Origin of the sequence: Helicobacter magdeburgensis, from assembly GCF_000765825.2 — a bacterium.
GTDB lineage: Bacteria > Campylobacterota > Campylobacteria > Campylobacterales > Helicobacteraceae > Helicobacter_C > Helicobacter_C magdeburgensis.
The window spans coordinates 56,246-113,916 of sequence record NZ_JRPE02000008.1 but is presented as its reverse complement, the minus strand read 5'-3'; the positions used below and the strand labels follow the sequence as shown (position 1 = coordinate 113,916).

Genomic DNA, 57,671 nt, shown 5'->3' with positions numbered 1-57,671 from the left:
ACGCGTATGTCAATCTTGCTAAAGTCTTTAATATCAATAAGGTTTGCGACACCCGCAGATTCTAGTTTAGAATCTGCGGACTTAGAATCTTTGAGCGTTTTAGATTCTTTAGATTCTGCTTCGCCTTGTGTAGATTCAGACATAAGGGGGGATTCTATGCGGGGAAAGAGCGGCGGGATTTTGGTAAGGGTGAGATTATCAAGCAGGGCGTGTTGCTTGATAAACCTATCAAAAGAATCTGGATTAATGCTAAAAGATAGGGCTTTAGCGATTTTATCCGTAGATTCAGGCATTATGGGATACAGCAGCAATGCGGCTTTTGCTAAAATGTTGGCAATAAGCCCTAGCAGTGCCATTGCCTTATCTTGCTCCCCATTTTTCATAAGATTCCAAGGCTCGTATTTTGTAATCACACCATTACCTAGGCTAAAGGCAGCCCATAGCTCTTCAATGTAGCGTTGAGGCTGCATAGTCTGCATTTTCTCTTGTGTGCGATTGATGATATGTTCTAGCTCGTTTAGCTCCGTGGCAAAAAACTTTTTGACATCTTTAGAATCTACTTGCAGCGAAAAGTATTTCTCACTCATACCCAAAAGGCGATTAAGCAGATTGCCTACATCATTGCCTAGCTCACTATTAATCCGCTCAATCAAAGCCTTTTGGCTAAAGTCTCCATCTTGTCCAAAGGGCATTTCACGCATTAAAAAATACCGCAAAGATTCTATGCCATAGGCTTGTGCGACTTCTTTTGGGTTTATAACATTACCGATACTTTTACTCATCTTTGCCCCATCTTTAGTCCACCAGCCGTGTGCGTAAATATGCTTTGGCAGGGGTAAATCAAGGCTCATCAAAAAGGCTATCCAATACACAGCGTGGAATCGCAAAATATCCTTGCCTACAAAGTGCAGGGCATTCTCCCAATAGTCCATTTTGTTAGAATCTGCTTTATTAGAATCTTGCATATAGCCAAGCGGACTAATGTAGCTAAGCAAGGCATCAAGCCATACATACATAATGTGCTTCTTACTATCATTGCGTTTGGGGTTTTCTGGCAGTGGGATTCCCCACTCAAAGCTTGTGCGTGTGATAGATAAATCATTTAAGCCTTCACTGATAAATTTTACCACTTCACTTTGGCGAAAGGCTGGGGCTATCATATTTGGGTTTTGTTTATAAAACTCTAGGAGTTTATCTTGGTAATTGCTTAAAGCAAAAAAGTAGCTTTCTTCTTGCACGATTTGTGTTTGCTTCCCGCAATCTGGACAGCTTAGATTTTCCCCTAACTGACTTTGGGTAAAAAAGCTTTCACACGAAATGCAGTAGTTCCCCTCATAGCTTCCCTTATAAATGTCGCCTTTTTCAAACATTGTCTCAAAGGCTTTTTGCACACTTTGGCAGTGTTTAGAATCTGTGGTGCGAACAAAAATATCATAATCTAGTCCAAACTCATTCCATAGCTCTTTAAATTTTATACTCACGCTATCGGCGTAAGCTTGTGGAGTTTGATTATGCTTTTGTGCGGATTGCTCTATTTTTTGCCCGTGCTCATCTGTGCCGGTTAAGAATAGCACATCTTCACCTTGCAAGATTCTAAATTTTTTTAGCATATCGCATAAAATAGTTGTATAAGCGTGTCCTATATGGGGAATGTCATTGACATAATAAATAGGTGAGGTGATGAAAGTTTTTTGCTGCATTGTTATCCTTTTGTTGTGTGTTAAATCAAAGTTGTTAGTTAAAGTCAAAGCCGCCTTGCTGTCCTTTTGACATACTCTCATATACGGCTTTGACATATTCCTGTCGCGTCTCACAAGCAAGAAAGCTCTCACATTTAGAGCAAGATGAAAAAGATTTGCTTTGTTGGCATTGCTGTAAAATGCGACTTTTTTCTTCAAGCCTTTGCGTGAAAATATCCGTATTTAAAGTATCCGTGCTTAATGTCTCATTCATAGACTTCCTTTACAAGATTCATCTCATAAGTGCTGCCAAAAAAGCAAGGTGTGGTGTCGTGCAGGTTTTCAGTGCCAAGCTCTAAAAGCCTTTTTTTACCATTTGTGGCTACTCCACCGGCTTTTTCATAGATAAAAGCAAAGGGGAATACTTCAAAGAGTTTGCGTAATTTACCTTGTGGAGCGTCGCTTGTGGCGGGATAGCTAAATAGCCCTCCACCTTTTATGAGAATCTGATGTAAATCCGGCACCATTCCACCAGAATATCGCAAACGATAGCCTTGTGCAAAAAGGGATTCTACCATTGCCTTATGTTTGCTCTCCCAATTTTTTTGTGTGCCACCGGGTGCGTTGAGTTTGCCTTTTGATTGCAGTTGCAATGCACCTAGATTTTTCCAAACCTTGCCATTGTAGCGAGAATGCAGGACTTGCTCTTGGGCTATAACCATTTCAAGTCTCACGCCATAGATGATGTATCCACTTGCGATAAGTGAATCTGCTTTAAGCTCTTCATTGTAGATTCCAAAGATTGTGCCAATGCTAAGGTTGCTATCAAACAACGATGAGCCATCAAGGGGATCATAGGCGATGAGATAGGGGGCTTGTGTATTTTTAGAATACACGATGCTTTCTTGCTCCTCACTGCAAATGCCCTTCACACAAGGCAATTCTAAAAGCATTTCTTGCAAAAGCTTATCGGCTTCCACATCTACTTCAAGCTGTGAATCTCCACTAGCATTTGTGCTTTGTAGGTAGCTTGTGGAAGTGTCTTTTAAAAGCGTATCAATACGCAGAGCGGCTTCCCTTAAGGTTTCAATAATCACGCTTATCATTCAAATCCTTTTGTTTAAAATCGTGGGATTATAACATTTTAGCTTTAAGCTTTGATGATATTGTGGAGTTCTTTCATAAAATGCGAGGCTTGTATCATTTGGTGAATACTTGCGTGATGACAAGCAAAATCTAACGAAGTAGAATCTAAAGAGGCAGAATCTAAAGAGGCGTTGTAATCACTGATTGCAACTTCATTCCAAGGGCGTCCTATAAGAGCTATGATATTTGGTCTGCGGGGATTTTTAGACTTGTTTTTGATATAGATATTTTCCCATAGCCTTATGCCATTAGGGCGGTGCGTATGTGGGGTAAATCCCACAGGATCAAGGGTTAAAAGATAATGCAGGGCGATAGGGCAAGAGTTTTGTATATCGCATAAGGCTTTATAAAAATTACTCGCTCCCCACGAATGCGTGATGACAAAAAGGGGCAGATTCTGCTCCATAAGTGTTGGTAGCCACGAAGCAAAAAGGGTGCGGGATTTAAAACTTGCATAGATTTTTAGGCAAGATTTTGCTTTGAATCCTGCAAACTCCCTAAATACCGCACGCATAATCGTATCACAGAACCCACCGATAAAAATCACAATGGCTTTGGGGTTGGCGATGTGCTGTAAGGCATTAGAACCCATAGAGTGGGGAATCTTTAGCCCACAAGGATTGTAGGGAATTGTCGGAGCAGGGAGAGAATGAGCGGGATAAAAAAGTGTAGGGGACAAAGGGTGCAAATACGCATAAAGGCGTGAAGTGGGCTTATTTTGAATCTGCGAATAAGGGGGCATTCTATATCCTTAAAGTGTAAGCGAGTTTGAATGTGTTACAATAGCACAAAGATTTTAATATTTAAGTTATAAGGATAGAGATGCAAACAAAGGGAAGTAAAGAGCAACATAAAAAGATTCTGGTCGCCCCAAGTGTGCTGTCAGCAGATTTTTCAAGGCTTGGTGAAGAGGTTAGGGCAATATGTGATGCGGAGTGTGATTATGTGCATATTGATGTGATGGATGGGCATTTTGTGCCAAATCTCACTATGGGACCTATGATTGTTAAAAGCATTGCAGAGACTTCAAGTAAGCCACTAGATATTCATCTTATGGTAAAAAATGTGCCATTTTTTGTGGAGCTATTTGCTCCGTTGAAACCAGCTTTTATGAGTGTGCATATTGAAGAAGTGCAGCATTTGCATCGCACTATTTGGCAGATTAAGGATTTAGGCATTAAAGCTGGTGTGGTGCTAAACCCCCATACAAACGAGCAGGATTTAGAATATATTTTGCCTGATATTGATTTGGTGCTGCTTATGAGTGTGAATCCGGGTTTTGGCGGACAGAGCTTTATCCCTAGCTCTCTTAAAAAATTAAAAAATCTTAAACAACTCCGCGATAGGCTCAATCCTAACTGCCTTTTAGAGATTGATGGGGGGGTAAGTGATAAAAATATTATGGATTTAAAAAATGCGGGGATTGATATGGTGGTGGCTGGGAGCTATATCTTTGGCTCAAATGATTATAGACAAGCCATATTATCTTTGCGATAAATCTGCTCTGCGTTAATTGTGCTTCAATGACTTACACGCAACTTTTTGAAAAACTGCGACAAGCCCCGATGAGTGAGAAGCAGTTTTATATGTATGTAAAAAATATAGGTGGATTATATGCCGATGTGGATTCTGAAATAGAGCTACTCAAAGGTGCTGGTGGGGCATTGCACATAGAAAAGCAAAATGGGGAATTGTGCTTTGCTTTAGCGACATTTTTTCAAGCGTGGCAGGAGGGGGAATTTGTCTTTGTGGATATTGAAACAAATGGTGCAAAGCCCCAAAGCAGTGAGATTATAGAGATTGGTGCATTGAGAGTGAAAAATTCGCAGATTCTAGAAAGCTTTGAAAGCTATGTGTATGCCCCCTTTGTGCCTGAAAATATCACAGAGCTAACAGGCATACGGCAAGAAGATATACAAAATGCCCCACAAAGTAAAGAAGTGCTAAGGGCTTTTAGGGAGTTTTTGGGTAGTGGTGTGTTTGTAGCCCATAATGTGAATTTTGATTTTAGCTTTTTAGATTATCATTTGCGACAAAATGGGCTTTTTGGATTGCTTAATCCTAAGCTTTGCACGATTGATTTAGCTAAAAAAACCATTCTTTCAAAGCGTTATGCCCTGTCGTATTTGAATGAATTTTTGGGTATCAATACCGCTATGAGCCATCGTGCCTATGCTGATGCACTCACAAGTTTTAGAATCTTTGAAATCGCCCTAAGTATGCTGCCTTTAAATGTCAAAAGCGTGCAGGACTTAATTGACTTTAGTAAGGGGAGATTGAAGTGTTAGGCAAGGTGCAGTATATTTATCTAGATTGTATAGAGCATACAAACAAGCAATACCAAGCAAAGTGAAGTATCCATCATAGAATCTAAAGCAATATTATGATTTTGTGCGAGTAAAATATTCTCGCATTTGTAGATATGCAAAGCTTAGAATACCTTTTACTCTTGTATGGTTTGGGGATAAAATTATCTTGGGAAGACTTCAAGGATTTTTGCTTTAATGCAGTTCTTATAATAATCACGCATAAGCTCAATGTGTATATCCACACACTGTCCCACTTCCCGCCTAGTTGGTGCTAAAAACTCTAACCCCACCAAACACACTCCATTAGAATCTGCCAAAGTATATTCAAAATGTTTATTTTCCCTGCCTAGTGGCTTTATCTCCTGTATGGTAAGATTTTCCAGCAAAAATGTAGGCTTAGGATTCCCCTCCCCAAAAGGCTCAAAAGATTCTAAAATCTCAAAAAGCTCCATATCAACGCTTTCCACCCCAAGTGTGAAAAATGTCTCATTTTCATCGCATTCTCCATACACCATAGTTTCCTGCAATTTTTCTATCAATGTCCCAAGCTGACAAGATTCTAAACTTAGCCCCACTGCCCCACTATGTCCGCCAAGAGAAAGGCAATATTTTTGCAATGGCGTGATACTTGCAATCAAATTTGCCACGCCGTAAGAGCGTCCGCTCCCCTTTAGCACATCAGCATTTTGGCTCAACACAAAAGCACTTTTTTTGTAGATTCTAGCAAGATGAGCCGCCACAATGCCAAGCACCCCCTCGTGCCAAGATTCCCCATAGCTTAGGACAAAATCATCTGTTTGGATAATATTTTCCTGTGCCTTTTGGAGAATGTCTTGCTGAATCTCTTTGCGTTTATTATTGAGACTTTGTAGCTCTGTGTAAATGCGTGTAGCCTGAGCCAGATTAGGACTAAGCAAAAGCTCTAACGCCTTATTTGCACTCTCCATACGCCCAGCACAATTCAGCAATGGAATAAAATCAAAGGCAAGATTCTCTGCGGTTATGGGCTTTTTGAATCTAGCAAAACTCTCACGCAAAAGTGTGGCAAGCACACTAGAAGAGTGATTAAGCGATTCTAAGCCCTTTTTCACAAGAATGCGATTTATCCCTGTAAGGGGCATAACATCGGCAATTGTGGCAATGGCAAGATATTCTAAAAACATTCCCATATCAATATTTGCTTTGAGATTTTGCTTTATCGCCGCACAAAAATACCACGCCACCACTGCTCCACAAATGCTTTTTTGGATAAAAGTAGAATCTTGCAGCATTGGATTAATGATGACATCTGCCTGTGGAAGCGTATCTGTGGGTGTGTGATGATCTGTGATGATAAAAGGAATGCCCTTTGCCTTGCACCACTGCCCTGCACAAAATGCGGTAATGCCATTATCTACACTCACAACCACAACGGCATTTTTAGCGTTCTTTTCTAAAAGAGCGGCACTCACGCCATAGCCATCTTCAAAGCGATGTGGAATAATAAGTCTAAAATGCTGATACCCTAACGCCTTAAAAAAAGCACTCATAATCGCACTTGCACACACACCATCTGCGTCATAATCCCCAACGACAAGAATCTCCTTATTTCTTTCCATAGCTTGAGTGATGATTTTTGCTCCAGATTCAATATGGTTTAGACTTTGTGGCATAGGTAAATCTTGTAAAGTGTGGATACCACACTCAAGATCACGAGATTGTAGAAAATGAAGAATATCTTGTTTTGTGTGGCTTTTACATTCATCTTTTCTCATAGCAAACTAAAGCCCAACACTACTGCTTTTTATGAGCTAATGTCTGCTTAACAAATGCTAAAATAATCGGGTTTGGATTCTGTAGCCTTGAAGTAAATTCCGGGTGGAACTGCACGGCTACAAACCACGGATGATTTTCTAGCTCAATAGATTCTATAAGTCCATTGCACTCTCCGCTAATTATCATACCATTATTAGCAAAAAGCTCTCTATACTTTGGATTTGCCTCATATCTATGGCGATGACGCTCTTTAATAAGACTTTTTTGCCCATAAGCTTCATAGAGCTTTGTGCCTTTTTTGATATGGCATTCATACTCGCCTAGTCGCATAGTCCCCCCCATTGGCGAAGTATGCGTCCTTAATTGCTTCTTGCCCTGTGTGTCAATAAAATCCTCTATCAAATATATAATAGGCTCTTTGCTCTGCGGATTAAACTCCACTGAATCTGCCTCCTTAATCCCAAGCACATTTCTCGCAAACTCAATGAGTGAAAGCTGCATTCCAAGGCAGATTCCAAGAAATGGAATCTTTTTTTCCCTTGCATAGCGTATTGCCTCTAGCTTACCTTGAATCCCCCTTTCCCCAAAGCCACCGGGCACTAAAATAGAATCTACATCATAAAGCAAGGCAGGGTTTTCCTCCACAGATTCACTATCTATCCACTTGATATTAACCTTTGTGTCCGTATTTGCTCCGGCGTGGATAAGCGATTCAATCAAAGATTTATACGATTCTTTTAGGCTTAAATATTTACCCACAAAGCCAATGGTTACGCTTGATTTGGGTGCGATGATTTTTTTAACGAGCATATCCCAATTATCCATTTTTGGCTTTAATTCTTTTAACTCCAAATGCCTTGCGATAGGTGTAAGAATCCCTTCATCTAAAAAATTTAAAGGACATTTATAAATGCTCTCCGTATCTTCAGCCACAATCACGCTATCATCATCTACATCACAGCTCATTGCAAGCTTTCTTTTTAGCTCTTTATCAAGGCTTCTTTCACATCGTGCTACGAGAATCTGTGGTGAAATGCCTATGCGTCTTAGCTCTTGGACGGAATGTTGCGTGGGCTTTGTCTTTAGCTCCCCAGCCGCACGCACAAGGGGAATAAGTGTTACGTGTATGGAAATAACTTGCTTGCTGCCTAGCTCGTGCTTCATCTGCCGCATCGCCTCAAGATAAGGCATTCCCTCAATATCGCCAACTGTCCCGCCAAGCTCCACAATGAGAAACTCACTCCCTTCTCCAGCGAGTTTAATGCGAGATTTTATCTCATCAACGATATGTGGCACGATTTGAATAGTCTTGCCTAGATACTTGCCTTTGCGTTCATTTTCAATTACAGACATATAGACTTGCCCGGTTGTAAAGTTATTTGTCTTATGAAAATCTTTATTCAAAAATCGCTCATAATGCCCAATGTCTAAGTCCGTCTCCGCACCATCGCAGGTTACAAACACTTCGCCGTGTTCTAGCGGACTCATCGTGCCCGGATCCACATTGATATAGGGGTCAATCTTTAGAATTGACACATCAAATCCGCTATGTTGAAGTAATGTCGCTATTGATGAAGAGGTAATGCCCTTGCCAAGAGAGCTTAACACACCGCCTGTTACAAAAATATATTTCACAGCCATAATATAACCGCCTTAGTTTTAAAATTTTGGTGCAATCATAATAAATCAGTGGTTAAAAGCTTGTTAATTTACCTTTTTTTGTATTTTCTCACTTATGATTGTGCGTGTTTATTTCACAAAGGAGATTTTATGCTTACTGCTTTTATTTGTTTATTTATCTGTCTTTATGCTCTGCCAAGCATTATTCTAGCATTTTTACAAATTAAACATATTAAGCTAGAGTTACAAAAACCAGCTATTTTACTTGAATCCGAAGACTATAAGCAAGCCGGGGATTATGCTATCGCCTCATTGCGATTAGATATTTTGACACATCTTTTTGAGATTCTAACCTTTAGCCTGTGGGTTATTTTTGGGCTACATTTTTTATCACTATGGCTTGAGGGCACACTTGGGGCTTTTTCGCCCTTGTGGCGTGAGATTGCCCTTGTGTTGGGCTTTGTGATTATTGGCAGTATTATTGAAATGCCTTTTTCAATCTATAAGACTTTTTTCCTTGATAAGAAGTTTGGATTTTCTAAGCAAACACCTAGCCTATTTATCATTGACACACTTAAAAGCCTAGCTTTAAGTATAGTCATTGGCGGGATTATTGTGTGTTTGCTTGTGTTTATTATTGAAAATGTCGCATTATGGTGGTTTGTAGGCTTTTTAGCTTTACTTGGTGTTGTGATTTTAGCAAATCTCATTTATCCCACACTCATCGCACCTTTATTTAATAAATTTACCCCGCTTAATGATGAAAATCTCAAATCCCGTATAGAATCTTTAATGAATACCATCGGCTTTAAGAGCAATGGAATCTTTGTCATTGACGCTTCAAGGCGAGATGGACGATTGAATGCATATTTTGGGGGGCTTGGCAAAAGCAAACGCGTGGTGCTTTTTGACACACTGCTTGATAAAATCAGTGCCGATGGGCTTATAGCCATACTTGGACACGAGCTAGGGCATTTTAAGCACAAAGATATTCTTAAAAACATTATTCTTATGTCCTGTATGCTTTTTGTGCTATTTTTCATCGTGGGGCATTTGCCAGAAAGTCTGTTTAACACCTTAGGTTTAGCTCAAAATGGAGCAGGAGTGCTACTGATTATGCTGCTTATCTCGCCGATGATTGCCTTTTTCTTTTTGCCCATTATGGGATATTTTAGTCGCAAAGCGGAGTATAAGGCTGATGAGTTTGGTGCTAGTCTCTCAAGCAAAAACTGCCTTGCTAACGCCCTTGTGCGATTAGTGAATGAAAATAAAAGCTTCCCTAGCTCCCACCCAGCCTATATTTTCTTTTATTACACGCACCCGCCACTTTTACAAAGGCTAAAAGCCCTTGATTATGACTTACAACATTAAAGCCCTTTTAGATTCTGCTACTTCCACACTCTCACAAGTAGCGCAATCTTTACATCTTAAGCCACGATTTGAAAGTGAGCTTTTGCTTAGCTTTGTGCTTAAAGTGGAGCGTGTCTATCTCCATACACATAGCACCCAAAGTGTGAATCCTACTCAAGCTAAGCATTTTCTATCCCTTGTTGAAAAACGAACCAAAGGCAAACCTATTGAATACCTTACCCAAAGTGCGAGTTTTTATGAGCATACTTTTTATGTCAATGAATCCGTGCTGATTCCACGACCAGAGAGTGAGATTCTTATCCAAAAAGGCAGTAAGCTTATAATAGAGCAAAAGATAGAATCCATTGCCGAAGTCGGCATAGGCTCGGGTATTCTAAGCATTACACTTTCACTTTTACACCCGCAATGTCGCTTTTTTGCCACAGATATTAGCCAAAAAGCCCTAGAAGTTACGCAAAAAAATATTCACTCCCTTGCCCCAGATTCTAACATCACACTTCAACACTGCTCCTTACTCCCAAGCTCGTGGCAAGATATTGAACTCATCATCAGCAATCCACCTTATATTTGCGATGATTATCCTATCAGTCTGCCTTTGACTTATGAGCCTAGCATTGCCCTTTTTGGCGGAAAAGATGGGCTAGATATACTCAAAGCCTTGATTGTAGAGGCTAAAAATCGCAAAGCTTTTTTGTTGTGTGAAATAGGCTATGACCAAAAAAACGCCCTAGAGCAGATTCTAGCCCAGCATAACGCCAAAGACATTGAGTTTTACAAAGATTTAAGCGGACTAGACAGAGGCTTTTGGTGCAGATTTTAAAATCGCCATAGTCTTAGTGTGTTGTTTGTTTGAGGGAGGGTAGGAATGTTGCCAGGCCTGTTGCTTAGGCTATGGGTAAAGTCCATAGCCTAAGAGATTAGTTAGAAAAAAATCACAGAATCTGCTTTTTCTTCTCCAAAAATAGGGGCAAGTGTCTTATCATAAGCTTCTTTAATAAAGCCTTCACTTGTGAGTTTTGTGATTTCCTCATCAAGCCAAGTTTTAAGCTCAACATTATCCTTTTTCACAGCAGGGGCAATGACATCTTCTTCGCCAAGTGTTGGGATTCCAACGCCAAAGCCCGGATTTTCCATAGCCCACGCAAGGACAAGTGTGTTATCGTGTGCTAACGCATCGCCCCTTTTATCCTTTAATGCAAGGAAAGCTTGAGTGTTTTGTTCGTATTTTAATAACTCAATATCCGGGTGATTTTTACTAAAATACACATCTGCAGTCGTGCCTTTATTGACAATAAGTTTTTTTCCCTTTAGATCTTCAACGCTTTGAATCTCGCCATTTGGGGACACAACACCAAGAGAGACTTTCATATAGGGCTTAGCAAAATCAACCGCCTCTTCACGCTCTTTAGTTTGAGTGAAGTTTGCCATAATGATATCTACTTTGTTTGAGCGTAAAAACTCAACGCGTGAAGCCGCTTCAGTTAGGATAAACTCAATTTTACTCTCATCGCCAAGCAAGTCTTTAGCAAGTCTTTTTGCGATATAAATGTCAAATCCTGCATTTTTGCCATTTTCATCAATAAAGCCAAAAGGTGGCTTATCACCAAATACGCCCACACGTAACACGCCATTTTGTTTGATTTGCTCTACACCGCTTGAAGTTTGGGCTTGAGCTTTGTCATCACCACACGCACTTAGCCAAATCACGCACATAGTAGCAAGGAATGCCACAATCCATTTTTTCATTTTTTGCTCCTTTAAAGTAATGTAGGGAAGTGGCGATTGTGCCACAAAAAATATAATGGAAGTAAATGTGTGGGGCAAAATGCCTAGTGTGGAGCTAAGCAAAAGACAAAGAAGCTTTTGATACCCCACCCACAAGCTTAGAATCTATGCAGGGCTAGATAAGCACAAAGCTAAAGGGTAGTGGTTTCTTGCGTGAAAGCTCCATAGCTCATTAGCTTATTGTAACGCTTAGAGAGATATTTATCATCTTGTGAGAGTTCTTCAAGCGATTTGAGAAAATAAGATTCAATAGCCTTAGCTGCATTTTCTTTATCTCTATGTGCGCCGATAAGTGGCTCATCTATCACATCATCAATAAGCCCACATTTTTTAAGCTCAATAGGTGTGATTTTAAGTGCCTTTGTAGCAGATTCTATTTTTGAAGGATCATTCCACAAAATTGCCGCACAGCCCTCTGGAGATATAACGCTAAAGACAGAATATTGCATCATCGCAAGTTTATCAGCCACAGCAATGGCTAATGCCCCACCGCTTCCGCCCTCGCCAATCACAACAGCAATAGTCGGGGTTTTAAGCTTGGCAAATTCTTGTAGATTCTTAGCTATGGCTTCACTTTGCCCACGCTCTTCAGCACCAAGCCCGGGATATGCACCTTGTGTATCTACAAGCATTAAAATGGGGATATTAAACTTTTCAGCAAGTTTTGCGGCACGCAAGGCTTTGCGGTAGCCTTCAGGACTTGGCATACCAAAATTCCTTGCGAGTTTATTTTTTGTGCCTCTTCCTTTTTCTTCACCGATAATCATTGCGGTTTGCTCACCAATTTTACCAATAAAACACACAATCGCCTTATCATCTTTAAAATGCCTATCCCCGTTAATTTCATACGCGTCTTTGCAAATCAGCTCAATATAGTCCATAGCATAAGGGCGATCTGGGTGGCGAGCAAGCTGGAGCTTTTGATAATCGCTTATATTTGAATACACACTGCATACTTCTTTTTCAAGCTCTTTTTCAAGGATAAGTCTTGCGTCATTATCACCATGAACAACAGCAGACTCTATATCATCTTGGAGATTCTTAATCTTTTGCTCAAAATCAAGATAGATTGCCATTTTTTACCCTAGATTCTGCCAAATATGACAACACCATTTGTGCCGCCAAAGCCAAATGAGTTACTCATTACTGCATTGACTTTTGCTTGTCGTGCAGTGTTTGGGATATAATCAAGGTCGCACTCGGGATCTTTAGTTTCTTGATTGATTGTTGGAGGCAAGATTCCTTCCTGCATAGCCATAATGGAAATAACTGCTTCAATCGCACCTGCTGCACCTAGACAATGTCCAATCTGCCCCTTTGTAGAGCTTACCGGTGGGACAGAATCTTTGCCACCAAACGCAACTTTGAGTGCCATAGTTTCATACAAGTCATTGTAGGCTGTGCTTGTGCCGTGTGCGTTGATATAATCCACTGAAGTATTTGCCATTTTAAGAGCGGCTTTCATCGCACGCAAAGCCCCCTCGCCTTGGGGAGCTGGGGTAGTAATGTGGTTTGCATCGCCACTTTCGCCAAAGCCGATAAGCTCGGCATAAATCTTAGCTCCACGCTTTTTTGCACTCTCATACTCTTCTAGCACCAATGCCCCAGCACCTTCCCCCATAACAAAGCCATTGCGTTCTTTATCAAATGGGCGTGAGGCTTTAAGTGGTTCATCATTCCTATCACTCAAGGCTTTCATCGCAGCAAATCCGCCGATACCCACGGGGCAGATTGAAGATTCAGAGCCGATGACAAGCATCGCATCAGCACCATTTAACATAATGGTTTTTGCCGCTTCAATAATGGCGTGTGTCCCTGCCGCACAGGCTGTAACACTTGCAAGGTTTGGTCCTTTAAGTGCATATTCAATAGAGATAAATCCGCCAAGCATATTCACAAGGGCTGAAGGGATAAAGAATGGATTAATGCGTCTTGGTCCCTTTTGCTCACAAGCTATGGAGTTTTTCTCAATATTCCCTAGTCCGCCGATACCAGCAGCCGAACTCACACCAAATCGCTCTCCAAGAGCAGGGCTAATAACGCCATTTTCAAGCAATCCACTTTCATTCATTGCCTCTTTTGCTGCCTTTAAGCCAAGCTGGATAAAGCGGTCTGCCTTTTTAACTTCGCGAGGATCAAGGACTTCTTCAGGGTCGAAATCCACAATTTCACCAGCAATTTTTACAGGAAAATTTTCTACATCAAAGCAAGAAATTCTTTTAATTCCACATTTTCCTTCTACAATAGCCTTAAAAGAGTCGCTTTTGTTTAAGCCTAATGAGTTAATCATTCCCAAACCGGTTACTACTACGCGTCGCATACCATTCCTTTATAACTAAAATTTTAACTAAAATTAGAATCCGCCTATGCATTAGAATGCGGTGCCTGTAAGATTCTAAGCACTTTTTATAACATTATAAGCATAGGTTTAGGTGAAGTGATGTTATTTGTTTGCGTCAATATAAGCTACAACATCATTTACGGTTTTGATTTTTTCTGCATCTTCATCAGGGATTTCAATAGAAAACTTTTCTTCCAAAGCCATAACAAGCTCTACAACATCAAGAGAATCCGCATTCAAATCCTCAATAAAGCGAGATTCTGGCTTTACCTCATCAGCATTAACGCTAAGTTGCTCTACTACGACTGCCTTTACATCTTCAAATGTGCTCATTTTTTCTCCTTAGTTTTAAACTTAAACTCCGCATTATAGCAAAGATTTGTTAAATGGCAAGTGCCTTTACATATAAAGCCCACCATTGACTTTTAGCACTTCTCCTGTGATATATGATGAAGCATTTGAAAGCAAAAATGCCACCGCTTCAGCCACATCATTTGCTTCCCCAAAACGCGCCAAAGGAATATTTTTGAGATAAGATTCTACGGCTTCAGGCTTTAGCTCATCTGTCATATCGCTTTTAATGAATCCGGGTGTAACGCAGTTAAAGCGGATATTGCGAGGCGCACCCTCATAGGCAAAAGATTTACTCATAGCAATCATACCGCCCTTGCTTGCTGCATAGTTTGTTTGCCCCATATTGCCACGCTCACCGATAATAGAGGCGATATTTACCACACTTCCAAATCGTTGTTTGCCCATAATTTTTAACGCTTCCCTACAACCGATAAAGCAGGATTTGAGATTAGCTTCAATCACACTATCAAAATCGCTCACACTCATACGCAAGGCAAGTTTATCATTTGTAATCCCTGCATTATTGACTAGATAGCTTAAAGCCCCATCGCTTTCAGTAATTGCCTTTAGTCCAGCGACAAACTCCTCTTCAACACTCGCATCAAACTTAATCACCGCCACCTTGCCGCCGCTAGATTCTATTTCATTTTTAAGATTATCGGCAAGTTCAGGCTTTGAGCGGTAGTTTATCCATACTTTTAGCCCATATCCTGCTAAAGTTTTGGCAATCTGTGCGCCAATGCCTTTGCTTGCTCCTGTAATCAGCACATTACTTCCACTAAATGTCATTTTTTCTCCTTATGTTTTTTTTGATAAGGCAAAATCTTAGCCTATTTTTGCTAATGCCTTAGTTTTCTATACTGAATCTCACGCTGTCAATACCCCCATCTTCGCCTACAATGCTTAAATAATGAGTGCCTTTAGGAAGAAAAATTTTGAGTGTGGCAGAGTTTGAGCTATGGATTAGATTTTTATCCAAATACCACGAGACATTTTGATTTTTAAGATTGGCAATGCGGATAATCAGCTCCTGCTGTCCGCTAAAATCTTTAGGTTGGATAATCTTAAGATTCTGCGTGGGATAGATGATTTTAAGCGTTTTTTCCTGCTTGGTAAGGTGCTTTTCAACATTGACATTTTGAAGTTTATAATAAGTTAGCACATTGAGCGGGAGATTGAGTGTGAGCTGTGGCGTGGCGTAAATAAAGTTCTCATCTTGTGAATCTAGCTCTTTGCCATCATACATAAAGGCTTTTTTATAAAAAGGCGAGGTGCGTAAGATTCTAGAATCTAGCGGAAAGAGAATGCTTTGCGTAGCGTCTTTTGTGGCATTATCGGGTAAAAGTGCTTTCATATCTTCAGTTAGCCTATATCCGCTGAATTTATCTGCTTCAATATAAGTGAGCTTGGAAGTTGGCAGAGTGAAATTGACATTATTATGTGGAAGTTCTTCTAAAAGCTCAAAAAGCAGTGTCCCTGCGGTTTTGACGCCAAAAATATTAGGATTTGGTTTGCCTGTAAAGTTCCCCGCCCAAACAACAATGGTATATTGTGGGCTACACCCTGCTGCCCACGCGTCTTTTCTCCCATAGCTTGTGCCACTTTTCCACGAAAAAGCCATTTTTTCTTTGTGATAGTCTAGCTCCCCCTCGCGTTTTAGCTCTTTGAGCGAATGCAATGTGAGATAGGCACTGCCTTGCGTAATATAGGACTTTTCTTGCTTTTTCTCATAGGGTAATGTCGTGTATAAATCGCCAAAAGAGCCATAATTCCCTAGCCCTCTATACAATCTTGCGATTTGAAGCATACTCATCTCCTTTGAGCCAAGTATGAGAGAAAGCCCATATCGCGAAGCATTGCTAGGCTTAAGCCCCGCCATATCTTGCAAGGCATAGAAAAATTTTTCATACCCATAAGTTTGCAATAGCCTAACAAAAGGGACATTGAGCGATTTTTGCAGGGCAGATTCAGCGGTGATTAACCCTTGAAAAGTTTTATTAGCATTTTGGGGCTTGAAGTTAGAAAAAAACATCGGCACATCAACAAGCAGACTTTGTGGAGCAATAAGCCCAGAATCAATGCTAAGTGCGTATAAAAATGGCTTGAGTAAGGAGCCGGGCGAACGGAGGGCAACCACACCATCAATCTGCCCAAAATTCTCTATGTCCAAAAAATCCTGCGAACCGATATAGCTTAGAATCTCACCACTTTTGGTATCCACAACAAGGGCGGAGAGATTTAAAATCCCAAGTGAAAGAAGCTTTTTGTGATAGGCTTTGATTTTAGATTCTAATTTTGCTTGAATCTGTTTATCAATCGTGCTTGTGATATTGCTTTTTGTGCTTTGTTGGATAAGTTTTAGGCTTAGGTGTGGGGCTAGATTTTGAATAGGCTTTTTGCCTTGCGGTATTGGCTCTTTCAGGGAAAGCTCAAGGATTGTCTCATCAAAATAGCCAAGCGTATGGAGCTTACGCAAAAGTAAATCGCGTTTATTTTTTAGAATCTGCGGATTTTTGTTAAGATTTAATAATCCGGGTGCATTTGGCAAAATAGCAAGGAGGGCAGATTCAGCCCAAGTGAGCTGTGTGGAATCTTTACCAAAATATAAGAGTGAAGCGGAGTGATAGCCGATGATATTGCCACCATAAGGGGCGTTATTAAGATACATTGCTAGAATCTCATCTTTATTATAGGCGGTTTCAAGGGCTAGGGCTTGAAATATTTCATTAATCTTATTGCTATATGTCCGCTTGGGCTTGAGATAGAGCTTGACTACCTGCATACTTATGGTGCTACCGCCAGTGCGTTTTGTTTGGGTAAAGTTATTTCTCACACTTCTTAAAAGGGCTAAAATATCAACGCCAAAATGTTTAGAAAATCGCTTATCCTCATAAGTAAGAGCGGCAATTTTTAGTTTATTTGGAATGGGTGTTGGGGATTTGAGATGCCACTGCTCTGCTTGATTTAAAAAAACGCTTAAGATTCTGCCCTGCCTATCAAGCACACTTTTGCTATATACAGATTCAAAAAGATCAGTCTTTGGCAAGGTGTGTAAAAACTGCACATACACACCTAGCCCATACAGACAAAAAAGCACAAGGCAAAGCAAACAAAGCACCAGCCCTTGCTTAAAAGTAGCCCCTATTTTTTTCACGGATTACAAGCTACTTTGCCACATTACTTCACTATAACAGGCATAGCAGTCGTATTTGCCCTAAAGCTATTATCATACATTGCTTCCGCAGTAGCAGGGGGCAAAATGTAGCTTCCGGGGGTGATAGTATTAATCTTTACAAACATCTTGCGAGATTGGCTATTAAAATCTAAAAACCACATTATCTTATCATCGCGAATGTCCGTGTAAGTGATACTATCATTGCGGACAAAATCAGGCAGATTATCATCATTTAGCCTTGTGTTTTCAATCTCCCAGCCGCTTGGCAGATTCTGTGTAATAGCTACATTTCTCACACTCACAGGTGTGTTCTCATCGGCATTCTTAAGCCTTAGCACGAGATAAAAGCTTTTTGCTGAATCTAGAGTGCTGACATCAAGAGCCTTGCCATTTTCATCTAAAAATTCCCTTTCAAGGGCGATTTTTTCCGCCCTTGCGGCAATGTCCTTTTCAAGCAAGATTCCATCCCATATATGATTAATATAAAGTGGAAAATCACTTGTAGAGCTAAACTTCGCTTTTTGGCTATCAAAAGGCAGTTTTATAGAATCCGCACTCTCATAGCTCTTACCATCAAATTTAAAGCTAAAGCTTTTTGTCTCTGTTTGCTCTTGTGGAATGGTATTAGCAATGGCAAGGAGTGAGTAGCCAAGCGTTTGAGTGCTATACCATTTATCACTTTCAAGCTGCCCTAAGATATGGGATAAAAGCTCTTTGTGCGGAGTTTTGTAAATCTCACTGAACGCATTTAAAATCATCGCATCATCACGCAAGGTTGAACCATAGCTAAAATCATAATATGAGTCATTGCGTTTTGTTGCCTTTGTGGGTAAATCTTTTGTAATTTTTTTGGCAACTTCGTCCATTCCTGCAAGGCTATAAGCCGCAGCAAGCAGCCATTTATCACTTACTTCAAGCTTTGAAAGATGATGCTCATAGATATTATTTAATAGCCCAATTTGTGGCTCACCAGCAAGGGAGAGCAAATAGAGTAAATACACATTGCCACCGCTTTGAGTATTGCCTTGAGCGTTATAAGTGGCGTAACTTATCCATTTTTTTAGCACACTTTCAGGCACATAATAGCCCTGCTTCTTAGCCAAAAGTAAGAAATGTCCCGCATACGCACTGCCCCAAAAATTTGATTGAGATTCACCCTGCCAATACGCAAAGCCCCCATCGCTTGTTTGGAATGTGCTAATGCGTGCGATTCCAGCATTGATATTTTTGACAATGCTTGGCTTATCTATAAAGTCTGCGTTGCTTAATGTGCTTAAAAAGAGTTGGGGCATAACGCTTGAAGTAGTTTGCTCAATACAGCCATAAGGGTAGCGGATAAGCCATTTTAAGCGATGATCTATACTCATAATGGGCTTTTGGCTTACCACAATATAGCTAGATTCTGAATCTTTGACATAATTTTTGGGATTTTCTAGGCTTAGTGTTTGCTTAGATTCAAGCGTGTGTTTTTGACTGATAGTCGTGTAGGGATTATTTGGCAACACATCAATATGTGTTACATCACTCATTGTAAAATCCCCATTTGCTAGGCTAATTTCTATAAAATCCTGCCCTATGCTCTCTTCACTCACTTTTGCATTGATTTTTACGATTTGGGACTTTTTATCTTTCAAATCTAAAGTAAGGCTAGTTTTTTCAAGCTTGATTTTTTCCCCACTCTTAAGCTTTAGCGTTGTCTTGCCGACATTTTCTTGTGTGGGTAAAACTTCAATAGCAAGCTCAAAACTATCGCCAATTTTTAAAGAACGCGGCAGGGTTGGGAGCATTACCACAGGAGCGGTTATTTTCATATTTTGGGATTTAGAGCCATAGGCTTTTTCATTCACACCCACTGCCATAATACGCACACTTCCCATATATGCGGGCATTGTGTAGCTAAACTCCGCATTGCCAGATTCATCACTCATCACAGGCTTAGAGTAAAGCACCACAGGCTTAAATCTCTCTGCTTGATTTAAATCCTTGCGATTTGATGAGGTGGCTAACTCATCGCCGCCAACTTTTAGAATCTGGTGCATTTTGCCAATATCTCTGCCGATGATAAGATCATAATTATCAAAGACTGAAAGCATAAACGCCATTTTTTGATAGAAATACGCCCACGGATTTGGCGAGATAAAATCCGTGAGATTAAGCAATCCCTCATCAACAATAGCAAGTGTGTAGGCACTCTTTTGCTTTTGTGTGTTTGAAAGCTTGACTTTAAAATCTGTATTTGGGCGGATAGAATCAGGGGCTTGTATCTCTAAGTTAAGCTTAGATTCTGGATTTTCCACCATAATGGGTAAAACGCCATAAAGTCGCTGTGAGCGGTCATTATCAAGTGTTGTGTAATTTTGTAATAGTGCAATGGCGACATACACATTTGGAGCAAAGCTCTCTTTGAGTGCTAGCTCAAAGCTTGTCTGCCCCTCTTGTGTGTCAAGCCAAAATCTTTGTAAAATCTTATTGCCCCCCACAACACTTACAAGGGCTTTAGAATCTTTAGGGCTTTCAAAGCTGATTTTTGCCTTTTCATTAGCAGAGTAGCTTTGTTTATCGCTTTTAACTTGAAGTTGAGTGAGCTTTGGTGCGTCTGTTGGCTCTCCACTTTCACTCGCATACATAAACACCGCACTTTTTTGATGATTGCTCTCATCTTCTACTTCTATGAAAAGCTCTCCATTTTGATGTGGGCTAAAACGCAGTAAAGTAGGCTTGTCGCCCGAAGTGAGTGAGCCTTGTTTAATAAGCTTAGTGTTTCTATCTTTTTTAAAAGAGCGTGAAAATTCATCATAACTATCATAATCCCACCACCACGAGTAGCTATTGTGATAGATTCTATAAGTGAGTTTGCGATTTGGCAGGGGCTTTTGCGTATCATTTGATAGAACAATAACAGGCAGGGCAATTTCATCTCCAGCACTCACATATCGTGTAGGCGTTTTTATCCCTACAAAGCTATCATACAAGGCAATGTTAATGGGTTTTCTTGCATTGACATAACGACCACCATTTTCAAAGACTTTTGTGTGGATAAGGACGCGGAGATTCTTATTTATATCTTCTAGGTTATCTAGGCTAAAGGCATTAGATGAATTGCCCTTTTCATCTAATGTGCCTGTCTGCTTGTCATTAAAGCTATACTGCAAAGATGAAGGGTGGCTAAAAGTGTAGTTTGGATACGCCTTAGCGTAAAAATTCACTCCTTGCACATAGAGATTGCTTTCAAACTTTAAATCCGCCGCAGGGGCGCCAAAAAGATAATGTGCGTTGATGTCATAAGGAAGTGTTTTGTTGTTTTTTTCTAAGCTTTGAAGTGAAAGTGTATCAGGGCTTAGAATCTCTGCTTTTATGCGATCTGGCACGACACTTTCTATTGAGAGATTGTGCCAAAACTCCGCATCGCCAACTTTGACTTTCACTCGCCAGATTCCTGTCTGTGCGGATTTTTGCGTTTGAAAATCATAATGATACAACCCAAAAAGCTGCTCTTTTAGCATAAAGTCTTCAAGCACAATCTTGCCTTGCGGAGAAGTGATAGATATGCTGATGGGGTGGGTTATGCTTTTATTGTTAGCACGAGCGATAATATTAATATGAGCGGTATCGCCGGGACGATATACGCCTCTATCGGTATAAATATACGCATTGACATTGCTTGTAGATTCTAATCCTTGCGTGTCAAAGCCCTCCAAGCTTAAAGGTGAGTTAAGTCGCAAAATAGTTGTGTCTTTGCCATTTGTTGCGTTAAGATACATAATCTTATTAGCATTTTCAAATGTGCTTAAGCCTTGAGCGTTGCTTGTGGATTTAGCAATGACTTGATTTTTTGGATTAATCGCATTGATTTGCACTTGTGGCAGGGGCTTATTGCTCGCAATATCAAGGGCTAGGACTTCAAGTTTGTTATCAATCTGCTGTGCTAACAAAGCAATATTTGAAAAAATGAGATGCTTTTGAATCTTGCCAAATTTATTAAAAAACTGCTCCTTTCTCCAATCGGCAGTATCTTGTGGGAAGTCATAATCCACCCCATCTTTATCAAAACTTAACTCAAGGATAAAAATGCCTTCACTTGCCTTAAGGGCAGAAAAATCAAGCTGTGTTTGAATCCACTGATTTTTCTGCATATCTAGTGTGAAGTCTTTTTCAAGCACCACATCGCCTAGCCTTTCAAAATCCGCATAGATTCCAGAATCTTCATAGTCATCATAGTAGTCATAATCTGTGTTGTCCGCATATTTTGTGCTGCCGATGAGATTTTGTTTGTGGAGATAGGCTGTGATGTTATTTGGATAAATTTTGCTTATTTTGAGTTTGACTTTTTTGACATTCATACTTTTAAAGGCGATTTTTTTCTCTGCTTGACTTGGGAGGAAGACACCTTGCTGTGAAAATACAATAGAAGGGGCGATTTGATTAAAAACAATCTGCTCTTCTTTAGAATCTTTTAGACGCGATTTATCCACCGCAGCAATGCCCTCTTTTATCTTCAAAGTGTAGCTTTGTGTGATATTAAATGGGGCATAGATTTGCAGGATATTGCCCTGCAAAATGGTGGTTGTTTTGAGATTTGGGCTTATAGAGATAAAATCTTGTATGTCTTTATTATCCGCTAAGGGCTGTGAAAAATGCACCCGAATATGGGGCTTTTCACTTGAAATAGCCTGTATATCTACAATCTCTAAGCCTTCACTCACGCGTTCATATCGCAAAATCTCATCTTTTTGCAATCCAAAATAATCCGCCTTTAATGTCAGTATGTAGCGTGTGGGCTTATCTGTAAGGGTAAGATTTTGAGATTGGATAAGCAAAGTGCTATCATAAATATTAAAGCCTACGCTAAATTCTAGCTCCTTGCCACTCTCATCTTTTAGTGATATGGCTTTGCGTAATGTATCAAAATCTTTTGCTTCACTTGCTGTGGCAAGGGGTGTAATGACAATGGGCTGGGAAAAGCTCACATTGACATTAAAGTTAAAGCTTGTATCGTTTATGAAGCTTGGGGTAAATTGTGAAGTGTGAATCTGTGTGGGCAATGTGTGAAACTCAAGGTTTAGCGTGTCTTTAAGGCGGGAGCTTTCAAGCTTATCAAGTTTAAGTTCAAGTTTATATTTAGCATTTGGCTTTAAAGCCCCTTGTGGAAAAACTATTGTCAGCTCATAGGGGGAAAGATAGCCGTATTCTGCAAAAATGCTTTCTCCATTAAGAAAAATCTTTTTATCTGCTTCAGTGCTTTGTAGCACTGCCTTCAAGGCTTGTGTGCCATTTTCAAGTGTGGCATTTTCTTCTATAATAGGCTCATTAAAAGTGATTGTAAAAGAATCATCTGTGCTTAACTCTTGGGGATAAGAACTCACTGACTTATTATCCGAACACGCTAGGATAAAAAGAGCAAAAAAACTGATAGCAAAAACAAGCACAATGTGGGAGATTCTATCTAACATACAAAGCTCCTAAATGTTGGGGTTATTTTAAGAATAGAGCTTGTATTATACAACAAAAAAAAAAAAAAACAGAGGCAAGGTTTGAATGAAAAAAGCAAGGCTACAAGAAAGTATGACTTTGGAAAAAGCCCTGAAAATGTGGCATAAAGTCAAATGGAGCATTGCTCTTAAAATGATAATCACTCCCTTGAAAGCTAAAATGCAGAGCATAGGCATTAAGACATAAAAAAGGAGCGTCAAAAAGGGCTTTATGCTCTTTTGGGCTAAGATTTGGTGCTTCAAGGTAGAATCTGCTTTTATCCTCACTCACGCCATAGAGTGGGTCGCCTAAGATTCTATGTCCTATGTAGGAGCAATGCAGACGGATTTGATGTGTCCTGCCTGTAAGGGCTAGGGCGTGGATAAGTGTAGAATCTTTATGGTAAGCTAGCGGGCGGATAAGCGTGCGACTTTCTTTGCCTTTTTCACTCACAATACTTTTAATAGCTAAATCCCCCTTATGCTTTTGTGTCATTATCGGCTCATTGATAAGAATCTCCCCCTTTACTCTGCCCTTAACAATCGCACAATAGCTTTTAGCAATGCTACGACTTTGCATAAGCGATTCTAGGGCTTTCTTGCTTTTTGGGTTAATGGAGCATAGCACAAGCCCACTTGTTTGTTTATCAAGGCGGTGCAGAGCATTTGCCTGTATGCCAAAGCGGGATTTAAGAATGTCGTTCAGTGAATAGTGAAAAAAGCGTCCTTTGGGGTGGGTTAGGAGATTATGCGGTTTGTCATAGATGGCAAAATCATCATTATAAAAAAGTGGCTCAATATTTGGCAGGTGCGGAATGGAGCTTGGCACAAACTCACTTAGCATAACATTCCCACAAATCTTTTCCGCTTTGCTTATGGGGCGATTATCTTGTGTTAAGCGGTGTTTATCTAGGATTTTTTGGGCGTTGGCTTGGGTGTATCCACGCTCACGCATAAGCCACAAAAACGCTAAAATAGGCTCTTTAATATGATAGGGCGTATTGACAAAGGGCATTAGGCTAACATCTCTAAAAGTTTTGTTTTAAACTGCTTAAACATTGTGAATTTGTTGCGATGAAACATAGCATTATAAAGAGCAATGCTGTGCTTTTTAAACGCCCCATAGAGTTTAAGCCCCCATATCCCAAAAGAGCAGGCTATAAGACTAAGCAAGATTCCAAGCCCACAGCCTAATACTGAATCTAAAAAAGCAGAATCTAGCCCTGCAAAAAATCCTATATGTAAGGTGGCAAGGAGATTATCATACACGCCAAAAGCCCCGCAGATTCCACTTGTGATACATATACCGCCCCACCACACAAAGCCCACGCCATAGCCTACTATGGCTTTCCATAAGCTTATGGTGTGTTGCTCTTTTGCAAAAAGTTTTGCGGACAACTTCCCACAAAGCAGGGGCGGGAGATTCAGTAAAAAGCTAAAGGCTACAATAGGCAGACAAATGCTAAAAGTCCATAGGCTAAGCAAAAAGTTTTGTGGATAGATGGGAGCGTTTTTATAAAGTGTAGGCAGGGGCATTTTGCGGTAAGTTTGAGTAAGATTTACAATTTTTGAAAGCTGTGAATCTTGGGCTTGTTGTAGGGAATGAAACCAAATGAGATTGCCATAATAGTCCGTAAAGGGCGTATTTGAGCTTAGGAAACTTGCTAGAAAATGTGCTATTTCTTGCAATTCTTGGCTGTCATATTCAAGTAAAATTTGCTCTAACTTTTGGCTAAAAAGTGCGTGGAGATGTTCTGTATCCATATCCTGCGGACAGATAAAAGGCTCATTATATACCACAAACGCCCTGCCACCAAGCAAAGTGGGATCATCATAAAAAACACTCATAGGCAGAATATAAAGGGGAGAGTGGAGCGATGCAACTTCTAAATGGGCTTTTTGGGAAGCTTTTTGGCTCATCATCGCTAGTCTTGCAGCCCCTTGCTCAAAGGGCAGATGCTTATGTCCTAGTGAGCTTGTGCCTTCGGGGAAAATACAGAGAATCTGCCTATCTTGCAGGGCTTTAACGCAGGTTTTTAACGCATTGAGATTGGCTTTTTTGTAATGAAGTGGGTCATCTTTTTGCCGTGTTATAGCAATGCCCGGGAAAATCACTCTAAGCCACCAAATTTTATGCAACTGCTTTGCCATCATAAAAACAAATCGCGGGATAAATCGCCCATACACCCACCCATCAAGCGCACCATTGCGATGAGAAAGCAAGGTAAGATAACGATGTGTAGAATCTAGCCTTATAGCTTTTGTATAGGGCAAGATTTTTGGGGCTTTTAGAATCTGCGAAGTTTGTAGGCTTTGTGGATTTTGTGTAGTTTGGCAATGTGTGGGATTAGAATCTTTTAGTCTAGAATCTTGTGGTATAGAGTTAGAATCTTGCGGGAAAATATCACGCCACGCAATAAGCCTTGTCTCACGCAAATAAGTGAGATGAAAAAGCCAAATAAAAACCTTAGCAAATCTCTGTTGTTTCACCGCGTTTTGCCCCTTTGAGATAAAGCTTTAGAAGAATCTTAAAAGCTGATAATTTTATAGAATCTTATCAAGTAAAAGCACAAAAACCACACACAATTTAAGATTCTATAACCCTAAGATACTCTAGCTTAATGCAGCTATTTTCTTCATAGGCGATGTGGTGCTCTTTGGCAAGGTTAGCAGATTCTGTGTTGTGAAGCCCTAGCTGCACCCACACGCAAAGATGATTTAAATCAAATGAGCTAAGATTTTGCAGGGTTAAGATTTCACGCATTACTTCGCCTAGAGCTTCGCTTTTTCTAAACACATTAATAATATCGCATTTCACGCCCTTTTGAGCTAGGGCTTCAAAAGCCTTTTGTAATGTGGGATAAGCCTTTCTGCCTAGAATTTCTCCGCCTTTTGGGTAGATCGGCACAATATCATAACCTTTTTGAAGCAAAAACTCGCCCACTTGGTAGCTAGGCTTACTTGAATCTGGGCTTAGCCCGACAATAACAATCACCTTTGCTTTTTGTAAAATCTCTTTTTTCTGCGTGTCGCTTAGTTGCACTACTCTCTCCTTGTATAGATTCTATTGTAAATTCTTATGCAATGTAGCATAGAATCTATAAAAACTTTCATAAAAACATATAAAAAGGCTTATTTGGGGTGTTTGCGTTTCTTTACATTTTTTTTACTTTGTAAAATGCTATTTTTTACATAGATTTTTTACACTGCCAGTGTCAAAACCTTTGACAGAAATCATTCCATAAAGGAAAACTATGAAAACTACATTGACAAGTAAATTTTTGGCTTTGGGCTTTGTTGCTTTAGCTGGTCTTGGTATGGGCGTTAGCTCTGTAAGTGCTGATGATAATATTCATCCTATTTCACGCGAAGATGGCTCTGGCACAAGGGGTGCTTTTGTTGAGCTTTTTGAAGTATTCAATAAGGTGAAAGATAAAAAAGTAGATGCGATCTCTAAAAAAGCAGAGATTACAAACTCAACAGCCGTTATGCTAACAACGGTTTCAAAAGATGAAAATGCCATTGGATATGTTTCACTTGGCTCACTTAACAAATCTGTGAAAGCAGTTCAAATTAATGGTGTTGAAGCAAATGCAGCAAATGTAAAGAGTAAGAAATACCCTGTTTCTCGCCCTTTCAATGTTGTTACGCTTAAAGATAATGCGTTGGCTGATGATTTTTTAGGCTTTGCGACTTCTAAAGAGGCACAAGATATCGTTACAAAAGCAGGATATATTCCAACTGATGCAAAAAGCTTTAAGCCTAAGAATCCTGAAGGCAAGCTTGTTATTGCTGGATCAAGCTCTGTAACACCACTTATGGAGAAACTCAAAGAAGCCTATTTAAAACAAAACAAAAAAGCTAAAATTGAGATTCAACAATCAGATTCAACAACAGGTGTGAATGCTACGGTTCAAGGTATTGCAGATATTGGTATGGTAAGCCGAGAGCTTAAAGAGAGTGAGCTAAGCAAAGGCTTAAAAGCTAAAGTTCTTGCTATTGACGGACTTGCGGTGATTGTCAATCCAAAAAATGCTCTTAGTTCTCTTAAACCAGAGCAAGTAAAAGCCATTTTTGAAGGCAAAACAACAAAATGGAGCGAAGTAAAATAACTCTCTCACTTCTTACAATCTCACTTGATTGAAAGTGAGACTTACACTTTTTTCTCCCAACCCTTTAGGGACTTTACAAAACTCTAAAGGGTTAAACTCACATATTTTAGGCTATTTTCAAACTTTTCATTTTTAAGTGATTTTTTGATTTTACATTTTCTTTACATTTGAATTTGCGTGATTTTACAAAATATTTTTATGATACCAACACTAAAAGAAGGTATTTTAGAATCTTTATCTACATAGAATCTAAAATGAGTCTAAAATGCGATAAGGAACAAAATGGAAAAGATTCAAGCAGCAAGTTTTAAGTCTGTGTTTATGGAGAGATCAATGCAAGGGCTTTTTGCTCTTTGTGCGTTTGGCTGTGTGTTGGCTGTTGGTATGATATGTATCTTTTTGTTTGCTAATGCCATTCCTACAATCGCCGAGATTGGTTTTGTGGATTTTATCTTTGGGGATTTGTGGGAGCCAAATGCGGAGATTTTTGGTCTTGCTCCTATGATTATAGGTAGCCTTTATATAACCGCACTTGCCATTGCCTTTGGTGTGCCTTGTGGGGTGCTATCAGCCATTTATCTTGCCTTTTTTGCAAGTAAGAAAGTTAAAATTGCTATCACTCCTGCGGTGGAGCTTCTAGCTGGGATTCCAAGTATTGTGTATGGATTTTTTGGACTTATCGTGATTGTGCCTTTTTTAGCACCTATTCTTGGCACAAGCGGCAAAGGGCTGCTTGCCGCTTCGCTTTTGCTAGGCATTATGATTTTGCCAACAATTGTGCTTGTGTCAAAAACAAGTCTTGAGGCTGTAAGTGAGACTTATTTAGAAGGGGGCTTAGCCCTTGGAGCGAGTAAGGAAAGGGTCGTGTTTTTTGTTATGCTAAAGGCGGCTCAAAGTGGGGTGCTTGCAAGTATTATTTTAGGTGTGGGAAGAGCTATTGGTGAGGCAATGGCGGTTATTGTCATTGCTGGGAATCAGCCCATATTCCCTGAATCTATAAGCGATGGCGTGAGAACGCTCACGACAAATATTGTGCTTGAGCTTGGGTATTCTGCGGATTTACATAGAGAGGTATTAATCGCTTCAAGCGTGGTGCTGTTTGTATTTATCCTGCTCATCAATCTGTGTTTTAGCGTATTAAAAAGGGAGAAACACTAATGAGTGAAATAACACTAAATCAAACACGGCAAAGCAGTTTGACACAATCAAAAAATATTTCTTCACCTTTTAGCAGAATACGGCAGGAGCTAAGACAAAAAGATGGACTTTCACTCTTTTTTTACATTATCGTGCGTTTAGCGATATTTACGAGTGTGGCGACATTTGCATTTATCATCGGCTACATTTTATATAATGGTGTGGGTTACCTTAGTCCAAAATTATTTGAGCTTACCTACACAAGTGAAAATGTCTCAATGATGCCAGCAATTATCAATACAATCACTATGGTTTTGCTTTCTCTTTTGATTGCTACACCCGTAGCGATTTTTGGAGCGATTTTCTTAGAAGAGTATGCAAACTCTCAATCTCGTGCTGTAAGACTTATCGTTGTAGCAGCTGAAACACTCACTGGGATTCCAAGCATTGTGTATGGGCTATTTGGGTATTTGGCGTTTGTGATTTATTTTGGTTTTGGCTTTAGCTTTTTGGCTGGGGCTTTGACACTTGCTATTATGGTGTTACCACTTATTTTGCGAAATACACAAGAGGCGATAAAAGCAGTGCCGATTTTGTATAAGGAAGCATCTTTTGGGCTTGGGGCTGGGAGGCTTAGGACAATCTTTGTGATTATCCTGCCTTGTGCGATAAGCGGGATTCTAGCTGGAGTGATTTTGAGCGTTGGGCGTATTGTAGGGGAGAGTGCGGCTTTGCTTTACACAGCGGGGACGGTGGCACAGGTAGCAGATATTGGAGATTCTGGGCGGACGCTAAGCGTGCATATGTATGCGCTTTTAAGTGAAGGGCAGTATATGGAGCAAGCCTACGCCACAGCTGTTATTTTGCTTATCATTGTCATAGGGATAAATTTTGTCTCTAATATGTTGGCACGATATCTTGATCCTAATAAACTCAAATAAGGAATACAAATGAATAATGTAACTTTTGATATTAGCAATATGAATCTGCATTATGGGGATTTTCACGCGTTGAAAAATATCAATCTCACTTTGTTGCGTAATGAAGTGAGTGCGTTTATAGGACCTAGCGGTTGTGGTAAATCTACACTCCTAAAAAGCCTTAATCGTATGAATGACCTTGTGTCAAGCTGTAAGATTACAGGTAAGATTCTGCTTGATGGGCAGGATATTTATCAAAACTGCGATGTAAATGCGTTAAGAAAACGCGTGGGTATGGTGTTTCAAAAGCCAAATCCATTTCCTATGAGTATTTATGATAATATCGCCTTTGGACCACGCACACACGGCATTAAGAAAAAGGCTGAACTTGATGAGATTATAGAATCTTGCTTAAGGGGGGCAAATATTTGGGAAGAACTCAAAGATAGACTTCATAAATCAGCCCTTGGGTTAAGCGGCGGACAACAGCAAAGACTATGTATTGCTAGGGCATTAGCCGTCCAACCTGAAGTGATTTTGATGGACGAGCCAACTTCAGCATTAGACCCTATCTCTACGCTTAAGATTGAAGATCTCATCAATGAGTTAAAAACAAAATACACCATTATTATCGTTACGCACAATATGCAACAAGCCACGCGTATATCTGATAAGACGGCGTTTTTCCTTATGGGCGAGATTGTTGAGTTTGACACCACGGATAAGATTTTTAGCTCACCAAAAGAGCAGAAAACTCAAGATTATATTACAGGGAGGTTTGGATAATGCGAGATATTTACCTAGCACAGCTGAATGACTTAGAGGCACAATTTAATACAATGCTTACTCTCTCCTGCGATGCACTGCATTATGGAGCGGATTTTCAAAGCACAAAAAGTTTAGAAGAAATGGAGCTTATTGTGGAGCGGCTAAACACGCTGGAGAAGGATATTTTTCACTCGTGTGAAATGCTGATTTTAAAGCAACAGCCCGTAGCTCAGGATTTGGAGTTTATCACACGGACTATTAAGCAGATTCACGATTTGCGGCGTATGGGTGAGATTTCACTCAATAGTGCTAAGATTATCGCTCAAATGCCAAAGGAATGTATGCTTGACTTGCTAGAAAAAATGGCAAATTTACTTTTTGAAATGTTTGATGCGTTTAAAGATTCTAATCTACAACGCGTAGAAGAGATTGAAAATCTTATGGATTCTTGCTTTGGACAGATGAAAGAGCAAATCGCCCAAAAGCTACAAGATTCATATCTTAACGCACATTGGTGGCTTGAAATACTTATGCTGTCAAAATATTTTGAAAAAATTGCTGACCACATCAGTGCGATGGCGTATGCGTAAGCTATAATTATGCTTTACACACTTTACACAAAGGATATGAAGTGATTTTTATACTTGAAGATGATGAGGGGATTTTGAGCCTTGTGTTGTATGCGTTAAACTCCGCAAATTTAAAGGCAAAGGGCTTTAGTCTGCCGAGTGATTTTTGGGAAGCTATGGCAAAAGAATCGCCCTCTTGCGCGGTGCTTGATGTGATGCTGCCTCAAGAAGATGGGCTAAGTGTTTTACACAAAATGCGTCAAAATCATAAGAGCAAAAATATCCCTGTAATTATGCTAACCGCGCTTGGAAGTGAGTTTGATAAGATTAAGGGGCTAGATAGCGGGGCTGATGACTATCTTACCAAGCCTTTTAGTGCTTTGGAGCTTATTGCTAGAATTAAAGCGTTGTTGCGTAGAAGCCATACGCAGAGTGATTGTGAGATGAGTTATGGCGATTTAAAATACTCTAAAACAAGCCATAGCGTGAGTATAGGCGGAGAATCTTTACATCTCACATTAAAAGAGTTTGAGCTTTTGGGATTACTTATGAGTTCTACTAATCGTGTTTTTAGCAGAGAAGAGTTGCTTGAAATTATTTGGGGGTATAATATCTCTGGGACACGCACGATTGATATTCACATTAACACCTTGCGTTCAAAGCTTGGCAAGTATGGCAAACATATCAAAACAATACGCGGTGTGGGGTATCAGTTTAACACAAACGCATAACATAAGCTCTATTCGCACAAAGGGGGAAAATGAAAAAAAAGATTTTTTATGCGATTTTTTTGGGTATCTTAAGTGTGCAGATTCTAAGTGTGCTGAGTGTAGCCCTTATCCTTGATAATCTTATTAAATCACAAAGCTTTGAGAGATTACACTATACGCTTAGACACTTAAACACGAAGGACATACAAGAGATTTTATCCCAAAGGGAAAATATTCTGTCCGCCCCCTATCGCATTACGCTTATTTCAACGTAAGGTAAAGTGCTTTATGACAGCAAGGCACAAGTAGAATCTATGGATAATCATCTTTGGCGACAAGAAGTCCAAGATGTTTTAACACAATTTGAAAATAAAGCAAATAAGCCCATTTTCACCCAAAGAGAATCTGCCACACTCAATGAACAAACACTCTATGTCGCCACAATGATGAGTGTGGATTCACAAAACATCATCGTGCGTTTGAGTGAGCAGAAAAAGGCTTTAAGCCTTGTGCTGTTTGACTTTTTGCCTTATTTGTGTGTATTACTTCTTTTTGGCTTGGCACTAAGCGGGATTTTAGCTTCCATTTTGAGTAAGAAAATCATTAAGCCTATTGAAAATATCAATCTTTCTTCACCTATGCAGACAAATCCCTACCCAGAACTTCAAATCTTTATGCAACGCATCGCTAAGCAAAAGAAAAAAATCAAAAAGCAACTCCACATCATAAACGCACGACAGCACGAGATTGAGACGATTATCCAAAATATGAATGAGGGCTTTTTGCTCCTTGATAGTGAGCTTCATATCAAGTCCTGCAACCCCATAGCCCTTGAGTATTTGCAGATAGATTCCAGCGATAGCTTGTTTGAATCTCCACATTTAACCGCATTGCAAACTGAATTGCAAAATATTATGCAAGAGCCACAGGCTAGTGATTGTAGCTTTGAGTGCGAGATAAAGGGACGCACTTTATATATCATCGCCTTGCCTGTATGGGTGAAAACCCAGCTCCAAGCTATCGCAATGGTGCTGATTGATAAAAGCTCACAAAAACAAGCCCAAGATTTTAGAAAAGAGTTTAGTGCAAATGTTACCCACGAGCTAAAAACGCCCCTAGCCATTATCCTAGCAAGTAGCGAAATGCTAAAAAGTGGGCTTGTGAAGAAAGAAGATGAGGCGGAGTTTCTTACAAAAATATATACAGAATCTAAGCGATTGCTAACCTTGATTGATAAGATTCTGCGTTTGTCATTTTTTGATGAAAATACCATTGAGCTAGAAAAAAGTCCGCTTGATTTGGGCGAGATTCTAAAGCGGGTGAGCAAGAATCTTAAATCTTTAGCTGATGAAAAGGGCATTGAGATTGTTATTAATGCTAATGGGCGTGAAAGTAAGATTTGGGGGATTAGCTCTTTAATTGAAGATATGATTTATAACCTTGTGGAAAATGCCATTAAATACAGCAATGAGAAAAGTCAAATCACGCTGACTTTAAGCCAAAACTCCCAAGGTGCGAGTGTGTGCGTGAAAGATTCAGGTATAGGGATACCGCTAGAAGAGCAAGAAAGGGTATTTGAGCGGTTTTATTGCGTGGATAAGAGCCGCAGTAAAAAGCTTGGTGGCAGTGGGCTAGGGCTATCAATTGTAAAGCATATTGCTAAGATTCATAACGCAAAAATAGAGCTAAAAAGTCAGCTAGGCAGTGGCACGAGCATTCGCGTGGAGTTTCCATTGACACGCTAATGCCACGCTGATGTAATGATGTGGGTGTGAGTTATACTAAAAAGCCTAAAAAATAGAATGCTTTTTTGAATCTCGTTGGAGCTAGATTCTTAAAAGCTCTTAGAGCTTATGTAATGTAGCTAAGTTAGGTTTTGCTTTTTATGGTTTGATTTTATCCATATACTCCTGTGTGCCAAAATACACAATCCTAGCCCCTTCAAAAAGCACTATATCATCGCTAGGGCTTAGATTCCACTCGCTATCGGCATTTTCTTTAATAGCTATAACCTTAATCTCGCACTCTTTCTTACCAACAAGTGAGCGTAAAATCTCCACCGCACTTTTACCCACATAGTCTTTTGTAACGCTAAATTTACAGACTTTGAGACTGCTAGAAATGTCTATATTTTCAAATTCTGGGTGTGTGATGAAGCTCCGCAATAAATGTTGGGCGGCTTCTTTTTCTGGGTAGATGACTTTGCTTGCCCCAAGCTTTGATAGAATCTTCCCGTGTATGTTTGTAATCGCCTTTGTAATGATGTTTTTAACGCCTAGCTCCTTTAGTGCCATAAGCGTAAGAATACTAGATTCTATATTTTCCCCAATGCTTACAATCACAAAATCTAAATTTGAAAATCCCGCTTCTTTCAGCGCGTTTGTATCAGTAGAATCTAAAATATACGCTAGCTCCGTTTGCTGCGAGATAGCATAAATCGCCTGTTCGCTCACATCAGCGACAACGACTTTTTGCCCTTGCTCTATAAGTGCGTTTGCTACATAGAATCCAAACTTCCCAAGCCCTATCACGCCATAAGTTTTAGCCATTTTGTCTCCTTAGATTAAGATTTTTGCTTCTGGGTAGGTTACGCCGGTTGGCTTTTTCTTCACAAACACAGCAAAGGCAAAGGCTAGAATCCCAATTTTGCCAGAGAGCATTAAGATAATGATGATAAGCTTGCCCATCGCATCAAAATTCGCCGATAAGCTCAAAATCCCGCCATCGCCCATCGATAGCCCAACCGTGCCAAATGCCGAGCATACTTCAAAAAGCAAGGCAAGAAAGCCCCTAGCCCCTCCATCTTCAAAGAGTGAAAGAATCATCACACAAAAGCTAATATACAAAAACGCCACAACCACTACGACAAAGGATTTGCTAATGGCATCTTGCGTGATTCTGCGGTGAAAGACACTCACAGCATTGCTGTTTCTTAGCGTGTGATACGCATAGAGCAGTAAAATCACAAACACACTGACTTTAATCCCCCCAGCAGTCCCGCCCGGCGCACCGCCAATCACCATAAAAATAGAGCCAAAAAACAAACTCGCATCTTTAAAAAGGCTTAAATCCAGCGTGTTAAACCCAGAAGTGCGGTAATTAACTGAAGCAAAATACGAGCTTAGAATCTTATCCCACAAGGAAAATTCACCAATGCTTTTTGGATTATTATATTCCAGTAAAAACACCGATAAAAACGCCACGATTAAAAGCATAGCAGTCCCCACAAGCGTAACCTTTGTGTGCGTGGAGAGCTTTTTACTCCTCTTATTTGCCCAGTAATACACCTCAAGTAGCACAAAATACCCAAGCCCACCTATGATAATCAAAGTTGTGATGACAATATTGATAGTTATATCCGCCCTATATCCCATAAGTCCTGTCTCAAACACAGAAAACCCAGCATTATTAAACGCAGAAATACTATGAAATACCCCCAGCCAAAGTGCTTCTAAAAGCGGATAATCAAGCATAAATCGCATACTAAGCAGCACCGCCCCAGCACTTTCAATACAAAACACAAGCAAAAAGAGTTTTTTTAGGAAATTTAACGCCCCAGAAGTCGTAGGTAGCGTGAGATTATCGCGGAGTAGTATGCGATTAGAGTGATCAATCTTTACACGCAAGATAAGATAAATAAAGCTTGTGATACTCATATACCCAAAGCCACCGATTTGGATAATCACAAGTAGCACAAGCTGCCCCCAGAATGTGAAATCCGCCCCTGTATTTTGCACGATAAGCCCTGTAACGCTTACCGCAGAGCTTGTCATAAAAAACGCATCGATAAAAGCAAAATCATCAATTTTGTGCATAGCAGGGAGCATTAAAAGCAAAGCTCCAACAATAGCAATAAGCGTATAGCCAAGCAGTAAAATCCTAGCACTTTTGCGATGCATTTATCTCTCTTTAGAGTGGTGTGAATTAGAGTTAAGATTCTAGTATTTTTAGTCTGTTTTTCAAAGGTTTTCACAGATTTGCAGAGGTGTATATGTGATTTATACGCAATTTTCATTATCTCTAAATCTTTTTTGTTTTGAAGTTTATTTATTACTAGAATATTTTCTTATTTATAAAAACTCCCAAGCAGATGATATTCTCCAAGTAGCAATGCCATAGCATAAAAGGCAATATACACACAAAGTGTGATGCTTAAGCGATAGTATTTCTTAAAAATAAGAACGGCAAGTATAAGGCTATACGATAGCATTTGCACAGAAAAACAAGCCATAAAATTATAGTTTCCCACAATACAAAGGGTGAATAATAGCACGATATACACAAAAGCAAAAATAAGGGAAAGCTTTTGTATTGTGCTTGCAAAATCCATTGCTGATAAAAAAGAGGCAAAAAATACCATAAGAGATTAAAAGACTAGCTTCTCCACAGAGATTAAAAGCCAAAATCCCACCCCAAAAGAGCGTAGTATAAAAAAGCCACTTAAGCTGAAAAATAGTGATAGAATCTAGCCTTTTTCTTTGCCCTTCCTGTGTGTTTGATGACATAAGAATCCTTTTGTGTGTTAAGTTATTATGGTTGGCAGTGGCTTTGTAGGGGCTAGATAGCCCCGCTTAGATTCTAGCCTATCATATCGGCAATACTCTAATTTTAGAATCTAGCTGCTCTTGCAACACAGATTCTATGGCATAGAGTGTGCCTGTCGCACCACTTGCACAACCACTACATGCTCCAAGATAACGAATATATACATCGATAAAGCCATCACTTGTATCTTTAATATCTAAAATCTCCATATCGCCCCCATCCATCATAAGCATAGGGCGGATATTGGCATCAATCACTTTATCAATCGCCTTTACCTTTTGCACCATTGTCATTTCAACAAATGCGATGTCTCCGCCTTTATCAGCAACTTTTTTCACAGATTCTTTATCCATTTCCGCCCTGACTTGTGCGAGTATATCTACCAAATAATACTCCCTTGCCTCGTGTCCGCCGGGCTTAATGCAGCTTTTGCAAAACGCCCCTGCTTTTGTGTAGTTTGTGATTTCTTCTACACTTTTTAAATCATTTAGCTTGATAACTTCTTTAATGGTAGATAGGCTAACTCTCGCACATTCACACACGATGATTTCACTCTCAAAGTCCGCTGCGTCCTTGCCTAGATAAATCCCCGCTGCTTTTTTAATCACATCATACGCCATAACAGAGCAGTGCATTTTCTGCCCCGGGACTGCTGGAGTATCAGGGTCATCACGCAAGGCGTGCTCTACATCAAGGTTTGTGATTTTTACCGCGTCTTGCACTTTTTTGCCAAGGCAGAGTTCTACCATCATATCACTACTTGCAATCGCCGTCCCACAGCCAAAGCTTTTAAATTTTGCATCAATGATTGTGTCATTAGAATCCACAAGCCAATACAGCCGCACCGCATCGCCACACGCTTCCGCGCCATAGTCTGCCACGATGAGTTTTGCTCCCTTTTCATCAGCGTCCTTTTGTGTCAAAACGCCTAAATGTGTGGGATTGTCCATTCTCTCACTTACTTTGTTTGAATATGCGTCCCATAACGCACCACCGATTAAGTCATTCTTTGCCATTTTCTTTTCCTTTTTTTTGTTGTATAAATTTTTATCGCTTAGATTCTCGAATCTAGCACATTTCAAAACACATTGCGGAAGTATTTTGTAAAACACAACGCAAAACACATTTTAGCAGTTGCGGTATGGCTTTGCGTGTTTTGTGGGGATTTTAGGGTAGGAGTTACCTAAAGCGGTAATGACTATCCTAAAATCCCCACAATCGCACAAATTGCATACCCAAATGCGAATGTCTTAAAATCTAGTTTTCATAGCTACTAGAGATCGCTCTAAGCCTCCCCACCGCCTTCTTAAACACTTCAATCGTGTAATCAATCTCTTCGCTCGTAGTGAATCTGCTTAAAGAGATTCTAATAGCTGTATGGGCTAACTCCTTATCCGCTCCAATGGCTACCATTACGGGATTTGCTTCTAAGTCTTCACTCGCACACGCACTGCCCGTTGATGCGGCAATCCCAGCCTTGTTTAAATCCCATAGCATTGCTTCACCCTCAATCCCTCGCACACTAATGAGTGTCGTATTTGGCACACGATTTTCCCTTGTGCCAACGACAAACACATCAGGTATGCTTAAAAGCGCGTCTTCTAGCCTATCTCTAAGCTTTCGCACCTGTGTAAGCTCAAAGTCTAGGTAATCTGTGGCAAGTTTCATCGCCTCGCCCATACCGATGATATAGGGGACATTGAGTGTGCCAGAGCGTCTGCCCCGCATATGCTCTCCGCCGTGTAGAAGCGGGGTTAGCTCCACGCCTTTTCTAATATACAAGCCACCAACGCCCTTTGGTCCGTGAAACTTATGCGCTGAAAAGCTTAGAAAATCCACATTTGCCTTTTTCACACTCACAGGAATCTTGCCGATAGCCTGCACCGCGTCAGTATGGAAAAGCACACCTTTTTGTCTGCATAATGCACCGATTTCTTCAATAGGGAAAATAAGTCCGGTCTCATTATTCGCCCACATTATGCTAACAAGTGCGGTATCTTCCCGCAAAGCTTCACGCACTTGCTCAGTGGTGATTGTGCCTTGTGCGTTAATAGGCAGATAAGTAACCTCAACGCCTAAAGATTCTAAAAAGCTACAAGTTGCCCTAACTGCGGGGTGTTCCACCTCTGTGGTAACAATATGCTTCTTGCCCTTTTTTACAATCTCATCAAAATACACACCTTTAATCACCCAGTTATTTGACTCTGTCGCACAAGAAGTGATGATAATATCATCATTATCGTCCGCATCAATGCCCTTGTATAGCTTCTCTATTGCTTCAGCAATCGCTGGGTGCGTCTCTGTGCCGTATTTATGCAAACTATTTGGATTCCCAAACTTTTCGCAAAAATAAGGCTCCATCAATGCCTTAATGCTAGGGTCTAGCATTGTCGTGGCATTGTTGTCTAAATAAACCTTTTTCATCGTGGCTCCTAATTGTTGTTTGTTAAAAAAGTAAAGTTTATCTTAACCTTGACTAGCAAAGCGGCTAGATTCTATCATTTTATAATTAATTGATATTATCTTTTTTTTGTAAAATTATTTGCCTACTCTAAAAACCACCGCCAATACGCAAAGGCAAAGATACTCACAGCCACAATCCCCACAACACTTAGCAAGAATCCAAATCGCACCATATCCCACACCTTGATACCGCCTTTTTCAAAGACTATGGCATTAGGCGGTGTGGAGATAGGAATCATAAAAGAAAAACTTGCACAAATAGTAATCGCAAGCATTGTGATTGTCGGCTCATCTGCGACCAAAAACGACTGCGTAGCGGTATAAATGATAGGCAGTAAAATAGCAATAAGTGCCGTTGTGCTTAAAAAGCCTGTGGCGATAATCGCACACACACAAGCAAGAAGCAAAAATACAAAAAATGGCAAATTTGCAAACTGCATAAAATATCCTTCAAACACCCCGCCAAGCTCGGATTGAGAAAAGGCAGTAGCGATACAAAATCCCGCACCAAACAAAAATATCAGCTCATAAGGGATAGATTTAGAATCGTCCCAATCCAAAAACCCAATCTTTGGCACAAACATAAGTAGCCCAAAGGCTAGTAAAATCACATTTTCATTTAGCCCCAAGCCATCATACAAAGGCTTAATGGGAGAGTTTAAAAACAACACAACAAGCAAAAGAGCGATAAAAAATAATAACCGCTTGTGTTCAGTGCGAACTTGTATATTTTCAAATGCCTTAAACTCCACGCTATAACCCTGCGTGCCAAAAGATAGGATATAAATCATCGTATAAAGCATAAGGCAAGTAAGCGGAGCCATCATAAAAATCCAAGTGGTAAAGCTTATGCCATTAAAGCCAAGCTTTTCTAAGAATCCTAGGAAAATAAGATTCGGTGGTGAGCCAATAGGCGTTGTAATCCCGCTGATACTCGCCCCAAATGCCACGGCGAGTAAAAATCGCATTTTAAGAAAATACTCCTGCGTGATTGATAGGGCAATGGGTAGAAGCAAAATAGCGGTTGTGGAGTTTGATAAAGCTGTGCCAAGCACACAAGAAGCAAGTCCAAGTGCGGAGATAACGCCCTTTGGATTCTGCGGAAAAAAGGAGAAAAACTTTTTGGCAATGATTTTATGAAGCCCGATTTTTTCTGTGGCGGTGGCTAGCATAAAGCCGCCCAAAAAGAGATAGATAATGGGATTGGCGTAGTTTTCCGTGGCACTTTTGGTATCAAGTATGCCAAAGCTTGGAAAAAGAATAATAGGCAAAAGTGAGACGACCCCTAGTGGCAGGGCTTTATTCGTCCAGAGCGTAACAAGCAGGGCGATAATGCCAAGCAAGGCTGAGACCTTAAAAGAAGCCCCAAGATACACTCTTGCTAAAATTGCTGCGATAATGCCAAAAATAAGAGCTATGCCCACACCTAAAATGATTTTGATTGTGCGTTCTTCTTTTGGTGTAGATTCTGATTCTATGGAATCTAAACTAGATTCTAGTGTAGCTTCTTTAGCGGAATCTTGCGGGGTGGATTGAGTAGATTCTGTGGATTTTTGCGAAGTAGAATCTAAGATAGAATCCTGCGAGATTGAATCTAAATGAGTGCGTGAATCATCTATGTGGGTTTCTTCATAAGAGGTGGATTGCGAGGTTTGCAAAGGTTGATGATTGCTTTGTTGTGGCACTTGTGTCCTTGAAATAAGATGAGCCATTATAGCACATTTCTTAGATTCTAAATCCCCATTCTTTTTGAGCGTTTAGAATCTGCTCTTTTTCAATACTTACAAGTAGCATTCCCTCTTTATCGCCAAGATTTTCCTCAATCTCGCCATTGGCATTAATAAACAAGCTATCACCATAAAATCGCCACTGCGTTTCATCATACACGCCACTGCCTACGCGATTGACACGCAAAAGTGCCATAGAGTTTGTAAAAGCACGCATAGAGCAGAGATTCCTCCAGCGTGTTTTAGAGCCAAAAGTATTGCTGCAAGGCATAATCACAATATCTACTTTAGCATTCTTAAGCCTTAGCCATAGCTCATCAAAATGTGCTTCAAAGCCGCTAATCACACCAAGATTCAGCCCACATCTCTCAAATACAATGGGTGTTTTGGGCGATTTTGGAATCTTATTATTAAAAAACTTCTTTTCATTCCAGTGTGGGTAGGCAATGAGGCGTTGTTGCTGATAGATATGTATGGAGTTTTTCTCATCATTGCTGATATGGACAATAGATTTATAAAGCTTACCATTCCCACTATCTCCATTTTCCCCAAGTAGCAATGGAGCGATAATATCAAGCTTGTATTTTTTAGCTAGTTTTTGTAGCGTATTTAGGGCGTTATGCGAAATGGCACTAATCATCTCTTTAGAATGATTCTTATTAAACTCCCTAAAAAATGGGTTAAAGACATATTCCCCAAACGCCACAAGACTAACCTTTTGCTTTTTGCAAGTGCTAAGGTATTGATGTAGTCGCGTGTCGGTTGGGGAGAGTGGCGGGAGCTGTAAAAGGGCGATATTTAAAGGAGTATTCATAGGAATCCTTATCATTGTAGAATCTAGCTTTGGGCTTGTGATTTTACACTTGTCGTTTTGAATCCGCGATTGTAGCATATTAAGCTTAGATTCATTATAATTCTCTCCACAAAGGCGTGTATAACGCGGTATAGACTATAAAACAATTTAAGGAGTAAAAAATGGTAGAGCGATACGCAAGAGAAGAGATGAAAAAGCTATGGGATATGAATGCGAAGTATTCTGCTTGGCTAGAAGTAGAAAAGGCATTAGTGCGTGGCTGGAATAAGCTAGGGCTAATCCCTGATAGCGATTGTGAAAAGATATGTAAAAACGCGAAATTTGACATCGCTAGGATTGATGAGATTGAGTCTGTTACTAAGCACGATTTAATCGCCTTTACCACTTCTGTGGCGGAGAGCTTGGGTGAAGAGAGCCGCTGGGTGCATTATGGGATCACTTCTAGCGATTGCATAGATACCGCTGTGGCACTGCAAATGCGAGATAGCTTAAAGATTATTTTAGATGATATTAAACAAGTGAGAGAGGCGATAAAGACAAGGGCTTATCAGCATAAAGACACGCTAATGGTGGGGCGAAGCCACGGAATCCACGGAGAGCCTATCACCTTTGGACTCGTTTTGGCGATTTGGTATGATGAGCTAGGGCGGCATTTAAAGGCGTTGGAATCCACGCTTGAAGTCATCTCTGTGGGGCAACTCAGTGGGGCTATGGGGAATCTCGCCCATACGCCTATGGAGCTTGAAGCGCTAGTGTGCAAAGAGCTTGGACTTACACCAGCCCCTGTGAGTAATCAAGTGATCCAAAGGGATAGATACGCTAGGCTTATGAGTGATTTAGCCCTGCTTGCTAGTAGCTGTGAGAAAATCGCTGTTGAAGTGCGACACCTGCAACGCACAGAAGTCTATGAAGCAGAAGAGTATTTTGAAAGCGGACAAAAGGGAAGCTCGGCTATGCCCCACAAGCGAAACCCGGTTTTGAGTGAAAACATCACAGGGCTTTGCAGAATGATACGCGCTTATGCCCTGCCCGCAATGGAGAATGTCGCGTTGTGGCACGAGAGAGACATCAGCCATAGTAGCGTGGAGCGATTTATCTTGCCAGATAGCTTTATCACCACAGATTTTATGCTAATGCGTTTAAAAGGGCTGCTTGAAAAGCTAGTGGTCTATCCAAAAAATATGATGAAAAATCTCAACCTTACAGGTGGGCTTGTATTTTCACAACGCATTCTGCTTGAACTTCCTAAAAAAGGCGTATCGCGCGAAGATGCCTATAAAATCGTGCAAAGAAATGCGATGAAGGTTTGGGGCGATTTGCAAAATGGTGAGAGTGCGTTAAACGATAAGGGCGAATCGCTTTATTTGCAATATCTTTTAGCGGATAGCGAACTTGTAGGACTTATCGGTGAAGCAGCAATCCGCGAATGCTTTGAGTTTAGCTATTACACAAAAAATGTAGATTCTATCTTCAAAAGAGTGTTTGGATAGAGACTAAGAAAAAGGATAAAAATGCAAAAGAAAATGACATATTTGGAAGTGGCAAGGGCTGTGCTAGAGAGTGCGACTGCTCCGCTTAAAGCGGGACAGGTTTGGGATATAGCGGTAGAAAAAGGATTGGATAAGAATCTAGCAAATGCGAATCGACAGACAGTTAAAACGATATATGACCGACTTTGGAGAGATATGCGAGATAAGCAAGATTCTATCTTTATGAAAGCTTCAACTAACCCCACGACCTTTTGGCTAAAGGCAAGAGAGAATGAATTGCAGAATGGCTTAGAATCTCTAATACAGACAAGCAAGACAAGTAACGAGAAGCAAAAAGGCAGGGGCTTTCACGAGCGGGATTTGCACCCGTTGTTTGTGCGGTTTGCAAAAGATTATTTTGATGTGTATGCAAAGACGATAAAGCACGAAAAGAGCAAAAAGACGCAAAGTGGGCAGGATAAGTGGAACTATCCCGATATTGTGGGGGTGCATTTCCCATTTAATGATTATAGTGAGAGAGAAACGCTAGAGCTAAGCCAGAATCTAAACCGCCGTGATTTTAAGATTTACTCCTTTGAGCTAAAGGTTTCACTTGATTTTAGCAATTTGAAAGAAAGCTACTTTCAAGCGGTGAGTAACTCTAGCTTTGCAAATGAGGGGTATTTGGTCGTATTTGAAGAGCTAGATTCTGAAGTGTTTGATGAGCTAAGGCGGCTGCATAGTAGCTTTGGCATTGGGCTTATAAAGCTAGAGCTAGAGCCTACTGAATCTTCTGTGCTTTTGCCATCGTTGGTAAGAAACTTGGATTTTAGAACTATTGATATGCTAGTGAATAAAAATGCGGATTTTAGGGAGTTTATTGACACGATAAATGGCGATATACAGACAAATGATAAAAGGCGGATTGCCCTGCAGTATTATGACAGGGTGCTTGATGATGAGAGTTTGGATAGGTATTTGAGTGAGAAGGGCTTAAGGGGTTAGGTTTTTTGCAATCTTAATTTAGGGATAGTTGAAGCTATAAAAAGGGGGTGTTTATGCGGTTTGCTGTGATTGTGCTATGTGTGTTTTGGGCGATAGTGGCAGTGGAAGCCAGAGGTGTGGAATCTAAGCAAGAGTGCCTTACCCAAGAGCAGATAGAGCAAAAAGCCTTTGCTGTGCGTGTAAGCAAGGAGTGGTTTGAGACGGATAAAGTGGAATCTATGTTGAATAAGCTTAAAAGTTTATATCCGCAAGTCATATTTGTTAGGGCGGTATCGTGGGGGAATGAGAGCGAGATTCTAGCTTTTGAAGTGCCTGTAAAAGATGTGCGTGTGATAGGGCATAAGGATGATAAGGTGAGCGTTGATGATTGGTTTCCTAATGGTAAAGGGTATTGGGACTTTAGAATAAATGGGCGTGAGATATTGTATAAAGAGCATTTGCCAAAGGGTAGTGTCTTAGCAGTTCAAAGTGCTACGCCCGGGAGTGCGAGTATTGGTGGGGTGGTGGAGTTTGTGCTTGAAAATGGGGTAAAGATAGAGCATAGAATCCACGAAGACGCCATAGGCACGGATTATTTTTACAACGCACAAGGGGAGATGTTGGTAGAGTGCAGTGCGATAGATTAAAGATTTTTTGTGTGAGATGAGAATCTTAATGGACTAAAATCACTTTAAAATATAAGAGTCTAATACAAATACACTAAAAATAGAAGCGGAGAAAACGGACTAGATTGGCTTTGAAAAGTTAAAAAAGCTTACTCTGGCAGAGAGGAAGGGATTCGAACCCTCGAAAGCTTGCACTTTACACGCGTTCCAGGCGTGCTCCTTCAACCACTCGGACACCCCTCTTTAAAAATAACAAGGGCGAAATCTTACCTAAACTCTTTCTAAAACTTGCTTAAAAATCACGCCATCAATGCCAAGTTGTGCAATTTTTGCGATTTGTTTTTGGAATTTAATGACGCAAAGCAGTTTGCAATCAAGCAAATAATGCTCAACAATCTTTTGAAAAGCCCCTGCTTTATCAAGCTTATCAAGTAGTAAAAATTGCGGCGTGAGATTAGCAAACAGCACAAGCTCTTCTAAAGAATGTATTTTCACAGCATATTTCACCTGAAAGTTATAGCAATGCTTGGCAATCTCAAAAGCATTCTCTTGTTTCAAAGCAGATGTGTCAAACCACACGACAGATTCAGCTCCAACCTTAGCAATATCTTCAACACTTTTCACTTCCACAAATGGAGCAAAGCTAATGGCATAATGCCCGATGATAATCATTTTACTCTCCCCCTTATATCTTTCCTTCTCACACTACCAAAACGCCCTAGAATCATCATCTCGCCCCCTTTTGCAGACATTCTTTAGAGCAAAAATACTTTCCATTTGAGAGAAAAGATTCATTGACAGAGACATACACGCCACAACACGCACATTCCTGCATTTCTTCAATACCATTGGGGGTTTTGTTTGTCTTAAGCAATGGGCGTAAGATAAGATAAGCTAACGCTAAAAGTGCAAGTAAAATAACAAAAAACTTCATATATTTCCTTTAAGACTAAGATTTATAAATCACGGCTATGCTTGTAATAGTAGATTCTATTTTCCCGCACAAAGCACTCTTCCACGCTCATACTTGGCATTTCCTGTCTAAAGTTTGTGCCTTTGTAAAAGAGAAAATACCCATCACTTTGCAAAAATTTCCTTGAAAGAGCGATAAGATTCCTAGCGTCCATTAACGCACGAGAAGTGATAAGGGCGATATTATTGACTTCACTGATTGGCACTTCTTCAATCCGCATTGAACGCACCTTTACATTTTTTAGCCCAAGCTGCACGCTGATATTTTGTAAAAATGAAGCCCTTTTAGCACGCGGCTCTATAAGAAAAAATTGCGATTGCGGTTTAGCAATAGCAAGGGGCAGGGCAGGGAATCCCCCACCAGAGCCTATATCCATACAAGATTCAAACTCATCAATAAACTTCAGCGGATACAAAGAATCAAAGATATTTTCAAGCACAGATTCCATACAGCTAGCCCCTGTAAGATTGTGAATCTTATTCCACTCTAAAAGCTCTTCGCCAAAGGTTTGAAACTGCTTAAAACACTCATCTCCTAGCATAATGCGGTGTTGTTGTAATTTATCTTGTAAATCTATCATAGTATCAATATCCCATCTCCATAAGAGTAAAATTTATAGCCTTTTTCCAAGGCAATGTTATAGAGTTCAAGGCATTTTTCTCTCCCCACCATCGCACTTACTAGCATAATCAATGTGCTTTTTGGGAGATGAAAATTTGTAAGTAAATAATCCACCCGCTTAAACTCAACGCCCGGATATAAGAAAATATCGCACTCTCCGCATAAAACTTTATATCTCATCATATATTCCACGCAACGCGCACTTGTCGTGCCGACACATAGCACCTTTTTAGCGTGAGTGATAGCCTTAGCACTTGAGTTTGAGATTGAAAAATACTCTTTGTGTATAGTGTGATGGCGAATGTCTTCACTCTCTACATTCATAAATGTCCCAGCCCCGATATGTAGGGTAACAAAGCAGGTTTGAAAAGATTTTTGCAAAGATTCTAAACTTTGTTTGCTAAAATGCAAAGACGCCGTGGGAGCTGCCACAGAGCCTAGCTCCTTTGCAAACACACTTTGATAAAATACGCTATCTTCTTGCATATTTTGATTAGCTTCATCGCGTTTGATATAGGGCGGTAGCGGGATATAGCCGTGATTATTAAAAAGCTCAAACACTTCTTTGTCATTTAAGATTCTATTTTCTTGTGAGCTATGAGTTTTTATAGATTCCATAAACTCCACAATCCGCATACCATTTTCACAGCATTCAAGCACTTGGGCGATAATGGGGCATGTGAAAGCCTTGTGAGATTGCAAAATCAGCCTATCACCGCTTTTAACCCTGCCTTTAATTTGGACTAAGAATCTAAAAGAATCTAGCACTTTGTGGAAAAATATCTCCATACGCTTTGGGTTAGGTTTGGCTTGTGGGTTGAGCTTATGAGCGTAGATTCTGGCATTTATGACTTTGGTATTATTGAAAACAAGCAATGTATCTTTGGGGATAAAATCGCTAAAATGATAAAAATCACTATGCGTAATTTTGCCACTTTTTCTTTCATACACAAGTAGTTTTGCACTCTCTCTAGGATTGCTTGGGCTTTGAGCTATGGCACTTTGTGGCAGGGCATAATCATAGCTTGAAAGCAAAAAATCTTTAGAATCTTTAGAATGGGCGTTGTGGTGGGGCATTGCTATTCTTTATTAAAATCTTTAGAATCTTGCGTTGTAGGCGTTGTATATGTGGTAGGCTGGGCTTCATCGCTCTCATCATCATCTGTATCAAAATCAGCAAGTTTTGAAGCGGGATTCACAAATTTTAAAATCACAATAGAAATCCCATAGAGCATAACAAGCGGAATAGCTAAAAGCACTTGCGAAATCACATCAGGCGGGGCGATAATAGCAGCGATGATAAAGATAATCACCACAGCGTATTTAAAAAATCCTTTTAAACTCTCATCAGTTATTAGCCCCACTTTGCCAAGGAAAAAGCATAGCACAGGCAGTTCAAAGGCTATGCCAAAGCCGATAATCAAGCGGATAAAAAACGCAAAATAATTCTCCGCTGTAATGTAGGCTTCAAACTGATCATTACCAAAAAGCAGGACATTTTTAATGATAAAAGGCAAAACGCCAAAGTAAGAAAACGCAACGCCAAGGGCAAACATAAATGTGCCAAAAAACACAAAAGGAATGACAATTTTTTTCTCGTGTTTATATAAGCCCGGAGCGACAAAAATCCAAATCTGCCAAAAAATCACAGGCATAGCGATAATAAGTGCAGCAAAAAGAGCGGACTTCATCGCGATAAACACGCCCTCTATCATACCCGAAGCGATGAATTTACCCCTAATCTCACTGCCTAGCACATCTACAAGGGGTAGCTTAATATAATAAAATATCTGCTCCCAAAAGCCCAAGCACACGCCAAAAGCCCCCAAAAGCACAAGGATACTGATAATAAGGCGTTTGCGTAAGTCTTGGATATGGGGTTTTAAATCTTCTAGCATTGTTTATCCTATGTGTTGGGGGGTGGAATCTTGCGACTTTGAGCTTGTAGTATTTTTGTATGTAAGGGTAGAATCTTGCGTGGATTCTGCAGATTCTAGGTTTTGAGCTGTGGCGTGTGGCATATTAGATTCTGCATTTTTAGAATCTTCACTTTTGGAATCTAGGCTTTCATAGCTAAGCTCTGTATTAAGGTTTTTAAGTGTGCTGTGCAAGGCATTGGCTTCTTTGTCAAGCTCCTTTTTCGTGTCTGTCAGGCTCTCTTGCAGGGGTTTAAGGCTATCGCTTAAATCATTGATGTTAAGCTCTCTCAACTCATCAAGCTTCATATCTTGGGTGAGTTTATCTACTTCATTTGAAATGGTATTTCTGTATTTGAGTGCTTCTTGTTTGATTTCGCTAAGCTCTATCTCTTTGTCAAAGCTCTCTTTTGCCTCCGCCATAGTCTTTCTTACCGCACGGAAAAACTTGACAATATCAATGATAGTTTGGGGGAGTTTGTTAGGACCAAGGGCGATAATCGCCACAATCAAAATTACAAGTAGCTCAAAAATACCAATGCCAAACATACCTTGCCTTTTGCCTTATCTTAGAATCTAAAAAAGCGTATTTTATACTAAGTTTAGTAACTTTATTTCATTCCTAGATAAAAACATTTTTGTTTTTCATATTGAAGCCAATTTGATGAAACAAGGCTAAAAGTTAAGTAGCTAAGCGTTAAGTAGGAGAGTGAGTAAGACTAGCCTACCCCCTTAACGACCAAAGGCTTTATAAGGTAGGCTATGGATTATCTTAGTAGCACTTGACTATTATGAGACATAATAGTATCATAGCGATTAAGATTTGGGAATAAATCTTACTCATCGTAACCTCCTTTGTAAAGAAGTAGGTTACTCTAAGAGAGGTCGCACTCTCTTAGGCAACCTCTAATCGCAATTCTACCACATTAACTACAAACTTTCCAACTTGTTTTTTAATACTTAAACTGCTCTTTGACTTTAGGCTTTTTAGGGAATAAAAAATGCTTTTTTAGGCTAGAATACGGCTGAAATTGTTTGCAAATTTAAGAAAACTAAGGATAGGGATATGATTGACACAAAGGCTTTGATAAATGATTTTGATAGGGTGAGTGAGCTACTTTGTATAAAAAAAGTGAGTGAAGATACACTGAAAGCACTAAAAGATCTTGCCATTGCGTATAAAAGCTCAAAGCAGGAGCTTGAATCTCTCCAAGCCTTTCAAAATAAAACTTCAAAGCTTTTTGGCGAGTATAAAAGAGAGGGCAGGGATATTAATGAGCTAAAGGCGAGTTTAGATTCTAATAAAGCTCAAATGGCTGAAGTAGAATCTAAGCTCAAAGCCATTGAAACAGAGCTTGAGAATCTTGCCTATACTATTCCAAACTTGCCAGATTCTGCTACGCCAATGGGGGAAGATGAAAGTGATAATATTGAGCTAAAAAAGGTGCTAGAGCCTAGAATCTTTGACTTTATCCCAAAGGAGCATTGGGAGTTAGGTGTGGATAATGGCTGGATTGACTTTGAATCTGGCGTGAAGCTTGCTAAAAGTCGCTTTTCTGTCTTGCGTGGAATGGGGGCAAAACTCAATCGTGCGTTAATTAACTTTATGCTTGATTATAATGAAAGGCAGGGCTTTGAATCTGTGGTAACGCCTGTGATTGCTAATGCTAGGACGCTTTTTGGCACGGGGCAGTTGCCGAAGTTTGAAAACGATATGTTTAAGGTGGATTCTCATTTTGATGAGGAGGGGAGCGAACACGATTTATACCTTATCTCTACTTCGGAAATCACGCTTACAAATCTCTATCAAGACAGCATTATCCCAAGCGAGAACTTGCCTATAATGCTGACTTCCCACACACCTTGTTTTCGCAAAGAAGCCGGGAGTGCGGGGCGAGATACACGCGGTATGATACGCCAACATCAATTTGACAAAGTGGAGCTTGTGGCGATTACTCACCCAAGCCAAAGTGAATCTATGCAGGAAAAAATGCTAAAAACAGCAAGTGGGATTCTAAGTGAGCTAGGGCTTCCGCACCGCTTTATGCAGCTTTGTGGGGGGGATTTGGGCTTTAGCGCGAGTAATACCATTGACATTGAAGTGTGGCTACCCGGGCAGAACTGCTACCGCGAGATAAGCTCTATTTCAAACACGCGGGACTTTCAAGCACGAAGGGCAAAAATCCGCTATAAAGAAAATGGCAAAAATGCTCTCGTGCATACGCTTAATGGCTCATCATTAGCAGTAGGCAGGACACTCATTGCTATTATGGAAAATTACCAAAGGGCTGATGGGAGCATAGAAATCCCAAAAGTGCTAGAAAAATATCTATAAAGAAAATATCGCAAAAAGGCTAAGGGGAGAGTATGGCAGAAGAAGTAATAAATCTTGATGAAAATCTAGAGATTGAAGATTCTGCAACACCACCACAAGAGGGTGCAAAAGAAAGCGATGAGCAAAAGCCAAGTGAAGCTACAGAATCTAAAGAGAGTAAGCTGCAAAAGATTCTAGCTCCCTTGAAAGCAAGAATTAACGCTTTTCTAGCAGCTTTAAAGGAAAATAAGATTCTAATGATTAGCACGATTGCCATTGCGGTGCTTGTGCTTGTTTTTTTAGTGCTGATTGTGATTTTAATCTTTAGTGGTGGCAAGGAAGAGCAAAAAACAGAATCTGCCCCCATTTCACGAAAGATTATCCAGCCAGCTCCTATTTTAAGTGGCTCAAAGCGTCCCGAAGTAGATGAAACAGAGCTTGGTAATATGATACGCAAGGCAAATATTCTTTACACACAGGGTGATAAAATGGAGGCTTTGGATTTGTTTAATAATATTGCTGCGTATTCTCAATCCCTTGCTGCATATAATTTGGGCGTGATTAAGATAAATGAGGGTGAGTATAAAAAAGCTATCAGCTCTTTTGATAGTGCCATTTACTCTGGGGAAGATATAAGTGTGAGTGCGTTTAATGCCGCATATAGTGCGTATATGCTGGGTGATATAAATCTATATGAGTATTATCTAGGCATTAGCTCAAGCTATTTGTATTATACGGCAAATCAGCCGTTGTATTCTTATCTGTATGGGTTGTTGCAATATTATAAGGGTTTTTATTTTGAATCGCTATCCCCCTTTCTTAATCCCTCTTCGCCAGATTATACCAAAGAGAGTAAAAAATTTGCTGCGGAAGTGTTTTTGATTTTTAACGATGAGTATAATGCGTTAGCTCAACTCAAGCAAGTAGCAGATAAAGATGACAATCTCTCCATTGGTTTGCTGCACGCAAGGCTTGGGGAATACACACAAGCAAAACAATATTTGTATGAATATCTTGGGAGCAATGTGGGCGATCCACAGGCTTTAATGGCATTGCAACTGATTGAGACAAAAAGTGGGAATTTTAAAGAAAGTGCTTTGATTCTTGAGCGATTAAATGCCGCAGAAGAGACACAAAAGGTCTTTGATGAATATCCTATCAAGGCAAAATTGCGTGATGATTTGTTTGATGTGAATCTCGCACAGGAAAATTTCTGGAATCGCCGATTTGAGCATAATAAAATGCTGGGCTATAAGATTCTTTTCTATTACGCACCTTTTTTAGTTTTTGATGCAAAAAATGCTTTGGCGATTATTGATGATGGAAATTTAAATGCTCACGTGAATAATATTGAGAGTGCGAAAAACACGCTGCAAGAGGGACAGAAAGTTTCACAAGTCAATCGCTCAATCGCACAGAATCTGCGTTACTTAATAGCAAATCAAGATATACGCGAAGCGGTCAAATCTATGGAGCAGTCCCTTGCAACTTACCCAAATCACTCTGTTTTGCATTATAATGTCGGGCTTTTGTATGCACAAATGAATGATTTTGATAATGGATATTTGCATTTTATCCGTGCTTATCATTTGGATAATAACAACACAATGGCTGGAATCTTCGCCCTTATGTGTGCAGAGCTGACTTATCGCGACACTTCTCGCTTGAGCAATACTATCTCCACTGATTTGGCAGAGATGAATTTTACTAATAAGCTAGAGCACGATTTTTTACTTTCTTTATTCCGCTACACAAGCGATTCGCCCACAGATTCTCTTTCTTGGTTTGATACACTAAAACAGCAACCATCTTATGAGCGGAAGCCTATTTATTATGCGTTAAGTGCGGTGTATGGAATCTATGCGGCTAATGGAGTGCAAATAGCAAATGCTTTTGAATCTTTAAAGGGCTTTTATCCAAAAGATGCGGTTACACATACGATGTATGAGCTTGGTAAGAGATTTGGAAGTAATTTGAAAGATTTTGCCTTGCAGATGAATATTATTTATAAAGAAAAGAATCTTGATATGCGTTCAATCTACTATGGACCCTCTTTGGCAAGGGAATTGTATGTGTATGTGGGCTTTGTAACAGGCTCGTTGCGTTCTATCCAAGAAGAGCTAGAGGCAAAGCTTGTTGTTGAGACACACACAAGCAATGGAATCTTACAGGCTTTGGCGCTTTCAAACATATACAGCAATGATTTTGAAAAGGCTTTTGCGATATATAACTCCTTGCTTGATGATTTGGGTGAAGGAGATTCGCAAACGCGATTCTTAGCGGCTATTGCAGCTATGGGGGCTAATCGCCACGAGAACGCCGTAGCCCTTTTGCAACTTGCCAAGATAGAATCTGCTACAAACTTTGAGGCAAGATACGCCCTTGGGCTACTCTACCAAGAGGGCAAAAATATGAAAGCTGCTATCCAACATTATGACAAAATTTCACACACAGGCTTTGAATCTGAATTCTTTGATTTTGAAATTGACACGAGCGAATTACTCAACCCACAAAAAGATGATAAAAAAGAGGGATAGAGTCTAAAAACTTTATTGTATTTGGTTGAAAATTACATTTTAAGTAGAATGTGGTAACAAACCCTAAGTAGAGATTTAATTCTGCTTAGGGTTAGCACAGCAAGGTAGAATTTAGGATTTATTTTTCTTATGACATTTGCGTCTGGCGCGTTGGGCTTTGCGTCTAGCAAGGAAAACTTGATAATGTGTTCTCCACCAAATGTAATTTTTAAGCTGTGAGCGTTTGTGTGTCTCATAAAGTGCGCTAGCATCGGCATTTGGCTCAAGAGATTCTACGATTTGCAAAGATTCTTCTATGATTTGTTCAAGATCTTGATAACCGCCTTCTTCTTGCTCTTTGGCAAGGAGTTCAAGCTTTTCTAAAATCTCTTTGGGCATAAGCTCTCGCTCGGCTTTTGTGATATTTAGCAATGGCGCGAGTTCTTCTCTGTCTTGGGTTGTTAAAACAACTTTATGCTTTGACATATTTCCTCCTTTTGCTGATTTGTTGGTGTATTATACAAAAAAATCAGCAAAACCCCGCAAAAATCGCTAAATTAAGAATATATTAAGTTTATTTGAATTTATTGCGGCGAGCATATATGATTTGACTGAATGTATCATTTGACACTTTTGGTGGCAGTTTTGTATAAAAATTTAATTTTTTTTTGACTTTATTGGGTGTTTGTGCCATAATGAAAGGGCGATTTAGATTCCAAATCTTACATAAAGGAGATGTTATGGCAACCATTACGCTAACAAATAACGAAACAAAAGAAAGCTTTGATTTTGAGCTGATTGAATGCACGAGAGGTCCAAAAGCGGTGGATTTTTCCAAGCTTTTTGAGCGCACAAATATTTTCTCTTATGATCCGGGCTATGGCTCAACGGCTGGGTGTAAATCTACGATTAGCTACATTAATGGTAAAGAGGGGGAGCTACTCTATAAAGGCTTCCCGCTGCAAAAGCTTGTAGAGAAGTATCAATTTACCGATGTGTGTAAGCTTTTGATTACAGGTGATGCACCAAACAATGGCGCAGAATCTAAGGAGTTTGAAATAGAGCTTATGCATAGGAGTTTCCTGCACGAGGGGCTTATTAATATCTTTAATGCTTTCCCGGACACTGCTCACCCTATGGCAAATCTATCTGCTGCCCTCTCGGCTCTTTCTACATTTCACTTTCATCACTTGGATATGAGTAATGAAGAGGAGCGACAAGTAATGGCAAGACGCGCTATTGCTAAGATTCCAACGCTTGTGGCGTTTGCGTATAGACATTCGCTTGGGATTCCATATATTTATCCTGATGTGGAGCGTGGCTATGTGGAGAATTTCCTATATATGCTTCGTGCGTATCCGGGCGGAAAAATGAAACAAACAATTAGCGGTCCAGCTGAAATTACGCCTTTAGAGGTTGAGGCGTTGGATAAAATTTTCACACTTCACGCTGATCACGGACAAAATGCTTCTACAACAACGGTGCGTAATGTCGCTTCAACCGGAGCACACCCTTATGCGGCGTTGAGTGCTGGGATCAATGCGTTGTGGGGAGCAGCACACGGCGGGGCAAATGAAAAAGTGCTTGATATGCTTAATGAAATTGGCGATGCGAAAAATGTGGATAAATTTATCGCTAAGGCAAAGGATAAAAACGATCCATTTAGGCTTATGGGCTTTGGGCATAGGGTGTATAAAAACTACGATCCGCGTGCGAAGATTCTTAAAAAGCTTAAAGATGACTTGGACGCTAAGGGAATTAAAATGGATTCACGCTTGAGTGATTTAGCTCATAAGGTGGAGGAAGTGGCGTTAAATGATAGCTATTTTGTGGAGAGAAATCTCTATCCAAATGTGGATTTCTACTCTGGAATCATTCTCTCTGCTTTAAAGATTCCTGTTTCACTCTTTACGCCTATTTTTGTTATCGGTAGAATGCCCGGCTGGTGTGCGCAACTCCTAGAGCATATCAAAGATCCAACAACAAGAATCACACGACCTCGCCAAGTTTATATCGGGGAATAAAGTGTATTTAAGGGTTTTTGGCTATAATGCGACCCTTAAATTTTCAAAAAGGACTGACAATGTTAGAAGGACAAATTAGAGAGAGTATTTCAAAATCTCAAGCAAAGGCTTTGAGGAATGATGGTTATCTAATTGCAAACATCTATGGCAAGGGGCAAGAGAATATCCATTGTGCCTTTAAGCTCAATGACTTTATCAAGGCGGTAAAGCATAAAAACACATTGATTTTCCCCGTGAAAGTCGGTGGAAAGACTTTAGATGTTGTGATTCAAGAGTATCAAAAAGATCCTGTTACAAATACGATTATCCACGTGGATTTGCTTTTAGCTCAAAAAGGCGTGGTGAGCAAATATAAAGTCCCTGTAAGCGTAAAAGGCAGTGCAAAGGGGCTTAAAAATAAAGGTGTGCTATTTATTTCCACAAAGCGTATTAGCGTAAAATGCACAGCTGAAAATCTTCCCAATACCTATGAACTTGATGTGAGTGATTTAGATGTAGGGGATTCTATCCTTATCCGTGATTTGCCACAGCTTGATGGTGTGAATGTGCTAAATCGCCCTTCTGTTGCAGTGGTTGGGGTGATTAAAGCAAAATAATGTCCGCCCTTCTTATTGCGGGGCTTGGCAATCCGGGTGTCAAATACGAGAAAACTCGGCATAATGTCGGGTTTATGGTGCTTGATTTTTTATCAAGGGCTTTGAGCTTTGATTTTGCTTTTGATAAGAAGTTTAATGCTGAACTCGGGGTGCTAAAAGCCTATAATCAAACGCTGTATTTTTTAAAACCTCAAACTTTTATGAATCTTTCTGGGGAGAGCATAGCCCCTTTTGCTCGGTATTTTCAGCTTTCATCTGTGCTTATTATCCACGATGAGCTAGACATTCCTTTTGGTGATATTCGCTTTAAGTTTGCAGGATCAAGCGGTGGGCATAATGGGCTAAAATCCATTGATAACACAATGGGAAATGAGTATGTGCGTTTGCGTTTTGGTATTGGCAGGAGTGCGACGCAAAGTGTGGTGGATTATGTGCTAAGCGATTTTAGTTTGCAAGAAATAGAGAGTTTTCACGCCCTTATGCCTCATCTGCAAGAGGCAATTTTGAGCTTTGCACAAATGGGGCAAGATAGTCTAAAAGATGTTGCGACAGCATTACAAAGTCGCTTTGGTATCAACGCAAGACAAAATACTTCTAAACAAACCGCACAAAACAAAAAATCGCAAACTAAAGATTCTGCAAGCTCTCTAGATTCTAAAAACATTCCTTTAGAAACTCATAAAATAGAATCTAGCCCTAGTTTTGCAACTAATCGTAAGGGCGGCGAGTAATGCTTATCCGTTTTGTTGGATTTTATTATCTCAAATATTTTCTTATTATTTTTTTGGGATTGGAAGGCTTTTTTCTTGCCATTGATACGCTTAAGTATATTGAGGAGCTTCCAGATTCTGCGAATTTGCTGATTTTATTTTTGTTTTATGATGGGATTTTTGCGCTCACTTATACCTTGCCTATTTCACTTGTTTTGTGTTCTATTATGTTTTATATGGCATTTCTTAAAAGCTCACAACTCACAGCCCTTATGGCTCTAGGCTATTCTAAAAGGCAGATTCTAGCACCATTACTGCTGATTTCAACCCTGCTGACTGCGGGGTTTATTGGGCTAAATGCCACGCCGTTTGCCTATGCAAAGGAATACGCAGAATCTATTATCTATCAAAACGCACAAAATATACGCGAGAATCTGCTATTAAAAAGTGGTAATCAATACATATTTCTCCGCAAACTTTATCCGTTGTTTAATGGTGAGGCAAGGGCGGAGGGCATTAAAGTTTTTACCCTAGATGAAAGCAGTAATCTTGTGGCGTATCACGAGGCAAATGAGGCATTTTTTGAGAAAAATATATGGGTTTTGAAAAAGGCTAAAAGCGTGGATATTATAGATTCTCCAACACTTGGGGAGAAGGCTTTGGATATAAGCTTGAAAGAAGAGTTAGAGATTTTAAAAGGTTTTAGTTCAAAGGTGCTTGAGACAATCGCACAAGATAAGCCTATTGCTTCTATTGTTGATGCCTTTGCTTCGCTTAAAATCGCTAGAAAACAAAATGTCAGTTCCGATAAAATACGCGGGATTCTCTATGGGTTGCTTGTCATACCATTTTTCGTGCCTTTGTGTATTGCTATTATTGCCTATTATATTCCATCTTTGCCTAGATACGGGAATCTTACCCTGATTAGCTTTGTGAGTATTATTGTTGCATTGGCAATATGGGGTGTGTTTTATTCACTCTCACAGCTTAGTGTTGCTGGGATTGTGTATCCTGAAGTAGGCTTGTTGCTTCCAATGGGAATTTTATGTGCTGTGTTTATGTGGCATATTTGGTATATTGATGAAAAGTTTTTATAAAATTAAAGAGTTTAAAGCAAAACTAACAAAAAACTTGGCATAATCCAAGCCATCTATATAAAAAGGCGTTACTATGGATAATAGAGTTTTTACTTTCGCTGGTTTGATTAATGGTGATCACGATTTTATTATTGGGTTTCATACATTGCTTGTGGCAGTGATTATTTTGATTCTAGCACGAGTTGCTACACATAGAATGCAGGTTGTTCCAAGTGGTATACAAAATGTATTTGAATATGTTATTTCTGGGATTGTCTCATTTGCAAAAGATATTGTGGGCGAGGAGATTGCGCGTAAATATTTTCCGCTTGCTGCGACTATCGCATTTTTAGTCTTTTTTGGCAATGCCATTGGCATTATTCCGGGCTTTGAGTCTCCTACTTCAAGCTGGAGCTTTACGCTTGTTTTAGCTCTTGTTGTGTTTTTCTACTATCACTTTGAGGGGATACGCACTCAAGGTGTTTTTAAATACTTTAAACACTTTATGGGTCCTGTATGGTGGCTTGCTCCACTTATGCTTCCAGTTGAGATTATCTCGCATTTTTCTCGTATTATCTCACTTTCTTTCCGTCTCTTTGGGAATATCAAGGGTGATGATATGTTCTTGCTTGTTATGCTTATGCTTGCACCTTGGGTTGTGCCTGTGGCACCTTTTGCTATTCTTACTTTTATGGCGTTGCTTCAAGCATTTGTGTTTATGATTCTCACTTATGTGTATATTCACGGCGCAGTAGTCGTGGATGAAAACCACTAATTTCACTTCCATTCTTATTACGCCTTGCATTGACAGGGCGTATTTGCAAAAGCTCCCATTATATGCAAAATCAGCTTCTTGGCTTATGTATCGTCATAAAGATGATGAATTTGTTGATGATTTTTTAAGCCTTACTCGCCCTTTGTCTCATAAAACACTTTTATTGAATCTGCCTTTTGCAAACCCCATTGAAGCTGTGAAACTCTCAACAAGGTTTGCAAGATTTGATGGTGTGCATTTAAAATCCCATTTTTTAGACTTTATCGCTCCGCTAAAATCCCATTTTGCAGATAAAAAAATCAT

The 57,671-nt window shown here is 39.9% G+C and carries 54 protein-coding genes and 1 tRNA gene (2 of these 55 running past the window's edge); 23 read left to right on the top strand and 32 right to left on the bottom strand.

Annotation, left to right across the window (positions count from 1 at the left end):
• The 4 genes in view from metG to LS74_RS06740 are tightly spaced (at most 44 nt apart) and all read right to left on the bottom strand, a layout consistent with a single transcriptional unit that may run on beyond the window.
• Positions 1–1,700, bottom strand: partial view of a methionine--tRNA ligase gene (metG, locus tag LS74_RS06755; RefSeq protein ID WP_034584645.1) — the 5' portion only. 283 nt of this gene lie to the left of the window's left edge; 1,700 of the gene's 1,983 nt are visible here — the first part of the coding sequence; the start codon lies at positions 1,698–1,700; its stop codon lies beyond the left edge, outside the window.
• A gap of 34 nt (positions 1,701–1,734) precedes the next feature.
• Positions 1,735–1,953, bottom strand: coding sequence for a hypothetical protein (locus LS74_RS06750; RefSeq protein WP_034584642.1), 219 nt, complete (start codon positions 1,951–1,953; stop codon positions 1,735–1,737).
• A complete protein-coding gene (locus tag LS74_RS06745) occupies positions 1,946–2,785 on the bottom strand; it encodes a class 1 fructose-bisphosphatase (RefSeq protein WP_034584639.1) in 840 nt (279 codons plus the stop codon). The genes LS74_RS06750 and LS74_RS06745 overlap by 8 nt, the downstream gene beginning before the upstream one ends.
• Before the next feature lie 44 nt (positions 2,786–2,829).
• Positions 2,830–3,567, bottom strand: coding sequence for a hypothetical protein (locus tag LS74_RS06740; protein ID WP_052086338.1), 738 nt, complete (start codon positions 3,565–3,567; stop codon positions 2,830–2,832).
• An 80-nt stretch (positions 3,568–3,647) separates the two neighbouring features.
• Here LS74_RS06740 and rpe point away from each other — a divergent pair, with 80 nt between their 5' ends.
• Together rpe and LS74_RS06730 are read left to right on the top strand one after the other, a co-directional pair.
• On the top strand, positions 3,648–4,322 hold the full coding sequence (gene rpe, locus LS74_RS06735) for a ribulose-phosphate 3-epimerase (RefSeq protein WP_052086336.1): 675 nt from the start codon (positions 3,648–3,650) through the stop codon (positions 4,320–4,322).
• A gap of 26 nt (positions 4,323–4,348) precedes the next feature.
• Positions 4,349–5,113 carry a 3'-5' exonuclease gene (locus LS74_RS06730; protein ID WP_034584636.1) on the top strand — a complete coding sequence of 255 codons (765 nt, stop codon included), beginning with the start codon at positions 4,349–4,351 and terminating at the stop codon, positions 5,111–5,113.
• A gap of 182 nt (positions 5,114–5,295) precedes the next feature.
• Here LS74_RS06730 and recJ read toward each other — a convergent pair whose 3' ends face one another.
• Entirely contained in the window at positions 5,296–6,888 is a 1,593-nt protein-coding gene (gene recJ, locus LS74_RS06725; RefSeq protein WP_034584632.1) for a single-stranded-DNA-specific exonuclease RecJ, read from the bottom strand.
• A gap of 19 nt (positions 6,889–6,907) precedes the next feature.
• Complete coding sequence (gene pyrG, locus LS74_RS06720) at positions 6,908–8,530, bottom strand: glutamine hydrolyzing CTP synthase (RefSeq protein WP_034584630.1); 1,623 nt, start codon at positions 8,528–8,530, stop codon at positions 6,908–6,910.
• A 129-nt stretch (positions 8,531–8,659) separates the two neighbouring features.
• Between pyrG and LS74_RS06715 the strand changes: the two genes are divergently transcribed.
• Entirely contained in the window at positions 8,660–9,880 is a 1,221-nt protein-coding gene (locus LS74_RS06715; protein WP_034584627.1) for a M48 family metallopeptidase, read from the top strand.
• Entirely contained in the window at positions 9,864–10,700 is an 837-nt protein-coding gene (gene prmC, locus LS74_RS06710) for a peptide chain release factor N(5)-glutamine methyltransferase (RefSeq protein ID WP_236096850.1), read from the top strand. The genes LS74_RS06715 and prmC overlap by 17 nt, the downstream gene beginning before the upstream one ends.
• A gap of 101 nt (positions 10,701–10,801) precedes the next feature.
• On the opposite strand, the gene LS74_RS06705 is transcribed toward prmC, so the two are convergent.
• From LS74_RS06705 to LS74_RS06660, 10 genes are all read right to left on the bottom strand, one after another.
• A complete protein-coding gene (locus LS74_RS06705; RefSeq protein ID WP_034584656.1) occupies positions 10,802–11,626 on the bottom strand; it encodes a cysteine ABC transporter substrate-binding protein in 825 nt (274 codons plus the stop codon).
• Positions 11,627–11,796: 170 nt separating this feature from the next.
• Complete coding sequence (accA, locus tag LS74_RS06700) at positions 11,797–12,741, bottom strand: acetyl-CoA carboxylase carboxyl transferase subunit alpha (RefSeq protein WP_034584624.1); 945 nt, start codon at positions 12,739–12,741, stop codon at positions 11,797–11,799.
• Positions 12,742–12,749: 8 nt separating this feature from the next.
• The gene (locus LS74_RS06695; protein ID WP_034584621.1) at positions 12,750–13,985 is read right to left on the bottom strand and encodes a beta-ketoacyl-ACP synthase II; all 1,236 of its coding nucleotides are present in this window, start codon (positions 13,983–13,985) and stop codon (positions 12,750–12,752) included.
• Between the two features lie 123 nt (positions 13,986–14,108).
• Positions 14,109–14,339, bottom strand: a complete 231-nt coding sequence (acpP, locus tag LS74_RS06690; protein WP_002957060.1) for an acyl carrier protein — start codon at positions 14,337–14,339, stop codon at positions 14,109–14,111.
• A gap of 66 nt (positions 14,340–14,405) precedes the next feature.
• A complete protein-coding gene (fabG, locus tag LS74_RS06685) occupies positions 14,406–15,149 on the bottom strand; it encodes a 3-oxoacyl-ACP reductase FabG (RefSeq protein WP_034584619.1) in 744 nt (247 codons plus the stop codon).
• Positions 15,150–15,207: 58 nt separating this feature from the next.
• Positions 15,208–17,514: a penicillin-binding protein 1C gene (gene pbpC / locus LS74_RS06680; protein WP_034584617.1), complete on the bottom strand. Its 2,307-nt coding sequence runs from the start codon at positions 17,512–17,514 to the stop codon at positions 15,208–15,210.
• Between the two features lie 23 nt (positions 17,515–17,537).
• The gene (locus tag LS74_RS06675; RefSeq protein ID WP_084584167.1) at positions 17,538–22,985 is read right to left on the bottom strand and encodes an alpha-2-macroglobulin family protein; all 5,448 of its coding nucleotides are present in this window, start codon (positions 22,983–22,985) and stop codon (positions 17,538–17,540) included.
• Between the two features lie 100 nt (positions 22,986–23,085).
• Positions 23,086–24,018 carry an RluA family pseudouridine synthase gene (locus tag LS74_RS06670; protein ID WP_034584616.1) on the bottom strand — a complete coding sequence of 311 codons (933 nt, stop codon included), beginning with the start codon at positions 24,016–24,018 and terminating at the stop codon, positions 23,086–23,088.
• A complete protein-coding gene (locus LS74_RS06665) occupies positions 24,018–25,493 on the bottom strand; it encodes a 1-acyl-sn-glycerol-3-phosphate acyltransferase (RefSeq protein WP_034584614.1) in 1,476 nt (491 codons plus the stop codon). Before LS74_RS06665 ends, LS74_RS06670 begins: the two co-directional genes overlap by 1 nt.
• Positions 25,494–25,590: 97 nt before the next feature.
• Positions 25,591–26,046 (bottom strand): CoA-binding protein, encoded by a 456-nt coding sequence (locus LS74_RS06660; protein WP_034584612.1) that lies wholly within the window; start codon positions 26,044–26,046, stop codon positions 25,591–25,593.
• Between the two features lie 211 nt (positions 26,047–26,257).
• Here LS74_RS06660 and LS74_RS06655 point away from each other — a divergent pair, with 211 nt between their 5' ends.
• The 8 genes from LS74_RS06655 (at position 26,258) to LS74_RS06625 (ending at position 32,964) form a co-directional block, all read left to right on the top strand.
• Positions 26,258–27,115, top strand: a complete 858-nt coding sequence (locus LS74_RS06655) for a substrate-binding domain-containing protein (RefSeq protein ID WP_034584611.1) — start codon at positions 26,258–26,260, stop codon at positions 27,113–27,115.
• Positions 27,116–27,397: 282 nt separating this feature from the next.
• Positions 27,398–28,273: a phosphate ABC transporter permease subunit PstC gene (gene pstC / locus LS74_RS06650; RefSeq protein WP_034584609.1), complete on the top strand. Its 876-nt coding sequence runs from the start codon at positions 27,398–27,400 to the stop codon at positions 28,271–28,273.
• Positions 28,273–29,193 (top strand): phosphate ABC transporter permease PstA, encoded by a 921-nt coding sequence (gene pstA / locus LS74_RS06645; RefSeq protein ID WP_084584165.1) that lies wholly within the window; start codon positions 28,273–28,275, stop codon positions 29,191–29,193. Before pstC ends, pstA begins: the two co-directional genes overlap by 1 nt.
• A 9-nt stretch (positions 29,194–29,202) precedes the next feature.
• Complete coding sequence (gene pstB / locus LS74_RS06640) at positions 29,203–29,958, top strand: phosphate ABC transporter ATP-binding protein PstB (protein ID WP_034584607.1); 756 nt, start codon at positions 29,203–29,205, stop codon at positions 29,956–29,958.
• Positions 29,958–30,530 (top strand): phosphate signaling complex PhoU family protein, encoded by a 573-nt coding sequence (locus LS74_RS06635; protein WP_034584605.1) that lies wholly within the window; start codon positions 29,958–29,960, stop codon positions 30,528–30,530. The genes pstB and LS74_RS06635 overlap by 1 nt, the downstream gene beginning before the upstream one ends.
• Positions 30,531–30,571: 41 nt before the next feature.
• Positions 30,572–31,240 carry a response regulator transcription factor gene (locus LS74_RS06630; RefSeq protein WP_034584602.1) on the top strand — a complete coding sequence of 223 codons (669 nt, stop codon included), beginning with the start codon at positions 30,572–30,574 and terminating at the stop codon, positions 31,238–31,240.
• 29 nt (positions 31,241–31,269) lie between these two features.
• Positions 31,270–31,494: a hypothetical protein gene (locus tag LS74_RS11355; protein ID WP_236096849.1), complete on the top strand. Its 225-nt coding sequence runs from the start codon at positions 31,270–31,272 to the stop codon at positions 31,492–31,494.
• Between the two features lie 6 nt (positions 31,495–31,500).
• On the top strand, positions 31,501–32,964 hold the full coding sequence (locus LS74_RS06625) for a sensor histidine kinase (protein WP_236096848.1): 1,464 nt from the start codon (positions 31,501–31,503) through the stop codon (positions 32,962–32,964).
• Positions 32,965–33,102: 138 nt separating this feature from the next.
• Here the strand turns inward: LS74_RS06625 and LS74_RS06620 are convergent, their stop codons facing one another.
• From LS74_RS06620 to LS74_RS06590, 8 genes are all read right to left on the bottom strand, one after another.
• Complete coding sequence (locus tag LS74_RS06620; protein ID WP_034584599.1) at positions 33,103–33,768, bottom strand: potassium channel family protein; 666 nt, start codon at positions 33,766–33,768, stop codon at positions 33,103–33,105.
• Between the two features lie 9 nt (positions 33,769–33,777).
• Entirely contained in the window at positions 33,778–35,118 is a 1,341-nt protein-coding gene (locus tag LS74_RS06615) for a TrkH family potassium uptake protein (protein ID WP_034584596.1), read from the bottom strand.
• A gap of 167 nt (positions 35,119–35,285) precedes the next feature.
• Entirely contained in the window at positions 35,286–35,450 is a 165-nt protein-coding gene (locus LS74_RS10910) for a hypothetical protein (RefSeq protein WP_167480470.1), read from the bottom strand.
• Positions 35,451–35,454: 4 nt separating this feature from the next.
• Positions 35,455–35,724 (bottom strand): hypothetical protein, encoded by a 270-nt coding sequence (locus LS74_RS10905; protein WP_034584593.1) that lies wholly within the window; start codon positions 35,722–35,724, stop codon positions 35,455–35,457.
• A gap of 81 nt (positions 35,725–35,805) precedes the next feature.
• Positions 35,806–36,780 (bottom strand): iron-sulfur cluster assembly scaffold protein NifU, encoded by a 975-nt coding sequence (locus LS74_RS06605; protein ID WP_034584591.1) that lies wholly within the window; start codon positions 36,778–36,780, stop codon positions 35,806–35,808.
• A gap of 241 nt (positions 36,781–37,021) precedes the next feature.
• Positions 37,022–38,188, bottom strand: a complete 1,167-nt coding sequence (locus tag LS74_RS06600) for a NifS family cysteine desulfurase (RefSeq protein ID WP_034584588.1) — start codon at positions 38,186–38,188, stop codon at positions 37,022–37,024.
• A 122-nt stretch (positions 38,189–38,310) separates the two neighbouring features.
• Positions 38,311–39,939: an SLC13 family permease gene (locus LS74_RS06595; RefSeq protein ID WP_236096847.1), complete on the bottom strand. Its 1,629-nt coding sequence runs from the start codon at positions 39,937–39,939 to the stop codon at positions 38,311–38,313.
• A 13-nt stretch (positions 39,940–39,952) separates the two neighbouring features.
• Complete coding sequence (locus tag LS74_RS06590; protein WP_236096846.1) at positions 39,953–40,846, bottom strand: carbon-nitrogen hydrolase family protein; 894 nt, start codon at positions 40,844–40,846, stop codon at positions 39,953–39,955.
• An 83-nt stretch (positions 40,847–40,929) separates the two neighbouring features.
• On the opposite strand from LS74_RS06590, the gene purB reads away from it, so the two are divergent.
• The 3 genes from purB to LS74_RS06575 are packed head-to-tail and all read left to right on the top strand — an operon-like array spanning position 40,930 to position 43,868.
• Positions 40,930–42,258: an adenylosuccinate lyase gene (purB, locus tag LS74_RS06585; RefSeq protein ID WP_034584581.1), complete on the top strand. Its 1,329-nt coding sequence runs from the start codon at positions 40,930–40,932 to the stop codon at positions 42,256–42,258.
• 21 nt (positions 42,259–42,279) lie between these two features.
• A complete protein-coding gene (locus LS74_RS06580) occupies positions 42,280–43,242 on the top strand; it encodes an HTH domain-containing protein (protein ID WP_138128936.1) in 963 nt (320 codons plus the stop codon).
• Between the two features lie 53 nt (positions 43,243–43,295).
• Entirely contained in the window at positions 43,296–43,868 is a 573-nt protein-coding gene (locus tag LS74_RS06575; RefSeq protein ID WP_034589360.1) for a hypothetical protein, read from the top strand.
• A gap of 134 nt (positions 43,869–44,002) precedes the next feature.
• Here LS74_RS06575 and LS74_RS06570 read toward each other — a convergent pair.
• From LS74_RS06570 to tatB, 7 genes are all read right to left on the bottom strand, one after another.
• A tRNA-Ser gene (locus tag LS74_RS06570) sits at positions 44,003–44,090 on the bottom strand.
• A 27-nt stretch (positions 44,091–44,117) separates the two neighbouring features.
• Positions 44,118–44,519: a hypothetical protein gene (locus tag LS74_RS06565; RefSeq protein WP_034589362.1), complete on the bottom strand. Its 402-nt coding sequence runs from the start codon at positions 44,517–44,519 to the stop codon at positions 44,118–44,120.
• 55 nt (positions 44,520–44,574) lie between these two features.
• Positions 44,575–44,781 (bottom strand): PP0621 family protein, encoded by a 207-nt coding sequence (locus tag LS74_RS06560; protein WP_034589363.1) that lies wholly within the window; start codon positions 44,779–44,781, stop codon positions 44,575–44,577.
• A gap of 22 nt (positions 44,782–44,803) precedes the next feature.
• Positions 44,804–45,400 (bottom strand): 16S rRNA (guanine(527)-N(7))-methyltransferase RsmG, encoded by a 597-nt coding sequence (rsmG, locus tag LS74_RS06555; RefSeq protein WP_034589364.1) that lies wholly within the window; start codon positions 45,398–45,400, stop codon positions 44,804–44,806.
• Complete coding sequence (queA, locus tag LS74_RS06550) at positions 45,397–46,518, bottom strand: tRNA preQ1(34) S-adenosylmethionine ribosyltransferase-isomerase QueA (RefSeq protein ID WP_138128934.1); 1,122 nt, start codon at positions 46,516–46,518, stop codon at positions 45,397–45,399. Before queA ends, rsmG begins: the two co-directional genes overlap by 4 nt.
• Before the next feature lie 2 nt (positions 46,519–46,520).
• Positions 46,521–47,339, bottom strand: coding sequence for a twin-arginine translocase subunit TatC (gene tatC / locus LS74_RS06545; protein WP_034586643.1), 819 nt, complete (start codon positions 47,337–47,339; stop codon positions 46,521–46,523).
• 3 nt (positions 47,340–47,342) lie between these two features.
• Positions 47,343–47,906: a Sec-independent protein translocase protein TatB gene (gene tatB / locus LS74_RS06540; RefSeq protein WP_034586641.1), complete on the bottom strand. Its 564-nt coding sequence runs from the start codon at positions 47,904–47,906 to the stop codon at positions 47,343–47,345.
• Between the two features lie 517 nt (positions 47,907–48,423).
• Here tatB and serS point away from each other — a divergent pair.
• Positions 48,424–49,692: a serine--tRNA ligase gene (gene serS, locus LS74_RS06535; RefSeq protein ID WP_034586639.1), complete on the top strand. Its 1,269-nt coding sequence runs from the start codon at positions 48,424–48,426 to the stop codon at positions 49,690–49,692.
• A gap of 32 nt (positions 49,693–49,724) precedes the next feature.
• Positions 49,725–52,208, top strand: coding sequence for a tetratricopeptide repeat protein (locus tag LS74_RS06530; protein WP_034586637.1), 2,484 nt, complete (start codon positions 49,725–49,727; stop codon positions 52,206–52,208).
• A 111-nt stretch (positions 52,209–52,319) separates the two neighbouring features.
• Here LS74_RS06530 and LS74_RS06525 read toward each other — a convergent pair whose 3' ends face one another.
• On the bottom strand, positions 52,320–52,673 hold the full coding sequence (locus LS74_RS06525) for a hypothetical protein (RefSeq protein ID WP_034586635.1): 354 nt from the start codon (positions 52,671–52,673) through the stop codon (positions 52,320–52,322).
• A 254-nt stretch (positions 52,674–52,927) separates the two neighbouring features.
• On the opposite strand from LS74_RS06525, the gene LS74_RS06520 reads away from it, so the two are divergent.
• The 6 genes from LS74_RS06520 to LS74_RS06495 all read left to right on the top strand — a co-directional run.
• Positions 52,928–54,211, top strand: coding sequence for a citrate synthase (locus LS74_RS06520; protein WP_034586633.1), 1,284 nt, complete (start codon positions 52,928–52,930; stop codon positions 54,209–54,211).
• Positions 54,212–54,270: 59 nt separating this feature from the next.
• On the top strand, positions 54,271–54,807 hold the full coding sequence (locus tag LS74_RS06515) for a 50S ribosomal protein L25/general stress protein Ctc (protein ID WP_034586631.1): 537 nt from the start codon (positions 54,271–54,273) through the stop codon (positions 54,805–54,807).
• Positions 54,807–55,538, top strand: coding sequence for an aminoacyl-tRNA hydrolase (pth, locus tag LS74_RS06510; RefSeq protein ID WP_034586630.1), 732 nt, complete (start codon positions 54,807–54,809; stop codon positions 55,536–55,538). Before LS74_RS06515 ends, pth begins: the two co-directional genes overlap by 1 nt.
• Complete coding sequence (locus LS74_RS06505) at positions 55,538–56,614, top strand: LptF/LptG family permease (RefSeq protein ID WP_034586627.1); 1,077 nt, start codon at positions 55,538–55,540, stop codon at positions 56,612–56,614. Before pth ends, LS74_RS06505 begins: the two co-directional genes overlap by 1 nt.
• A gap of 73 nt (positions 56,615–56,687) precedes the next feature.
• A complete protein-coding gene (locus tag LS74_RS06500) occupies positions 56,688–57,368 on the top strand; it encodes a F0F1 ATP synthase subunit A (protein ID WP_034586624.1) in 681 nt (226 codons plus the stop codon).
• Positions 57,355–57,671, top strand: the 5' portion of a protein-coding gene (locus LS74_RS06495) for a thiamine phosphate synthase (RefSeq protein WP_034586620.1). The gene runs 253 nt beyond the window's last position; 317 of the gene's 570 nt are visible here — the first part of the coding sequence; it begins with the start codon at positions 57,355–57,357; its stop codon lies off the right edge, out of view. Before LS74_RS06500 ends, LS74_RS06495 begins: the two co-directional genes overlap by 14 nt.

What these genes read in the sequence shown, in the direction of transcription:
- LS74_RS06750 (WP_034584642.1), bottom strand. Translation starts at nt 1,953, where the DNA reads ATGAATGAGACATTAAGCACGGATACTTTAAATACGGATATTTTCACG.
- LS74_RS06745 (WP_034584639.1), bottom strand. Translation starts at nt 2,785, where the DNA reads ATGATAAGCGTGATTATTGAAACCTTAAGGGAAGCCGCTCTGCGTATT.
- LS74_RS06740 (WP_052086338.1), bottom strand. Translation starts at nt 3,567, where the DNA reads ATGCCCCCTTATTCGCAGATTCAAAATAAGCCCACTTCACGCCTTTAT.
- rpe (WP_052086336.1), top strand. Translation starts at nt 3,648, where the DNA reads ATGCAAACAAAGGGAAGTAAAGAGCAACATAAAAAGATTCTGGTCGCC.
- LS74_RS06730 (WP_034584636.1), top strand. Translation starts at nt 4,349, where the DNA reads ATGACTTACACGCAACTTTTTGAAAAACTGCGACAAGCCCCGATGAGT.
- recJ (WP_034584632.1), bottom strand. Translation starts at nt 6,888, where the DNA reads ATGAGAAAAGATGAATGTAAAAGCCACACAAAACAAGATATTCTTCAT.
- pyrG (WP_034584630.1), bottom strand. Translation starts at nt 8,530, where the DNA reads ATGGCTGTGAAATATATTTTTGTAACAGGCGGTGTGTTAAGCTCTCTT.
- LS74_RS06715 (WP_034584627.1), top strand. Translation starts at nt 8,660, where the DNA reads ATGCTTACTGCTTTTATTTGTTTATTTATCTGTCTTTATGCTCTGCCA.
- prmC (WP_236096850.1), top strand. Translation starts at nt 9,864, where the DNA reads ATGACTTACAACATTAAAGCCCTTTTAGATTCTGCTACTTCCACACTC.
- LS74_RS06705 (WP_034584656.1), bottom strand. Translation starts at nt 11,626, where the DNA reads ATGAAAAAATGGATTGTGGCATTCCTTGCTACTATGTGCGTGATTTGG.
- accA (WP_034584624.1), bottom strand. Translation starts at nt 12,741, where the DNA reads ATGGCAATCTATCTTGATTTTGAGCAAAAGATTAAGAATCTCCAAGAT.
- LS74_RS06695 (WP_034584621.1), bottom strand. Translation starts at nt 13,985, where the DNA reads ATGCGACGCGTAGTAGTAACCGGTTTGGGAATGATTAACTCATTAGGC.
- acpP (WP_002957060.1), bottom strand. Translation starts at nt 14,339, where the DNA reads ATGAGCACATTTGAAGATGTAAAGGCAGTCGTAGTAGAGCAACTTAGC.
- fabG (WP_034584619.1), bottom strand. Translation starts at nt 15,149, where the DNA reads ATGACATTTAGTGGAAGTAATGTGCTGATTACAGGAGCAAGCAAAGGC.
- LS74_RS06675 (WP_084584167.1), bottom strand. Translation starts at nt 22,985, where the DNA reads ATGTTAGATAGAATCTCCCACATTGTGCTTGTTTTTGCTATCAGTTTT.
- LS74_RS06670 (WP_034584616.1), bottom strand. Translation starts at nt 24,018, where the DNA reads ATGCCCTTTGTCAATACGCCCTATCATATTAAAGAGCCTATTTTAGCG.
- LS74_RS06655 (WP_034584611.1), top strand. Translation starts at nt 26,258, where the DNA reads ATGAAAACTACATTGACAAGTAAATTTTTGGCTTTGGGCTTTGTTGCT.
- pstC (WP_034584609.1), top strand. Translation starts at nt 27,398, where the DNA reads ATGGAAAAGATTCAAGCAGCAAGTTTTAAGTCTGTGTTTATGGAGAGA.
- pstA (WP_084584165.1), top strand. Translation starts at nt 28,273, where the DNA reads ATGAGTGAAATAACACTAAATCAAACACGGCAAAGCAGTTTGACACAA.
- pstB (WP_034584607.1), top strand. Translation starts at nt 29,203, where the DNA reads ATGAATAATGTAACTTTTGATATTAGCAATATGAATCTGCATTATGGG.
- LS74_RS06635 (WP_034584605.1), top strand. Translation starts at nt 29,958, where the DNA reads ATGCGAGATATTTACCTAGCACAGCTGAATGACTTAGAGGCACAATTT.
- LS74_RS11355 (WP_236096849.1), top strand. Translation starts at nt 31,270, where the DNA reads ATGAAAAAAAAGATTTTTTATGCGATTTTTTTGGGTATCTTAAGTGTG.
- LS74_RS06620 (WP_034584599.1), bottom strand. Translation starts at nt 33,768, where the DNA reads ATGGCTAAAACTTATGGCGTGATAGGGCTTGGGAAGTTTGGATTCTAT.
- LS74_RS06615 (WP_034584596.1), bottom strand. Translation starts at nt 35,118, where the DNA reads ATGCATCGCAAAAGTGCTAGGATTTTACTGCTTGGCTATACGCTTATT.
- LS74_RS10910 (WP_167480470.1), bottom strand. Translation starts at nt 35,450, where the DNA reads ATGGCTTGTTTTTCTGTGCAAATGCTATCGTATAGCCTTATACTTGCC.
- LS74_RS10905 (WP_034584593.1), bottom strand. Translation starts at nt 35,724, where the DNA reads ATGTCATCAAACACACAGGAAGGGCAAAGAAAAAGGCTAGATTCTATC.
- LS74_RS06605 (WP_034584591.1), bottom strand. Translation starts at nt 36,780, where the DNA reads ATGGCAAAGAATGACTTAATCGGTGGTGCGTTATGGGACGCATATTCA.
- LS74_RS06600 (WP_034584588.1), bottom strand. Translation starts at nt 38,188, where the DNA reads ATGAAAAAGGTTTATTTAGACAACAATGCCACGACAATGCTAGACCCT.
- LS74_RS06595 (WP_236096847.1), bottom strand. Translation starts at nt 39,939, where the DNA reads ATGGCTCATCTTATTTCAAGGACACAAGTGCCACAACAAAGCAATCAT.
- LS74_RS06590 (WP_236096846.1), bottom strand. Translation starts at nt 40,846, where the DNA reads ATGCTACAATCGCGGATTCAAAACGACAAGTGTAAAATCACAAGCCCA.
- purB (WP_034584581.1), top strand. Translation starts at nt 40,930, where the DNA reads ATGGTAGAGCGATACGCAAGAGAAGAGATGAAAAAGCTATGGGATATG.
- LS74_RS06580 (WP_138128936.1), top strand. Translation starts at nt 42,280, where the DNA reads ATGCAAAAGAAAATGACATATTTGGAAGTGGCAAGGGCTGTGCTAGAG.
- LS74_RS06575 (WP_034589360.1), top strand. Translation starts at nt 43,296, where the DNA reads ATGCGGTTTGCTGTGATTGTGCTATGTGTGTTTTGGGCGATAGTGGCA.
- LS74_RS06565 (WP_034589362.1), bottom strand. Translation starts at nt 44,519, where the DNA reads ATGATTATCATCGGGCATTATGCCATTAGCTTTGCTCCATTTGTGGAA.
- LS74_RS06560 (WP_034589363.1), bottom strand. Translation starts at nt 44,781, where the DNA reads ATGAAGTTTTTTGTTATTTTACTTGCACTTTTAGCGTTAGCTTATCTT.
- rsmG (WP_034589364.1), bottom strand. Translation starts at nt 45,400, where the DNA reads ATGATAGATTTACAAGATAAATTACAACAACACCGCATTATGCTAGGA.
- queA (WP_138128934.1), bottom strand. Translation starts at nt 46,518, where the DNA reads ATGCCCCACCACAACGCCCATTCTAAAGATTCTAAAGATTTTTTGCTT.
- tatC (WP_034586643.1), bottom strand. Translation starts at nt 47,339, where the DNA reads ATGCTAGAAGATTTAAAACCCCATATCCAAGACTTACGCAAACGCCTT.
- tatB (WP_034586641.1), bottom strand. Translation starts at nt 47,906, where the DNA reads ATGTTTGGCATTGGTATTTTTGAGCTACTTGTAATTTTGATTGTGGCG.
- serS (WP_034586639.1), top strand. Translation starts at nt 48,424, where the DNA reads ATGATTGACACAAAGGCTTTGATAAATGATTTTGATAGGGTGAGTGAG.
- LS74_RS06530 (WP_034586637.1), top strand. Translation starts at nt 49,725, where the DNA reads ATGGCAGAAGAAGTAATAAATCTTGATGAAAATCTAGAGATTGAAGAT.
- LS74_RS06525 (WP_034586635.1), bottom strand. Translation starts at nt 52,673, where the DNA reads ATGTCAAAGCATAAAGTTGTTTTAACAACCCAAGACAGAGAAGAACTC.
- LS74_RS06520 (WP_034586633.1), top strand. Translation starts at nt 52,928, where the DNA reads ATGGCAACCATTACGCTAACAAATAACGAAACAAAAGAAAGCTTTGAT.
- LS74_RS06515 (WP_034586631.1), top strand. Translation starts at nt 54,271, where the DNA reads ATGTTAGAAGGACAAATTAGAGAGAGTATTTCAAAATCTCAAGCAAAG.
- pth (WP_034586630.1), top strand. Translation starts at nt 54,807, where the DNA reads ATGTCCGCCCTTCTTATTGCGGGGCTTGGCAATCCGGGTGTCAAATAC.
- LS74_RS06505 (WP_034586627.1), top strand. Translation starts at nt 55,538, where the DNA reads ATGCTTATCCGTTTTGTTGGATTTTATTATCTCAAATATTTTCTTATT.
- LS74_RS06500 (WP_034586624.1), top strand. Translation starts at nt 56,688, where the DNA reads ATGGATAATAGAGTTTTTACTTTCGCTGGTTTGATTAATGGTGATCAC.